Annotated in this window: 48 protein-coding genes and 2 pseudogenes (2 of these 50 cut by a window edge); 38 read left to right on the top strand and 12 right to left on the bottom strand. The window is 37.7% G+C overall.

The genetic code is table 11. The features are described 5' to 3' along the window. From KQI21_RS15625 to KQI21_RS15670, 10 genes are all read left to right on the top strand, one after another. On the top strand, positions 1-1,275 hold the 3' portion of the coding sequence (locus tag KQI21_RS15625; protein ID WP_216485162.1) for a DHH family phosphoesterase. It extends 696 nt beyond the left edge of the window; 1,275 of the gene's 1,971 nt are visible here — the last part of the coding sequence; the start codon falls outside the window, past its left edge; its stop codon occupies positions 1,273-1,275. Then, on the top strand, positions 1,272-1,721 hold the full coding sequence (gene rplI / locus KQI21_RS15630; RefSeq protein WP_216485163.1) for a 50S ribosomal protein L9: 450 nt from the start codon (positions 1,272-1,274) through the stop codon (positions 1,719-1,721). Before KQI21_RS15625 ends, rplI begins: the two co-directional genes overlap by 4 nt. Before the next feature lie 325 nt (positions 1,722-2,046). Further along, positions 2,047-3,417: a replicative DNA helicase gene (gene dnaB / locus KQI21_RS15635; RefSeq protein ID WP_216485164.1), complete on the top strand. Its 1,371-nt coding sequence runs from the start codon at positions 2,047-2,049 to the stop codon at positions 3,415-3,417. Positions 3,418-3,912: 495 nt separating this feature from the next. Continuing rightward, positions 3,913-5,199 carry an adenylosuccinate synthase gene (locus tag KQI21_RS15640; protein WP_216485165.1) on the top strand — a complete coding sequence of 429 codons (1,287 nt, stop codon included), beginning with the start codon at positions 3,913-3,915 and terminating at the stop codon, positions 5,197-5,199. A 1,297-nt stretch (positions 5,200-6,496) separates the two neighbouring features. Next, positions 6,497-7,201, top strand: a complete 705-nt coding sequence (gene yycF / locus KQI21_RS15645) for a response regulator YycF (RefSeq protein ID WP_077318846.1) — start codon at positions 6,497-6,499, stop codon at positions 7,199-7,201. A 9-nt stretch (positions 7,202-7,210) separates the two neighbouring features. Continuing rightward, complete coding sequence (gene walK / locus KQI21_RS15650) at positions 7,211-9,043, top strand: cell wall metabolism sensor histidine kinase WalK (protein ID WP_216485166.1); 1,833 nt, start codon at positions 7,211-7,213, stop codon at positions 9,041-9,043. Beyond that, positions 9,043-10,347 carry a YycH family regulatory protein gene (locus KQI21_RS15655; protein ID WP_216485167.1) on the top strand — a complete coding sequence of 435 codons (1,305 nt, stop codon included), beginning with the start codon at positions 9,043-9,045 and terminating at the stop codon, positions 10,345-10,347. The genes walK and KQI21_RS15655 overlap by 1 nt, the downstream gene beginning before the upstream one ends. 36 nt (positions 10,348-10,383) lie before the next feature. After that, positions 10,384-11,322, top strand: a complete 939-nt coding sequence (locus KQI21_RS15660) for a two-component system regulatory protein YycI (protein WP_216485168.1) — start codon at positions 10,384-10,386, stop codon at positions 11,320-11,322. Between the two features lie 25 nt (positions 11,323-11,347). Further along, entirely contained in the window at positions 11,348-12,133 is a 786-nt protein-coding gene (locus KQI21_RS15665) for an MBL fold metallo-hydrolase (protein ID WP_216485169.1), read from the top strand. A gap of 262 nt (positions 12,134-12,395) precedes the next feature. Next, positions 12,396-13,610: a S1C family serine protease gene (locus tag KQI21_RS15670; protein WP_216485170.1), complete on the top strand. Its 1,215-nt coding sequence runs from the start codon at positions 12,396-12,398 to the stop codon at positions 13,608-13,610. 380 nt (positions 13,611-13,990) lie between these two features. Here the strand turns inward: KQI21_RS15670 and KQI21_RS15675 are convergent, their stop codons facing one another. Continuing rightward, a complete protein-coding gene (locus tag KQI21_RS15675; RefSeq protein WP_216485171.1) occupies positions 13,991-14,380 on the bottom strand; it encodes a DoxX family protein in 390 nt (129 codons plus the stop codon). Positions 14,381-15,114: 734 nt separating this feature from the next. Between KQI21_RS15675 and KQI21_RS15680 the strand changes: the two genes are divergently transcribed. Then, complete coding sequence (locus KQI21_RS15680; protein ID WP_216485172.1) at positions 15,115-16,830, top strand: ABC transporter ATP-binding protein; 1,716 nt, start codon at positions 15,115-15,117, stop codon at positions 16,828-16,830. Positions 16,831-17,633: 803 nt separating this feature from the next. Here the strand turns inward: KQI21_RS15680 and KQI21_RS15685 are convergent. Continuing rightward, the gene (locus KQI21_RS15685) at positions 17,634-18,140 is read right to left on the bottom strand and encodes a DDE-type integrase/transposase/recombinase (RefSeq protein ID WP_309245570.1); all 507 of its coding nucleotides are present in this window, start codon (positions 18,138-18,140) and stop codon (positions 17,634-17,636) included. A 580-nt stretch (positions 18,141-18,720) separates the two neighbouring features. Between KQI21_RS15685 and KQI21_RS15690 the strand changes: the two genes are divergently transcribed. The 3 genes from KQI21_RS15690 to KQI21_RS15700 all read left to right on the top strand — a co-directional run bounded on the left by KQI21_RS15690 (position 18,721) and on the right by KQI21_RS15700 (position 20,155). Next, complete coding sequence (locus KQI21_RS15690; protein ID WP_216485174.1) at positions 18,721-19,293, top strand: TetR/AcrR family transcriptional regulator; 573 nt, start codon at positions 18,721-18,723, stop codon at positions 19,291-19,293. A 200-nt stretch (positions 19,294-19,493) separates the two neighbouring features. After that, positions 19,494-19,841, top strand: a complete 348-nt coding sequence (locus KQI21_RS15695) for a DMT family transporter (protein WP_216485175.1) — start codon at positions 19,494-19,496, stop codon at positions 19,839-19,841. After that, complete coding sequence (locus tag KQI21_RS15700; RefSeq protein ID WP_216485176.1) at positions 19,841-20,155, top strand: DMT family transporter; 315 nt, start codon at positions 19,841-19,843, stop codon at positions 20,153-20,155. The genes KQI21_RS15695 and KQI21_RS15700 overlap by 1 nt, the downstream gene beginning before the upstream one ends. Before the next feature lie 69 nt (positions 20,156-20,224). Here KQI21_RS15700 and KQI21_RS15705 read toward each other — a convergent pair whose 3' ends face one another. Next, positions 20,225-20,836 carry a TetR/AcrR family transcriptional regulator gene (locus KQI21_RS15705; RefSeq protein ID WP_216485210.1) on the bottom strand — a complete coding sequence of 204 codons (612 nt, stop codon included), beginning with the start codon at positions 20,834-20,836 and terminating at the stop codon, positions 20,225-20,227. Positions 20,837-21,070: 234 nt separating this feature from the next. On the opposite strand from KQI21_RS15705, the gene KQI21_RS15710 reads away from it, so the two are divergent. Then, complete coding sequence (locus tag KQI21_RS15710) at positions 21,071-21,832, top strand: SDR family oxidoreductase (RefSeq protein WP_216485177.1); 762 nt, start codon at positions 21,071-21,073, stop codon at positions 21,830-21,832. Between the two features lie 392 nt (positions 21,833-22,224). Here the strand turns inward: KQI21_RS15710 and KQI21_RS15715 are convergent, their stop codons facing one another. Further along, positions 22,225-22,800: a histidine phosphatase family protein gene (locus KQI21_RS15715; RefSeq protein ID WP_253291587.1), complete on the bottom strand. Its 576-nt coding sequence runs from the start codon at positions 22,798-22,800 to the stop codon at positions 22,225-22,227. Positions 22,801-23,405: 605 nt separating this feature from the next. On the opposite strand from KQI21_RS15715, the gene KQI21_RS15720 reads away from it, so the two are divergent. The 4 genes from KQI21_RS15720 (at position 23,406) to KQI21_RS15735 (ending at position 28,632) form a co-directional block, all read left to right on the top strand. Continuing rightward, positions 23,406-24,164 (top strand): class I SAM-dependent methyltransferase, encoded by a 759-nt coding sequence (locus KQI21_RS15720; RefSeq protein WP_216485178.1) that lies wholly within the window; start codon positions 23,406-23,408, stop codon positions 24,162-24,164. Positions 24,165-24,311: 147 nt separating this feature from the next. After that, the gene (locus KQI21_RS15725; RefSeq protein ID WP_216485179.1) at positions 24,312-24,497 is read left to right on the top strand and encodes a hypothetical protein; all 186 of its coding nucleotides are present in this window, start codon (positions 24,312-24,314) and stop codon (positions 24,495-24,497) included. A 1,626-nt stretch (positions 24,498-26,123) separates the two neighbouring features. Then, complete coding sequence (dacB, locus tag KQI21_RS15730) at positions 26,124-27,659, top strand: D-alanyl-D-alanine carboxypeptidase/D-alanyl-D-alanine endopeptidase (protein WP_216485180.1); 1,536 nt, start codon at positions 26,124-26,126, stop codon at positions 27,657-27,659. Between the two features lie 247 nt (positions 27,660-27,906). Continuing rightward, on the top strand, positions 27,907-28,632 hold the full coding sequence (locus KQI21_RS15735; RefSeq protein WP_216485212.1) for an AAA family ATPase: 726 nt from the start codon (positions 27,907-27,909) through the stop codon (positions 28,630-28,632). A gap of 431 nt (positions 28,633-29,063) precedes the next feature. On the opposite strand, the gene pssA is transcribed toward KQI21_RS15735, so the two are convergent. Further along, positions 29,064-29,732, bottom strand: a complete 669-nt coding sequence (gene pssA / locus KQI21_RS15740) for a CDP-diacylglycerol--serine O-phosphatidyltransferase (RefSeq protein ID WP_216485181.1) — start codon at positions 29,730-29,732, stop codon at positions 29,064-29,066. Positions 29,733-30,179: 447 nt separating this feature from the next. Between pssA and KQI21_RS15745 the strand changes: the two genes are divergently transcribed. Continuing rightward, positions 30,180-30,959, top strand: coding sequence for a phosphatidylserine decarboxylase (locus KQI21_RS15745; protein WP_216485182.1), 780 nt, complete (start codon positions 30,180-30,182; stop codon positions 30,957-30,959). Between the two features lie 175 nt (positions 30,960-31,134). On the opposite strand, the gene KQI21_RS15750 is transcribed toward KQI21_RS15745, so the two are convergent. After that, entirely contained in the window at positions 31,135-31,737 is a 603-nt protein-coding gene (locus KQI21_RS15750) for a DedA family protein (protein WP_216485183.1), read from the bottom strand. A gap of 756 nt (positions 31,738-32,493) precedes the next feature. Here KQI21_RS15750 and KQI21_RS16995 point away from each other — a divergent pair. Beyond that, positions 32,494-32,829 carry a hypothetical protein gene (locus tag KQI21_RS16995; RefSeq protein ID WP_373687688.1) on the top strand — a complete coding sequence of 112 codons (336 nt, stop codon included), beginning with the start codon at positions 32,494-32,496 and terminating at the stop codon, positions 32,827-32,829. Positions 32,830-33,369: 540 nt separating this feature from the next. Here KQI21_RS16995 and metA read toward each other — a convergent pair. After that, complete coding sequence (metA, locus tag KQI21_RS15760; protein WP_216485184.1) at positions 33,370-34,278, bottom strand: homoserine O-acetyltransferase MetA; 909 nt, start codon at positions 34,276-34,278, stop codon at positions 33,370-33,372. Between the two features lie 540 nt (positions 34,279-34,818). Between metA and KQI21_RS16570 the strand changes: the two genes are divergently transcribed. Continuing rightward, positions 34,819-35,082, top strand: coding sequence for a hypothetical protein (locus KQI21_RS16570; RefSeq protein WP_309245569.1), 264 nt, complete (start codon positions 34,819-34,821; stop codon positions 35,080-35,082). Between the two features lie 593 nt (positions 35,083-35,675). Here KQI21_RS16570 and guaC read toward each other — a convergent pair. The 4 genes and pseudogenes from guaC to KQI21_RS15785 form a co-directional block, all read right to left on the bottom strand. Further along, positions 35,676-36,662 carry a GMP reductase gene (gene guaC, locus KQI21_RS15770; RefSeq protein WP_216485185.1) on the bottom strand — a complete coding sequence of 329 codons (987 nt, stop codon included), beginning with the start codon at positions 36,660-36,662 and terminating at the stop codon, positions 35,676-35,678. Positions 36,663-36,908: 246 nt separating this feature from the next. Continuing rightward, positions 36,909-37,684: pseudogene (locus KQI21_RS15775) on the bottom strand (SDR family oxidoreductase). 193 nt (positions 37,685-37,877) lie between these two features. Continuing rightward, positions 37,878-38,365 (bottom strand): annotated as a pseudogene (locus tag KQI21_RS15780) (DUF4188 domain-containing protein). A 371-nt stretch (positions 38,366-38,736) separates the two neighbouring features. Beyond that, positions 38,737-39,279, bottom strand: coding sequence for a PadR family transcriptional regulator (locus KQI21_RS15785; protein ID WP_216485186.1), 543 nt, complete (start codon positions 39,277-39,279; stop codon positions 38,737-38,739). A gap of 147 nt (positions 39,280-39,426) precedes the next feature. On the opposite strand from KQI21_RS15785, the gene KQI21_RS15790 reads away from it, so the two are divergent. Further along, on the top strand, positions 39,427-39,774 hold the full coding sequence (locus tag KQI21_RS15790) for a hypothetical protein (RefSeq protein ID WP_216485187.1): 348 nt from the start codon (positions 39,427-39,429) through the stop codon (positions 39,772-39,774). A gap of 224 nt (positions 39,775-39,998) precedes the next feature. Beyond that, positions 39,999-40,478 (top strand): 23S rRNA (pseudouridine(1915)-N(3))-methyltransferase RlmH, encoded by a 480-nt coding sequence (rlmH, locus tag KQI21_RS15795; RefSeq protein ID WP_216485188.1) that lies wholly within the window; start codon positions 39,999-40,001, stop codon positions 40,476-40,478. Between the two features lie 334 nt (positions 40,479-40,812). On the opposite strand, the gene KQI21_RS17000 is transcribed toward rlmH, so the two are convergent. After that, positions 40,813-41,067, bottom strand: a complete 255-nt coding sequence (locus KQI21_RS17000; RefSeq protein ID WP_216485189.1) for a recombinase family protein — start codon at positions 41,065-41,067, stop codon at positions 40,813-40,815. A gap of 1,051 nt (positions 41,068-42,118) precedes the next feature. Between KQI21_RS17000 and KQI21_RS15805 the strand changes: the two genes are divergently transcribed. The 14 genes from KQI21_RS15805 to KQI21_RS15870 form a co-directional block, all read left to right on the top strand. Continuing rightward, positions 42,119-42,496: a lactococcin 972 family bacteriocin gene (locus KQI21_RS15805; RefSeq protein ID WP_216485190.1), complete on the top strand. Its 378-nt coding sequence runs from the start codon at positions 42,119-42,121 to the stop codon at positions 42,494-42,496. 1,817 nt (positions 42,497-44,313) lie between these two features. Further along, positions 44,314-45,009, top strand: a complete 696-nt coding sequence (locus KQI21_RS15810; RefSeq protein ID WP_216485191.1) for an ABC transporter ATP-binding protein — start codon at positions 44,314-44,316, stop codon at positions 45,007-45,009. Beyond that, positions 45,006-45,362 carry a hypothetical protein gene (locus KQI21_RS15815; protein WP_216485192.1) on the top strand — a complete coding sequence of 119 codons (357 nt, stop codon included), beginning with the start codon at positions 45,006-45,008 and terminating at the stop codon, positions 45,360-45,362. The genes KQI21_RS15810 and KQI21_RS15815 overlap by 4 nt, the downstream gene beginning before the upstream one ends. 317 nt (positions 45,363-45,679) lie before the next feature. Next, positions 45,680-47,653 (top strand): bacteriocin-associated integral membrane family protein, encoded by a 1,974-nt coding sequence (locus KQI21_RS15820; RefSeq protein WP_216485193.1) that lies wholly within the window; start codon positions 45,680-45,682, stop codon positions 47,651-47,653. 2,007 nt (positions 47,654-49,660) lie between these two features. Then, the gene (locus KQI21_RS15825; protein WP_216485194.1) at positions 49,661-51,304 is read left to right on the top strand and encodes a Ycf46 family AAA ATPase; all 1,644 of its coding nucleotides are present in this window, start codon (positions 49,661-49,663) and stop codon (positions 51,302-51,304) included. A gap of 26 nt (positions 51,305-51,330) precedes the next feature. Then, positions 51,331-51,768: a hypothetical protein gene (locus tag KQI21_RS15830; protein ID WP_216485195.1), complete on the top strand. Its 438-nt coding sequence runs from the start codon at positions 51,331-51,333 to the stop codon at positions 51,766-51,768. Between the two features lie 22 nt (positions 51,769-51,790). Then, positions 51,791-52,006 carry a DUF2997 domain-containing protein gene (locus KQI21_RS15835; protein WP_253291589.1) on the top strand — a complete coding sequence of 72 codons (216 nt, stop codon included), beginning with the start codon at positions 51,791-51,793 and terminating at the stop codon, positions 52,004-52,006. Positions 52,007-52,009: 3 nt separating this feature from the next. Continuing rightward, positions 52,010-52,705, top strand: a complete 696-nt coding sequence (locus KQI21_RS15840; RefSeq protein ID WP_216485196.1) for a helix-hairpin-helix domain-containing protein — start codon at positions 52,010-52,012, stop codon at positions 52,703-52,705. Next, positions 52,705-53,325, top strand: a complete 621-nt coding sequence (locus tag KQI21_RS15845; RefSeq protein WP_216485197.1) for a 4Fe-4S single cluster domain-containing protein — start codon at positions 52,705-52,707, stop codon at positions 53,323-53,325. The genes KQI21_RS15840 and KQI21_RS15845 overlap by 1 nt, the downstream gene beginning before the upstream one ends. 327 nt (positions 53,326-53,652) lie before the next feature. Beyond that, on the top strand, positions 53,653-53,859 hold the full coding sequence (locus KQI21_RS15850) for a transposase (RefSeq protein ID WP_253291592.1): 207 nt from the start codon (positions 53,653-53,655) through the stop codon (positions 53,857-53,859). 798 nt (positions 53,860-54,657) lie between these two features. Beyond that, complete coding sequence (locus KQI21_RS15855) at positions 54,658-54,879, top strand: FeoA family protein (protein WP_216485198.1); 222 nt, start codon at positions 54,658-54,660, stop codon at positions 54,877-54,879. A gap of 3 nt (positions 54,880-54,882) precedes the next feature. Continuing rightward, positions 54,883-56,892, top strand: coding sequence for a ferrous iron transport protein B (gene feoB / locus KQI21_RS15860; RefSeq protein WP_216485199.1), 2,010 nt, complete (start codon positions 54,883-54,885; stop codon positions 56,890-56,892). A gap of 17 nt (positions 56,893-56,909) precedes the next feature. Further along, on the top strand, positions 56,910-57,080 hold the full coding sequence (locus KQI21_RS15865) for a FeoB-associated Cys-rich membrane protein (RefSeq protein ID WP_216485200.1): 171 nt from the start codon (positions 56,910-56,912) through the stop codon (positions 57,078-57,080). Positions 57,081-57,353: 273 nt separating this feature from the next. Then, positions 57,354-57,671: the 5' portion of a PadR family transcriptional regulator gene (locus KQI21_RS15870; protein WP_216485201.1), read on the top strand. Its footprint extends 9 nt past the window's final position; only the first 318 of its 327 coding nucleotides appear in the window; it begins with the start codon at positions 57,354-57,356; its stop codon lies beyond the right edge, outside the window.

Consider the following 57,671-nt stretch of genomic DNA (forward strand, 5'->3'; position numbering starts at 1 on the left):
CAAATATTAGAACAGCTGGAAAAAGGCAAATTTGAAATTCTAGATGAAGTCCGGGAATTAAGTGGTGAAAGAAATACACCTGTGACACTAAGTATCGGAATCGGCGTTGGCGATGTAGACTTACCAACACTTGGCGAATTAGCACAGTCCAGCCTTGATCTTGCATTAGGTCGTGGCGGTGATCAAGTGGCTATTAAGGATGAGTCTGGTAAAGTTCGTTTTTATGGAGGAAAAACAAATCCAATGGAGAAACGAACGCGAGTAAGAGCAAGGGTTATTTCCCATGCCTTAAAGGAATTGATTAAAGCAAGTGACAATGTTATTATAATGGGTCATAAGGCGCCAGATATGGACTCATTGGGATCAGCAATCGGCATTTTAAATATTGCACTTGCTAATGATGTCCCCGGCTATATTGTCTTTGATCCGGAAGATGTGGATACAGGAGTCCATCGATTAGTTAAGGCTATTAAACAAGATAAAGAGCTTTGGCAATACTTTATTGATCCAGATGAATCGGAATCTATTATCAATAATCGAAGCCTTGTCGTTGTAGTCGATACTCATCGGCCTTCCATGGTGGCAAATGAAGTGTTGTTACAGAAATCAGATTATAAAGTTGTTATAGATCACCATCGTCGGGGAGAATACTTTATTGCAAATCCTACTTTAGTGTATATGGAGCCATACGCTTCTTCTACAGCTGAATTAGTAACAGAACTTCTAGAGTACCAGCCGAAAAAGCTGAAGTTAAGCATGCTTGAAGCTACAGCTCTTTTAGCAGGAATTATCGTGGATACGAAAAGCTTTACGTTAAGAACCGGGTCCAGAACCTTTGATGCTGCCTCCTATTTACGAGCAAAAGGTGCAGATACAGTCCTTGTTCAGGAGTTTATGAAAGAAGATATGGAGGTTTATATCAAGCGCAGCAAATTAATTGAGCGAGCAGAAATGTACCGTGGCCAAATAGCGATTGCTAAGGCTGAGAAAGGTCAGGTGCACGGTCCTGTATTAATTGCTCAGACAGCAGATATCTTGCTAACAATGAGTGAAATAGCTGCTTCCTTTGTCATCTCTGAGAGAAGTGATGGGCGAGTGGGAATTAGTGCCCGTTCATTAGGAGATATCAATGTTCAAGTGATTATGGAAAAAATGAATGGTGGTGGACATTTGACAAATGCTGCCACACAAATTGATGATATAACTGTTGACGAAGCAGAACAAATGTTAAAACAGATACTAGATGAATATTATGAGGGGAGCGATTCTAAATGAAAGTAATCTTTCTTAAAGATGTTAAAGGTAAAGGTAAGAAAGGCGATGTAAAAAATGTTTCCGATGGTTACGCTCGGAACTATTTATTAAAAAATAATTTGGCCCAAGAAGCAACCCCAGGTAATCTGAAAGCTCTGGAAGCGAAGAAGCGCAAACAAAAACAGTTGGAACAAGAAGAAAAAGAAGAAGCGATAAAATTAAAAGATAAGCTGGGAGAATTAACTGTGGAATTAACCGCTAAATCAGGTGATAATGGCCGTTTATTCGGATCAATTACAAGCAAACAAATCTCCGAAGCGCTACAAAAAAATCATGGTTATAAAATAGATAAACGTAAAATTGAGCTGGATTCACCAATTCGTTCATTAGGTTATATGACTGTTCCTGTAAAGCTTCATCCAGAGGTTACAGGTTCCATTAAAGTACATGTTATAGAGAAACAATAGACCAAGATAAGCAAGCTTAAAGTGGAAGGTTAAAAAGAGGATAAAAAGACCGGATGGCTAAGAACGTGGTGTTCTTGAAAAAGCATTTTTCCATCATGCGATACATTGCTGTGAAATCTACTCTTACCTGCTATAGCAATGCTGATACTATTACGACCTGTTGAGTTGATTGAGAAGGCGACATCTCGAGCCGCCTTTTTAATCCGATTTTTCAACAACTTTTTTAATACTATGCTTACATATATGGCATTTTCCTATCTTGAGAGCACAAATGAAGGCATTTGTGCTTCTCTAATGTTACCTCCGCGGAAAGGGGAGACACTTGATGAATGAGATTGATCGTACACCTCCACACAACATAGAAGCAGAACAATCTATCATTGGGGCGATCTTTATCGATCCAGAGGCGTTTAATACTGCTGCTGAAATACTTATTCCTGAGGATTTTTATCGTGCTAGTCATCAGCGCATTTTTGCTAGTATGATCGCATTGGCTGATCGAGGAGAACCGATTGATGTTGTCACTGTAACTGCTTATTTACACAATGTACAGCAATTGGAGGAAGCAGGAGGCGTCCAATATTTATCTCAGGTGGCAGAAAGTGTACCAACGTCTGCAAATATTGGCTATTATTGCCGCATCGTTGAAGAAAAGGCATTATTGCGGAGGCTTATCCGCTCAGCGACGGATATCGTAACATCGAGTTTTGAGCGGCAGGATGATGTAGAAGATGTACTAAATGAAGCGGAAAAAAGTATCCTAGATGTTTCGAGCAGAAAAAATTCAGGGGCTTTTAAAAATATTAAAGATGTCTTAATTGAAGTATATGATAATATTGAGCAGCTGCATCAACAAAATGCGGATGTCACCGGAATTCCGACTGGTTTCCGGGATTTAGATCGAATTACTTCTGGTTTTCAGCCAAATGATTTAATTATTATTGCCGCCCGCCCTTCCGTAGGTAAAACGGCATTTGCTTTAAATGTTGCTCAGAATGTGGCTGTGAATACAGATGAGAACGTGGCTATTTTCAGCTTGGAAATGGGGGCGGAACAGCTTGTACAGCGTATGCTTTGTGCCGAGGGAAATATCGATGCACAACGCCTGCGTAATGGACAGTTACAAGCAGATGACTGGACGAAGTTAACGATGGCAATGGGAAGTTTATCGAATGCCGGCATTTACATTGATGATACTCCGGGAATTCGGGTCGCTGATATTCGCTCTAAATGCCGAAGATTAAAACAAGAGCATGGGTTAGGGATGATTTTAATTGATTACTTACAGCTAATTCAAGGAAGTGTAAATTCCCGGGAAAACAGGCAGCAGGAAGTTTCAGAAATATCCCGATCACTAAAAGGATTAGCAAGAGAGCTAAATGTTCCTTTGATTGCACTATCTCAGCTTTCCCGTGGGGTAGAGTCACGACAGGATAAACGCCCAATGATGTCAGATTTACGTGAATCTGGAAGTATTGAACAAGATGCAGATATTGTTGGTTTCCTTTATCGTGATGATTATTATGATTCAGAGTCCGAAAAACAAAATATTATTGAGATTATCATTTCCAAACAGCGTAATGGTCCGGTCGGTACGGTCGAATTAGCCTTTGTTAAAGAATATAATAAATTCGTTGATCTGGATCATCGCTACTCAGAAAGCGATATTCCACCAGTGCCAGTCCAAGCACAGTGAACAGCCTTTATGGAAGGTATACACCCAAATAATATTAGTAGTACAAAACCAAGGCCTTGGTTTTGTACTACTTTTTTTTACAAGGACTAGAGACTACTTGAATAGGTCGCACGAAGAAAAAGTACTTCTTTTTCAAGGGAAAAGCACTCTTTGAATGAAGTTCACTTTCTCTTGTTATAAGTTCTTCAGTTTGTATGCCGCTCCCCGAGCGCTTTTTGCTTATCTTATATTTTAGAAAGCAGGTATAAGAGTTTGCACAAGATAGTATGCTATGGGATGAGTGTAAAACCTTTACAAAACGTAAATATTAGCTTCCTGTTTTAAAAGGATGCGTAATTACAAATTTAAATATCTTAATAACTTATTAAACGAATATTAATTGATTTATTTTAAATAATGTTCGTGTTTTACGTTGACTGGTTCTGTTCTTACTGGTAGAATTACTAATGTATTTTAATAAAAACATATATTATATTTATTCAGTGGAGGTGCACTATGTCCTCAGTAGTAGTAGTTGGAACGCAGTGGGGCGATGAAGGGAAAGGGAAGATTACCGACTTCTTATCGCAAAATGCCGAAGTTGTTGCGCGTTACCAAGGAGGGAATAATGCAGGGCATACGATTAAATTTGACGATATTACGTACAAATTGCATTTAATTCCTTCTGGTATATTTTTTAAAGAAAAAACATGTGTCTTAGGAAATGGTATGGTAATTGATCCAAAAGCATTTGTAGAAGAAATTGCCTATTTGCATGAACGGAATGTGACGACCGATAATTTACGGATTAGTAATCGAGCGCATGTTATTCTTCCATATCACCTAAAATTAGATGTTTTACAAGAAGCGGACAAAGGCGAAAATAAAATTGGGACAACGAAAAAAGGAATTGGACCTGCATATATGGACAAAGCTGCACGTTGCGGAATCCGCATTGCTGATTTGATGGATAAAGATATATTCCGAGAAAAACTAGAACAAAATTTAAAGGAAAAAAACCGGTTCTTTGAGAAAGTATATGAAGTAGAGCCTATACAAGTGAACGATATTCTTGAAGAATATTATGCATATGGTCAACAAATGGCTCCATATGTCTGCGATACATCTGTTGTACTAAACGTTGCATTGGATGAAGGCCGCCGGGTTTTATTTGAAGGTGCACAAGGAGTTATGCTTGATATTGACCAAGGTACCTACCCGTTTGTTACATCTTCCAACCCGATTGCAGGGGGAGTTACTATCGGGGCAGGTATAGGACCAACAAAGATTAATCATGTTGTTGGCGTGTCCAAGGCATATACTACGCGTGTAGGTGATGGGCCATTTCCAACCGAATTAAAGGATGAGACAGGGGATCGTATTCGTGAAGTTGGTCGTGAATATGGTACGACTACAGGGCGTCCACGCCGCGTCGGCTGGTTTGATAGTGTGGTTGTTCGACATGCTCATCGCGTTAGTGGGATTACAGATTTATCTTTGAACTCTATCGATGTATTAACTGGAATAGAAACATTGAAAATTTGTGTTGCTTATAAATATAAAGGTGAAATTCTACATGATTTTCCAGCAAGCCTAGCAGTACTTGCCCAGTGTGAGCCGGTTTATGAAGAAATGCCAGGCTGGACAGAAGATATTACAGGTGTAAAGAGCTTGCATGAATTACCTGAAAATGCAAGACATTACTTAGAACGAGTTTCACAATTAACAGAGATTCCATTATCTATTTTCTCGGTCGGACCGGATCGCACACAAACAAATGTTGTACGCAGCGTTTATAGCTAATTCAATCGTCCTTTGTAAATAGGTACTATAGGTATTAACTGATAATAGGCTATGAACGATAAGTTCGCTAAGCATTGTCAAACAGAGGCAAAAGCTTAGCGAACTTTTTGCACTTATGTAGGAAATTATGGAAATTATGGAAATTATATCCGTTTTAGTATGGTAGTTATTGTTTATGAAAGTAGTTTTGTCTAGCTTAAGCGCTCGAGCGACTAGCAAACTTCGATCTCCTTCCTGCGATAAGTCATCATCGGCTCCTATGTCGCCGTGATTTCTTTATCTCGTCAGAAGTTCTCCAGTTTGTACGTCACTAACCCGATCGCTTGTACTTTTGATGTCTAGCTTAAGCGCTCGAGCGACTAGCAAACTTCGATCTCCTTTCTGCGATAAGTCATCATCGGCTCGAACCTAAAGGAATGCCGACTAAAAAGCGGACTTGCCGCCCAACATCGGCATACCCCTATTGCAGGGGCATGATTTCTTTATCCCGGATGTAAGGAGGCGTATTTTTCTCATTTCAAAAATATGCTTATGATGTTGTGAGCATGATGAGAAAAACCCCTCCTAAATCCCCGATTGGTTCATCTAACATTTCTTGGGAAAAGCATTCCAAGAAATGAGTTTCACTTTATCTCGTCAGAAGTTCTCCAGTTTGTACGTCGCAACCCCGATCGCATACGACGTCTGACGTTAAATTTTTTTCTCTTTTAACATAAAAGAAAAGACTGATTCATGGGGGAGCAACGCTTGAATCAGTCTTTTTTCTAGTATAAAATTAAAGTGTTAGAATAACATGCATAAAAATAAAAATCACTGCAATAAATAATGATTCTTCGATCTACCCAAATAAATCTCCCATTGCGTTCGTATTCATATCACGTTATAGTAAAAGCAAACTTATTTATCTACATGTGATGTTCAAAAAGGAGAATAAAGGACCAAAAATTTTAAGGCAGCAAAGTTTGAAATATGTATAAGAATGAGCTCTAGAACAAGCCAAACAAAGAGGTTTAATGTCTATTTTTGGTAAACTTTTTGAATAATTTTTAAAAGACATTTATCCCGCATGTAAGGTGCTGTAAACTCCCACTTCAAGAGCCTGAGTGGTACAAAAGGGTCTAATGGGAGAAAACGGCACCTAAATGCCCGATTCGTTCAATGGGCCTTTAGGTCATCATACCCTTGTGGTACTAACATTCAGTAGGACTGGAAGAAAACTCCTACTGAATGAAGTTTCACTTTATTTAAAAGTACGATAGAATAGATAGTATTGTAATATAAGAAGGATGTGGCAAAGGTGAATCAAAAGATATTAGTTGTTGATGATGAACAGCCAATTGCTGATATAGTTAAATTTAATTTAGAAAAAGAAGGTTATGAAGTAATCGTTGCTTATGATGGAGATGAAGCGATTCGTTTAGCACAAGGAGAGAATCCTGATCTAGTAATTTTAGATATTATGTTACCTAATAAAGATGGTAATGAAGTATGCCGGGAGATTCGTAAAACGCAAACGATGCCAATTATTATGCTGACAGCTAAGGACTCTGAAATAGATAAAGTACTTGGGCTTGAATTGGGGGCAGATGATTATGTTACGAAACCATTTAGCAATCGTGAATTAATCGCTCGAGTGAAAGCAAATCTTCGTAGACAACAAGTTGTTCCAGATGATACTGCAAAGACTTCGAAGGATATTAAAATCGGCTCGTTAGTTATTCATCCTGATGCGTATATCGTGTCACGTGATGGCGAGCAAATTGAGCTGACCCATCGTGAGTTTGAATTATTACATTATCTTGCTCGTCATATTGGACAAGTCATGACAAGAGAGCATTTACTGGAAACGGTATGGGGGTATGACTACTTCGGTGATGTTCGTACGGTCGATGTTACGGTACGAAGATTGCGAGAGAAGATTGAGGAAACCCCTAGTAATCCGATGTGGATTGTAACAAGACGCGGAGTAGGTTATTACTTGCGTAATCCTGATCAGGAGTAGGTTTAGTACATGAAAAAAGTTGGTTTTTTTCGTTCCATTCAATTGAAGTTCATTATTATTTATATTTTGTTGTTGCTGGTAGCTATTCAAGTTATCGGCTCGTTTTTTACAACAGAACTGGAAAACAACTTGATGGAAAGCTTTGAAAAATCTATCGAAGCTCGTGTTGAATTATTAAGTTATAACTTGGAGCAAGCTTTTCAACGTGAACGTGATGAAGAAGACCCAAATGAGCCGAGCTTGGAAGCTGAAATTCGAGGTATTGTTTCTGAAGTAGATCCACAGGATATTACGACATTGCAAGTCGTTAATAATCAAAGCAGAGTGATTGCAGCAACAGGATTTGGTTCACAAGATGATATTGATAAGAAAACAACCCGCCCGATTATTCAGCGTACCCTTACGACAAATTCACCCGAGATAAGCAAAAATGTAAAAGACAATGACAGATTTTATGTTCTATCTCAGCCTATTGTTGATGAAAAGGACCCTGATATTGTGTTGGGGGTCATTTATTTAGAGGCATCATTAGAGCCTGTATATAAGCAATTGATGAATATTAATGAGATCTTCTTTCAAGGATCCGTCTTAGCGATTACCGTATCTGCGTTTATTGGTATTTTAGTTGCTCGAACGATTACCAAGCCAATTATTGAAATGCGGAGACAAGCGCAAAAAATGGCAAGAGGTGACTTTACCCAAAAGGTAAATGTGTACGGCTGGGATGAGATTGGTCATCTATCGGAAACTTTTAATGATCTAAACAATCAACTAAAGCATTCCTATGCAACGATTGAAGAGGAACGGCGGAAGCTTAGCTCGGTGTTATCCAATATGTCAGATGGTGTTATTGCTATAGATAGTTCTGGTGCGATTACGTTGATGAATGAAGCTGCTGGGCGTTTAATCGGTCATAATCCAGATGAAATGGTTGGTGAATTCTTACTGGATGTATTGCATCTGGAAGAAAAAATGGTAGATATATCTGAACTGCATGAGAGTGGTGCGATGATCATTGATTTCAGTGATGATGAACAGGATTTTATTCTCCGAGCTAATTTTTCAACGGTGTATGATGATGAAGAAGATATAACGGGATTTATCACAGTTATAAGTGATGTGACAGAGCAAGAAAAGGTGGAAGCAGAGCGGAGAGAGTTTGTTTCCAATGTTTCACATGAATTGCGCACACCGCTTACGACAATGAAAAGCTATGTAGAAGCCTTAACTGATGGCGCTTGGGAAGACAAAGAAATTGCACCAAAATTTCTTCATGTAGTGCATAACGAAACAGATCGGATGATTCGGATGGTTAACGATTTATTACAACTTTCTAAAATGGATGCCAAAGAGTATCCTCTGCAGAAGGAACGAGTAGAATTCGTTGATTATTTTCATCAAATTATCGATCGATTTGAAATGCAGGCACCAAAGGGGATCCAGCTGAAGAGCGAGTTACCAAATGGTAGTTACTATGTTTGGATGGATAAAGACAAAATGACACAAGTACTCGATAATATCATTTCAAATGCCATTAAATATTCTCCTGAAGGCGGTACGATCAAATTAAATGTGGAATATCGACGTCATCATCTTTTAACTAGTATTCAAGACCAAGGTTTAGGTATTCCTTATGATAAATTGGAGAAAATATTTGAGCGTTTTTATCGTGCTGATAAGGCAAGAACAAGAAAACTTGGAGGAACAGGGCTTGGCTTAGCTATTGCTAAAGAGCTTGTAGAGGCACATCATGGTCAAATTTGGGCAGCAAGCAAAGAAGGTAAAGGGACAACAATCTACTTTACGCTTCCGCTGATGAATCAGAAGCGGAGAGGTGCATAATGAAGCTGGAGACGTTTAAATCAATTTTATTAGTTTTATTGATTGGACTAAGTTTATTATTAACTTTTGGATTGTGGAATTACAAATCAGATTTTGAACAATTAGAGACAGGAAAAAATTATGCTAGTGAGGTTAGTGTTGGTGGTAAGGAAGAACGAAGAAACAATCTGATTGCACCAAGTTCGATCATCTTTCATATCAACGATGAACATTTTGGTTATAAGGATCCACAGCAAGAAGAGACGTTTTTTCAAGATATGCAATCTTGGGTAATGACAGATTTTACGATAAGGGAATCATCATCTAGGGGAATCAAGGATTATGATATTGAAGTAATCTTTCCGGATGCTTTACCGATTGAAATTGCAAGCAGTCTTTTTTCGTTTGCAAATATCGATGAAATCAAAGCAAATTGGTCATTTGATCGTATCTATTTGAAATTAGAAGAAGATACTTCAACGATTTCTATTTTCTTTCCATCGATTGATAAAAGGCGGCTGGCAACCGCATCCTTAAATGTTGCTGTAACGTATAATGGCCTGGAGGATTTATTAGCTTCTCGTAAAGGGCTAACAGAATATTTATTGTTTGATAAAGGAAATCGTGATATTAATGATGATGATATTTATGTTCGTAATAACACGAATGGCTTAGAAAAACGATCCCTTATTGTGTCTAAAATATCACCGGATTTATTTGTTGAGGTCTTATTCCCAGACCCAACCCTGATTAGCCGGTCAGATAAAGGAAATATGAACTCAGGTGAGTATTATTATGCTGACAGTACGCGAGAAATGCGAATCAGACAAAAAGAGACGAAGCTGGAATTTTATAATCCCAACTCTACCGAAAATGCATCTGGAGATATTGGACCAATTGAGTTAATTGACCTAAGCATATCAAGGATAAACTCGCATAAAGGCTGGTTTGATGATTATAAACTGTACGAGTTAAATACAACTAACAAAAGTGTTACGTATCAAATGCAATACAATGGTTATCCGGTCCATAATACGAACGGCTTGACATTTATTGAAACGGAATATGAAGGGCAAGACATCTATCGGTATAGTCGATCCCTGTTAAGCTTAGGCAGAGAAGTTCAAACAGAGCAAGTAGCAGTTCCATCTGGTGCAAAAATAATTGCACATCTAATGGATAATTTAGATGATACAGTCGATATCAAGGATATTGAAAACATTCAATTGGGTTATGATTTTCAGTATCAAGAAGATAATTCAGTAATATTGGAGCCGGCTTGGTTTATGCAAGTAAATGGAGTTTGGCAGAAGATTTTGTTTTAAAAGATATCTAATTCTTCATATTGGAGGAATTAAGGCATGCAATGGAGTCAGATTAAAACATTATTTATTTTATGTTTCTTAATCCTCAATATTTATCTATTTATTGAGTTTATGGATAAACAAAACAGGGTAGATTCCTTCGACCAGGCAAGTACGGAGGAACCAACGATTGAAGAAATGTTAAAGCAGGAAAATATTAAAGTTAGTGATAAGCACGTGGATGTAACTGAAGATACGTATATTAATGTTGCCCCTAAGAAATTTACCGATGTGGATATTAAAAAGGTTACTGATTTAAAAGGACAGGATGTTCAACTTATTAATAAGACGTTGCTTGTCTCCCGTTTTGATAGTCCGGTATCAATTCCACAAGATAAAGCAAGTATGAATGAATTGATAAGAAGCTATACGGCTTTTGCCAATGATTATGTATTCTATGGTTGGGATAAGAAAACGAATGTATTGCTCTTCTTTCAACAAAAAAAAGATCGACCGATTTACTTTAATCGCTATGGTGCCATCCTAGTATTCCTAAACAAAGATAATGAGATGGTTTACTATATGCAAACAATGTTGGGAGATGCAAAGGAACAAGGTGAACCAAGTAAGCTCCTTAATCCAATCAAAGCCATTGGGTATTTATATAATCAAAATGAGTTAGTTCCAGAAGACAATGTAACCTCAGTCGATAATGGTTATTATACGAGAATTGGATCTGAGACAGGCTCTAACCAAGTATTTGCACCAACTTATAAGATTGAGGTAAATAAGGAACGCAATTATTTTGTCAATGCGGTAGAAGGTTATGTTAATGCTGGAGACGATACAAAGTTTATTTCAGACACGATTAAAAATAATCTGAGTAACTTTAAACAGATGAATAAAGACGTAAATTGGAAAGACGATTTTATAAATATGGTAGAAGAATCGGCTATAGAGGATAGCATAACGGAAGATATAAGGATAGAAGAATAGTATAGATAAATCGGAGTGACTATGAATGACTTTACGCTTTAGTGTGTTAGCCTCAGGAAGTACAGGTAATGCATTTTATATTGAATCAGAACAGCAAAGACTGCTTGTTGATGCGGGCTTAAGCGGCAAGCAGCTGGATCGTCTTTTTCAAGAAATAAATATTGATCCGAGTAACTTATCAAGTATTTTAGTTACTCACGAACATAGTGATCATATTAAAGGGCTTGGTGTTTTTGCCCGAAAATATAAACTGCCTATTTACGCAAATGCAAAAACATGGCAAGCAATGGAAAAATCAATTGGTAATCTGTCTATTGATCAGAAATTTCATTTTAACTTGGAGGAAATAAAGACATTTGGCGATATTGATGTGGAATCATTCGGTGTTTCTCATGATGCTGCAGAACCAATGTTTTATACATTCCATCATCAAGGAAAAAAAGTTGCGCTTGTTACGGATTTAGGTTATGTATCAGAGCGCATTAAGAAAATCGTAGAAGGTGCAGATGCTTATATCTTTGAAGCAAATCATGATGTTGGTATGCTGCGAATGGGAAGGTATCCATGGAATGTGAAACGCCGTATTTTAGGTGATTCGGGGCATATTTCCAATGAAGACTGTGGTCTTGCTTTGGCAGATATTGTTGACAATAATACCCAACGCATTTATCTGGCGCATTTAAGCTTAGATAATAATATGCGCGATCTAGCTCGAATGTCGGTAAATAATGTACTTCAAGAGCGGGGCATTTCCCTAGAATTAATGGATACATATCACGATAAACCAACTGTGTTGTTTGAAGTAAGCTAAACAATTTGTTTATTTTATCAGCTGTTGGGGGAATAATAAAGAGGACAATTTATCCTTAAATGAGAGGCCATGTTTTGATATGTTAGAAAAACAAGATATGTTTCACTAAAAGATTAGGCCAGATACGAGTAAAAATTTCCATATCTAATGTATAAAATTGAAACAAGGTTATTGCCTGTTGTCCTTAGAGCCGGCCAGAGTTTTCTAAAGGCAGGGCATTTGGATTAATTTCGGTACTGGACGTATGTAAAGGGGTAGATAAATGGGGTATTACGATCAGCATTATCCACCAAATCCGCAACGGAAGAAGAAGAAAAACTGGCTTATACCACTTTTGCTTGGTGTTATAATTGGTGTTTTACTTGTAACAGTTGCATTACCAGCACTTGTTAATACAGGAATTCTAACAAATAATGAGCAGGAAGCAGAAACTCGGCAAGACTTAGGTTCAACAAAAGAAGGAAATGGACCAAAACAAGTAATGAACGTCGATGTTTCAACACAAATTACCGAAATTATTGATCAAGTAGCACCAGCTGTAGTAGGAGTCATTAATATCCAACAACAGATTGATTTTTGGCAGCAGGAGGAAAACAGTCAGGCTGGAGAAGGTTCAGGTGTTATTTACAAAAAAGAGGATGGCACAGCTTATGTAGTAACCAACCATCATGTCGTTAGTGGTGCTGATACGATTGAAGTTGTGTTATTTGACGACACCCGCATTGAAGCAAAGTTAGTAGGAAGTGACTTATTTTCTGATTTAGCGGTGCTAAAAATGGATGGCGATAAGATAAAAAATGTCATAGAGATCGGTACTTCTGCCAATGTAAAAGTAGGAGAGCCGGCGATAGCGATTGGTAATCCACTTGGACTTATGTTTTCCGGATCGGTAACACAAGGTATTATTAGCGGAAAAGAAAGAACAATCCCTCAGGATTTCAATCAAGATGGTCGAGCTGACTGGCAAGCAGAAGTTATTCAAACAGATGCAGCCATTAATCCTGGTAATAGCGGTGGTGCACTTATTAATATTAACGGCCAATTAATTGGCATTAATTCCATGAAAATTAATCAAACAAATGTGGAAGGATTGGGATTTGCAATTCCAATTGACTCCGCTATACCAATTATTGAACAGCTAGAAACAGAAGGAAAAGTAACGAGACCTTACTTAGGAGTTGAAATTTATTCATTAGAAGAGGTTCCACAAACGGAATGGAAAAATACACTTAAATTGCCGGAAGATATTGAAGGCGGTGTGTACGTTTGGAGTGTAGAGCCGCTGTCACCGGCGGATCGAGCAGGTCTCAAGCGGCTAGATGTCATTACAGAATTAGATGGTAAGCAGGTAAGGAATATAATTGATCTCCGAAAAATTCTTTACCAGGAAAAAGAAGTAGGTGATAAAGTGACTGTTACCTATTATCGAGAAGGAAGGAAACAGGAAACAACAATTGAATTAGGAACACAGAAATAGGGAAAAGCAACGAGCTGCTCGGGATAGTTCGTTGCTTTTTAGCCTAGAGAATAAATGATCTCGTAAAGAAAATTAGGGAATAACCAGGTAATTGCTGGGGCTAGGAAGGAATAAGTACTTAGTAAGCAGCTTATTCACATGTGAATAAAGACGCAATTTTAAAACGGATATGGATATTATCCACAGTTTTTATAAATTATGCACATTTTGTTGATAAATTTAGCGTGGAAAATCAATATATGGTATGTTAAAAGGAAATTATGTCAAAATAGGTGCGAACACTTGTGCATATGTGGATAAGTTTGTGGATGACAACAGCTTTTCAACAACTAAAATCAAATTATACACGAGTTATCAACAAAAATTCGATTTAATAATGGTTAATTGAGATTATCCACAGGTTTATTTTTACTCCAAATGATTAATAATAAAATGAACATGACGATATCTAATCGGGCTTCAAATAAAAAAAGGAGCAGTCCTTTATGGAGTAAAATCGGCAATTTTGTTACATACAAGGCACCAAGTATAATAAGAATTAATGGAGTTATAGCTATTTTTAAATAAATCCTCCCTGCTACTAATATTCCACAAGCTACTTCAATGATTGCAATAAGAAACAGAGTAACTTCAGGAAATGGCATTCCCAATTGAGTGAAGGTTATCTTAAAATCGCTGATAACAAGCTTTATCATTCCTGATGTAATAAAAACAAATGCAATTACATAGCACATCCATGGAAACACATGCATATGAACAGTTGATTTCATAAAAGTTCCTCCTTTCTATCCAGAATTATTCAGCAGCAACACGTCCATGTTTATTAAAAAAGTGAACAGCCCGTGAACTTGACATGGACGATTGCAAAGAAAATATGCAAGGAAGTCTGTTAGATTGGTTTAGTTAGGTCTAGGAAGCAATATCGATTTCTTCATGTTGATTTTTTAAAAAAATAGTTTCGTCGTCTAGCTTAAGCGCTCAAGCGACTAACAAACTTCGATCTTCTTCCTACGATAAGTCAACATCGGCTCGCATCTAAATGAAAGGCCGACTAAAAGCAGGCTTGTCGCTCAGGCGTCGGCATCCCCTTGTTTTAGAGGCATGTTTCCTTTATCTCGTCAGAAGTTCTCCAGTTTGTACGTCGCTAACCTGATCGCTTGTACTTTTGATGTCTAGCTTAAGCGCTCAAGCGACTAACAAACTTCGATCTTCTTCCTACGATAAGTCAACATCGGCTCGCATCTAAATGAAAGGGCCGACTAAAAACAGGCTTGTCGCTCAAGCGTCGGCATCCCCTTCCTACGCAGCAATACATCACGATTTTTCAAGGGAAAGCACTCTTTAAATGAAGTTTCACTTTATCGCTTCAAAAGCTCTGCTGTTTGTATGTCGCTAAGTGAACGCCTTTTATTCATAATATATGCAAATAAGCAGTCAACCTTGCCAAGCATTCTTATAAACCGTATAATTTCTTTATGCAGTGGAAAGGAAGTGTACCTAAAGAATGCTCCGTCGATTTTTTTCTTATTACAAACCCCATAAAAGATTGTTTATCGTGGATTTTACATCAGCGGTAATTGTGGCTTTATTAGAACTTGCATTTCCAGTTGCTGTACAGTATTTTATTGATCAACTGTTACCAGGAAACGACTGGAATTTGATTGTGCTTGTCAGCATTTTACTTCTCCTTGTTTATATCATAAGTACACTTTTACAATATGTAGTGACTTATTTAGGGCATAAATTAGGAATTAATATCGAAACGGACATGCGTCAAGAATTATTTCACCATGTTCAGCGGCAATCATTTCGCTTTTTTGATAATACTAAAACAGGTCATATTATGAGCCGGATTACGAATGATTTATTTGATATTGGTGAGCTTGCTCATCACGGACCAGAAGATTTCTTTATTTCCCTAATGACGTTTTTTGGCGCCTTTATTATTATGTTTATGATTAATGTAAAGCTGGCATTGATTATTTTGTTAGCTGTACCAATATTGATTTTTCTAATCACATTTAGCAATATTCAAATGAATAAAGCTTGGAAAAAAATGTACGAGGATATTGCTGGTGTGAATGCACGTATTGAGGATGCTGTATCAGGCGCTCGTGTAGTACAATCATTTACGAATGAAGAACATGAGATGAAACGATTCACAAAAGATAATTTCAGTTTTCGTAAAGCTAAATTATCAGCATATAAGGTAATGGCAATCGTCCATTCTAATATATACATGCTTATACGGTTAATTACGTTACTCGTATTAGTGGTCGGAGCTTGGCTAACCTATAATAATCAACTAATGATTGGTGAGTTGGTCAGCTTTGTATTATTTGTTAATGTACTATTTACACCTATTCAAAAAATCACAGCTTTGTTGGAGCTTTATCCGAAAGGAATGGCCGGGTTCAAGCGATTTACAGATTTATTAGATGTTGAGCCGGATGTGCAAAATAAAAAAAACGCTCAAGCTGTTACTTATTTGCATGGCAACATCTCATTCAACCGTGTTTCATTTGCTTATGAAAAAACACAAAAACCAGTGTTAAATAATATAAGCTTTGATATTAAAGTTGGAGAAACAATTGCTTTTGTCGGCCCTTCAGGTGCAGGAAAAACAACCATTTGCTCATTAATCCCTAGATTTTATGATATTGATGCAGGGCAAATTACGATTGATGGGATAGATATTCGGGATATGACGAAGGAGAGCTTGCGTCAACAAATAGGTATTGTACAACAGGATGTTTTCTTATTTACTGGGACATTACGAGAAAATATTGCATATGGAAAACTGGATGCCACAGATGAAGAAATAAAGTTGGCAGCACGGCGAGCCCATATGGAAGAGTTTATTAAAGAATTACCTGATGGATACGAAACACAGGTTGGCGAGCGGGGTCTAAAGCTTTCCGGGGGTCAGAAGCAGCGAATTGCCATTGCTCGTATGTTTTTAAAAAATCCACCAATCCTCATTTTAGATGAAGCAACTTCCGCCTTAGATACAGAAACTGAATTGATTATTCAGCAAGCTTTAAATGAGCTTTCAAAAGATCGAACAACCCTTGTTATTGCTCATCGACTGGCAACTATTAAAAATGCAGATCGAATAATGGTCGTGACAAAGGACGGGATTGAGGAAGAAGGCAGTCATGAGCAATTATTACAACGTGATGGCATTTTCGCGCAACTTCATCGTGCACAAATGCGTTAAGCTTATTTTAATAAACAATTTATCCCGCATCTAAGTAGCCGTAAGACCTCCGCTTTAAGAGTTATAGAGAATACGAACAAAAGATAACAGCACTTTAATACTCGATTCGTTCGAGTTAATGGGACTAGAGAGACTCCTGAATTGGCATCGCACGCAGAAAAGTGCTTTCCTTTTCAAGGACAAGGAAAGCTTCGACAGCGACACATCCCGTAGAAAAAGCGGTTTTCTTTTTCAAGGACGCCCGTGATTTTTAGCTTTTGTTCTACTTCTATCTGTAGTGGATGATGAAAATGCAAGTTTCACTTTATCATAAGTTGTAGCGCAACTTGGTTTATATAACAAGTTGCGCTTTTCAGCTGGTTTAACTTCATCGTAAAAAAATACATTCCAAAACGAAGAAATCGATGTATCATTTTGCAGTTTTTAAACAACCTCTTCTCGTTACGTTATATCGGTTGTAGTATGCTCTCTTTTAACATATGAAGAAAATAACGTTAGCAAGGCTAAGAACTGGCTAGGAAAGCAATTTTTATTATCGAAATTATTAAAAATTAGTGACAAATTACAATTTTAAAGTAAAAGATGTTTTGTACATGTAAGATAAAGGAAAGCAAGTAGTATGTAATAATTATTTAATAGAGAGGGGATTTGCAGATGGAACAATTGGAACAAACCACGCAAAAAAGGTGGCAAGAGAACAGGGATTTCAAATCTGTGCTGCAGTAGAGACACATATCCATGCTGGCTTGTATCAAGAGTTACCGAACTTGCCAGACGTACTGGGGCAACGATCTATTATTCTTCTATTTATCTATCCTACGTTTAAAACCGTGAGAGGTATACTGAAACCCTCGGTCACTATGGATAAGTGGATGTTCCTCCTTGTTTAATGTTGTCGTAGCTAAGTCCAGAGTATGAAAGACAAGACGGTTATTATTTCGATGCCCAAAAACATAGCTAACAATCGAGCCATCATATAAATTACGAATAGCACTTAAATATGCTTTTTTGGAAGTACCATATTTAAACTCAGTTACATCAGTTACCCATTTTTCATTTGGTTTTTCTGCTTTGAAATTTCTATTTAAGATATTATCTGTAACATGTTGTGGGATGGATCGTTTATAACGATTCTTCTTTTTACGAATAACAGATTGAATCCTAGCGATTTTCATCAACCTATAAATTCTCTTATGGTTGAGCTTTTGATTAAATTTCTCTTCAAATGTACGATTCATATTTGTCTTCATTCGTCGATATCCATAAATACCATCCACTTTTTTATGAAGAGTAACCATCTCGCTAATAATTTCCTGATTTTGAAGTTCACACGTTTAGATGGTGTTCGATTCAACTATTTATAGTAAGCCGATCGTGCAATCCCTGCAATTTCACAAAGAAGGGAAATTGATAGATTTCCCTCCACATGAAGTTCTTGAATTGCGATATATTTATCTTTAAATCTTACTGGTTTATTTTCGCCTCCTTTCAATCTCCTCTAACTTTTTTAGAAATGCATTCTTCTCCCTTAAACGCTTATTTTGAAATTCTAATTGCTTCATTTCTAGTTTGATTTTCTCTATAAAAATAATCAGGAATACGAATTGATCTATGGAGCTTTAAGGAAACGAAGAAGCAGGATAAAATCACAGATGAAAGGAAAAACGATTATCTTGTTGTTGATAATGATCGCCCTAAGTTTAAGAATTTGCCAGACGCTATTTTCCCTATTAAAAAATAACTCATAATGTTTCCTTCCCCTGTTTTTAATCAATTTTAGTTGACAAAAAAACTAGATCCATATAAAATGACTGATAGTCAGTCAATAAGCGGATTTCTTACTCATCTATCATTTAAAAAAGTAAACCACATAGAGAAAGAGGTGAAGCAGTGGACAATAAAAAAGAAAAAATTATTCGCTCGGCTATCCAAGTATTTAAGGAAAAAGGAATTGAAAAAACGAAGGTATCTGATATTGTTAAAGGTGCTGGCGTAGCCCAAGGTACATTTTATTTGTATTTTCCTTCCAAATTAGCCGTTATGCCTTCCATTGCCGAGGTCATGGTAAAGAGAATTGTGGAAGCGATGGAAGAGGAGGTAAAGCCTGAAAAGGAATTTATGGAACAATTGGAGCAAGTGGTTCAAGTAGCCTTTAAAATAACGAACGATTATCGGGAAATCTATGCTTTAATGTTTGCTGGATTGGCTTCCAGTCAATATTTAAGTGAGTGGGAAAAAATATACGAGCCTTATTATGCTTGGATGCACAAGTTTTTAATCCAACCAAAGGCAACGGGTGTTCTTCGTGAGAATATGGATGTTGATGCAACGGCCAAATTATTAATAGGTTTAATCGAAGCTGGAGCTGAACAATCTTATTTGTTTGATAAACAAGATGAAAAAAAAGCAAATCAAAAACAGAAGGAAGTCCTAGAATTTTCCAAAAATGCAATATGTAAATAATTTAAGATTATCCGGGTTTTCGCTATTAATAAAGCATAAAACTATGGCCGGGAAAATTAACTTCGTAACGTATTTAAAGTTATTTGTATAAGCGAAAACGAGCAGATCGCTTGCGCCGAAAGTTTGGCACTGGCGAAATTTTTTAATTATAAAATGACTGATAATCAGTCATAATAAATGGTACAGGGAGTTAACTGAAAGTGAATAAATCATGGATATACGTAATTTTAACAAGTTTATTTGAATTAATTTGGATTTATGGGTTTAATACAGCATCTATGTGGTGGCATTGGGTTTTGATTATTGGAGCGATTTTGTTAGATCTTCATTTCTTGTCGAAAGCTTGTGAAGGTATACCAACAGGAACAGTATATGCCATATTTGCTGCTGCTGGAACAGTAGGAACAGCATTAATGGACGTCTATATATTTGGTGGAAGTTTAAGTATGGGGAAAATATTTTTTATGTTTCTTCTAGTTATAGGTGTTATTGGTTTAAAGCTATTTGATGAGCCGAATCAAGCAACACATCAGGAGGTGCATTCATAATGGGATGGTTCTTTGTTGCATGTGCTTCGGTGTTTGAAATATTAGGTGTACTAGGTCTGCGGTTATATAGTCAGAATAAGACCATTCCCAGCGGTTTATTGTATCTAGGTGGATTAGGTGCTTCGTTTGCCTTTCTTTATGCATCTTTCTCACATTTACTTGTAAGTGTTTCTTATTCTGTGTTTATGGGAGTTGGTACGGCTGGCGCTGTAATAATGAATATGATTTTCTTTGGTGAATCAACCAATAAATTACGCGTTATCAGTTTAATTTTGATTATTATTGGAGTAGTAGGTTTGAAAGCTTTATCCTAAAGGCTTTGGATGTAACGTCAAAAGTGATGAAAAAAATCTAAGTATTGGATTATCTGGTTAAAGAGTAATCTACTTAGATCCGTCATTTGATTTTTTTGAAGTATGATATTTCATAGTGATGGGGATCGTTGAAAGTATTTTTATTAATTGTTCAGACATATAATTCGTAGAGTATTTGAAATCACTTTTTACCCATTCTATGATTAAACCTAACAAAGCATGAGCTTGGTAGCTAGCCTGCAAATCCTGGTTAATTGAATTTGTTTTTTGTAAAGCTTGTAAATCGTTGAGGGATAGATCTTTAATAATAGAACAAAGCTTATTTTGAAATCCCGGCAGGATATGTTCATTTAGTAGAATAGTTTGATAGAAGTCTGAAAAGCGCTTGATATGGTCAAAAATTAAAATGGTAGAGGCCTTCATTTCAAGGGGGGTGAATGTTTTTTTATTCAAGTATGGGTTTCTATAGGAATGAATCAAATCGGATAAAATATCTTCAACTAATTCATGAAAAAGTTCGGCTTTCGTTTGATAGTGTTTATAAAACGTCCCTCGATTTAAATTGGCAAAATACACAATATCAGTAATAGTTATTTGTTGCAGTTCTTTTTCTTTCATTAACTGAATGAAAGCAGATTTTAATGCTTGTTTAGATTTTAGAACCCGACGGTCTGTCTTCATCAACTATCTACCACCTATCTGTTTGAAGCTCTAATTTTTTTCCTATGTCTATCTGGAACCAAGATTCTACTTCATGAAAAATTCCACGTTATTGAACATAATCCATAATAAATGTTGCTTAAGCAACAAAGTCCCTCCTATTTGCATATTGATATGTTTATTATAGTACACTATGCTTATGGTATACAATTAATGTATGATCATGGTCACAATAAACTAGAAGGGTGAGAAGACATGAAATTAACAGGCAAAGTTGCGATTGTTACTGGTGCAGCCTCTGGAATGGGAAAGGCTATTGCTGAACTGTATGGTCAAGAAGGAGCAAGTGTCATTGTATCTGATATTAATTTAAAAGGAGCAGAAGTAGTAGCGGCATCAATTGTTGAAAAGGGAGGAAATGCAAAGGCTGTAAAAACCGATGTAGCCATTAAACAAGATATCGATCGTTTAATTGACACAACCATTAATGAATATGGCACATTAGATATCTTAGTTAATAATGCAGGTGTTATGGATGGAATAGAACCGGCCGGAGAAATAGAGGATGAGAAGTGGGAACGAATTTTCTTAATTAATACTACTTCTGTCATGCGAGCAACTAGAAAAGTATTACCTATTTTTCTTGAAAAACAAAACGGTGTTATTATTAATATTGCTTCTACCGGTGGATTAAATGGTGCACATGCAGGAGCGGCATATACTGCTTCTAAACATGCGGTAATTGGATTTACAAAGAATACTGGCTATATGTATGCAGACGAGGGAATTCGTTGTAATGCTATCGCTCCAGGGGGAGTAGAAACAAATATTGGTTTAACCATGAAACATATAAGCGAATTTGGAGCTAGTCGTACACAAAAAGGACAAGCAGTTATGCCACGTATGGGAAAACCTGAAGAAATAGCGACAGTTGCTCTATTTTTAGCAACTGAGGATTCAAATTTTATCAATGGGACAGTAGTTACGGCAGATGGCGGTTGGACAGCGGCGTTTTAATGGAACAACTCCTTCCATTTTATTCACCTATATTCGAAAAGCGTTGAAATTTTTTCAATGATAACCTGACTGCAAAAGAAAAAAGCCTGTATGATGATAAGATGCAGAGCACATCAAAAAGTATTGAAAGCGTGTTCATGTCGAGAGAACGCTTAACAAAAAATATATATAAATCTAAACTATTGGATGTCCTACTGAGCAACTAACAGGGTTTGTTTATCTCTGAGTACTAGGTAAACACCATCTTGCTGTTGCTCAGTTCTTTTTATTCGGCACCAATCTAGTCAGAAATTCCCAACCTTTTAATGATACAAATTTTAGTAAATATCTACATCTACAGTTTTATCTTTCGTTTTTCTTCTAACGTTTTTTAATAAAAAATTGTTTTATTCTTAATTCAAGTGTCTTACCTGGTTATAGTTTTGGATCTCCCATGTCTTTTCTTTGAAACGAATGTTGCTAATACATCCATTCATTAGTATTGTTTTACCTGAGCCGATTTCTCCATTGGAAATTTCAGCTAATATAGCATTGATGACAGCACCGTGAGCAACTAATAAAATTCGCTTATTAGGAAATTTTTTATTGATCTTTTCCAATCCTGTCATAACACGCTGATTAAATTCTTCTCGTTTTTCTTGGCTTGGAAAGCTGCCGTTCGGATACGCTCTTTGCCTTTCTTCCATCGTCATACCTTCAGCATCTCCAAATGAACGTTCTTTAAAATCGTCCATTTCTATAAGCGGAAGAATTAAGTGTAGGTTAATAATTTGAGCAGTCTCTTTTGCACGTTGTAAAGGACTGCATATGAGGACATCATAATCAGCCGCATTTAAAAATTTGCCGCAAGCTTCAGCTTGTTTTCTTCCTGTATCGTTAAGCGGAATATCCGTTTTTCCTTGAAGTCTGCCTTGTTTGTTCCAGTCTGTTTGTCCATGGCGAATAAAACATATACTTGATATTGCCATCCTCTCCCTTACATGTCTTTTAATTAATTATATCAAATCAAAATAATTATTGTTCATAATTTCACAATTATGATCAGCAACCTTTTTTCTAAATAGTATCATCAATTATTTTAGTTTACGATGCATCCTTAAACAAACGTGAATTAAAAAAATGAATGTTATCTATTCATTTTAAAATTATTATATAATAATAATACATTTTAAATTTTTTGTATATCTGGCATAGAAATTTGGATATTTAAACTTTTCAAGGCTTACAGATACTCCAGATTTTTAATTACATTTATCATGAAGATAGGATTATGGAAAAACTTCGACAGGGACACATCGCGGTTTTTCAAGGACAAGAGAAGCAGCTTGAATAGGCATCGCACGCAGAAAAAGTGTTCTTCTTTTTCAAGGGGAAAAGCACTCTTTGAATTAGTTTCCCTTTATCCCGTAAGAAGATCGGCCGTTTGTACCCCGCTAACCGAGCGCTTGCACTTTTGTGTCTGACTCATACGCTCAAGAGCTCTCGCTTTTGCTCTGGACTGAATACATTGGAATTTGTTGCAAATTATTAGAAAGTCGATTAGAAATAATTACTTACAAAGGAGATTTAAACTATGTTTAGTTATTACAGTAATCTATCATCAGAAGTATATGATTTGGATAAGCCGATAGGTCATTCCTTTGGCGATATAGAGTTTTACTTGGAACGTCTTGCTACTTGTACAGGAAAAATCCTCGAGCCTGCTGTTGGTACAGGGCGCATGCTTATCCCGCTTCTAGAAAACGGTCTTGATGTTGAAGGTTTTGATATATCCTCCGAAATGTTGACTATTTGTCGTGATCATTGTGGAAAAAGAGGTCTGAACCCAAAACTTTTCACAGCATCCATGCAGGACTTCCAAGTCAATCAGAAATACGAAGCGATTATACTGGCATCAGGTACTTTTTTGTTACTGCACGAAAGAGAAGATTCACTAAAAGCGCTAACGAACTTTTACCATCATTTAGCGGCTGGAGGACGACTTATGTTTGATGTTTTTCTGCAAACGGATATTGAATTAGGAAAAGCACATACCAAAACATGGGAATGTGAAAATGGAGATATGATTACATTAGAAACAAAAATAACCCAAGTAGACTATATTCATCAGTATACTGTTTCCCATAATCGGTATGAAAAGTGGAGAAACGGTGTGCTCCAACAAACAGAATTAGAGCGTTTTCCACTACGTTGGTATGGAGTTGAAGAGATGAAATTACTTTTGCAAACAATAGGATTTACTGATATTACAATCTCTGCTAATTATAAATACGGAAAATATCCAACACAAGCGGATCAATCAATTACTTTTGAAGCAATAGCAAAAAAATAGAGATTTTTAGAATACTATTGAAATCTAAGTGGGAAGATAACGACACCTAAATGCCCGATTCGTTCGGGTCAACAGGACAAGGAAAGCTACGGTAGCAATACATCACACGCAGAAAAGTGCTTTCCTTTTCAAGGACGGAGAAACAGCTTGAATAGGCATCGCACGCAGAAAAAGGGCTTTTCTTTTTCAAGGACAAGGAAAGCTACGGCAGCAATACATCGCACGCAGAAAAAGTGTTCTTCTTTTTCAAGGACAAGGAAAGCTACGGCAGCAATACATCGCGGTTTTTCAAGGACAGAGAAATTTGTGGGTTGTTACTATACTTATACATGATAAGTAAAACAAATATATAATAAGGTGTTTAAACTCTAGCTCAAACAAATGCTTAGCAATTTAATGGACTATCAATTCACGGATATATGTTTATCTTTCCCCTAGCGAACCTCCCCAGCATCGTCAAGGTTTCTACCCTAAGGGAAATGGCTACAGCTATTACGTTGTAGTATGATAAAAGTTGTCTTTGTGCGACTTAGTGATTAAGTTTTTTTATTTAAAATTGAATTGATTTCCCATACCGTGCTGCCGTTACTCTCGTGTTAAAACCCCTATCATGCATAACGCCATTTGTATATATTTGGGCTATCCCTCCCTTTCTTTATGTTATAACGTTCAAGTTAGTACAGATGGTATATATACGGTGAAGCTGGTAAGTAAGCGTTATTCCCTTTCATCTACAGATCTAATGATTTTGGAAAAGCATTAGAATTTTTCTCTGCTTTCTTTACGATCATGTAATTTGGATTTCATTAATAAACGTAGCCAATAACCGCTGAGAGGATATTTAACAAGCGATTCGTCGTTAGCTTTTTTTAAAAACTAGCTATCATAAGGAAAAGCTGCTGTTTCTGACGGAGCTTTTCCTTATGGATTGTATTCTTTATTTAGGCATATAAAGTACTGTAATGCTTAGTACTATAGTAAGTATAAATTAATGAAAAATACAATTGGTTTTCATGCTGTCGAGAATTTACGCTCGATGAAAAAAGAACGCATCCGCATTAAAAGTAAGTTAATTGATACAAGGAGAAAAATATAGGACGTTGAAATGAAAAAGACAGTGTTGAAGCTAATAAATAGCTTTAAGGCTGTTTTTTATTGTTTAGGAAACTATAAAATTCTACGACTGTCGATAACTATTTTGAAAAAGTATCTTCGTCTAGCTTAAGCACTCGTGCTCTTAGCAAACTTCAATCTTCTTCCTACGATAAATCAACATCAGCTTGAATCTAAAGGGAGGCCGACTAAAAGCGGGCTTGTCGCTCAGGCGTCGGCATACCCCCTGTCTTAGAGGCATGTTTCCCTTATCCTCTTGTTAGAATCCGTATTTCTCTAGCTTTAAACATTTTTTAATTATCTTGACGGGATATTGAGAAAAACAGCTCTCCTAAATGCCCAATATTCAAGGAGGAAAACCTTCTTTAAATGAAGCTTCATTTTATCTAGGTCAGAAGTTCCCCGGTTTGTATGTCGGTAACGAGCGCTTCTAGCTTTGGTTTAATAATTTACTATTCAAAAGAAATAGTAACTTTAAAAACGTTTCTAAAGACATAAAATAGGTTAAACATATTCATAACTCTATCGGAGAAGACATAAGCTATAGATATTGCTTTGATAGGGCGCCTAACTTGAAAACAGGCTTCTAATGATAAGTGATTAGAACAAAGTTAAGAATAAAGTATTCGATGATAGACATTTTGAATTGATCCATAAGATTGAAGCAATTGATATTGTTCCTAAATAGGTCTACATGAGCTTGTCACTATAGCTACACCATTCTAATTTTTGTTCTTTTTTAAATATAAGAATTCAAGGCTAGCTCTATCTAATCAAAATGCACGTATATTATCGAAATCTTACAATATAATGATAAAAATTAAAGTAAAAGGTGTGGACATGCTTATGAAGTGGAATAGCGTGACAAGAAAAACATATTTATGTTTGGTTATTTCTCTTATCGTTGTAATTTCGTTATTGAATCAAAATAATCCATTGCTCGTGACAGCAACAAAAGATATAGACAAAGAAGAAATAACAGAAAATGCTTCGTTAGAGGAAAAACTGTCAGCCATCCTGATGAGTAAGCATTTAGCTGGAACGTCAACAGCGGTAAGCGTTATGCATGCGAATACAGGAGAACTGTTATTTTCGCAAAACGGATCTAGTCGATTACATCCAGCTTCCAATATGAAGCTGCTCACTGCAGTATCAGCATTGGAGGTACTGGGTGAGGATTATCAATTTTCAACAGAAATATTAACGGATGGGAAAGTGAAAGGTAGTGTATTACATGGAAACTTATATGTAAAAGGAAAAGGAGATCCGACCCTATTAGCGAAAGATTTACAACGCTTTGCTCGTGATTTAAGAAAGCAGGGAATTCGAAAAATAAAAGGCAATCTTATTGGTGATGACACATGGTATGATGATGTTCGTCTATCCCAAGATTTAAATTGGTCAGATGAATCTGTTTATACCGGAGCACAAGTATCGGCTTTAACTCTTTCTCCAAATGAAGATTATGACGCTGGAACGGTTATTGTCGAGGTGCTTCCTAGGAAAGCAGCTGAAGGAAAAGCAAAACTACGTATAACGCCTAAAACCGATTATGTAAACATCGTGAATAACACAAAAATGATGAATAAGGATGGGAAAAAGGATATTTCAATTGAACGAAAACATGGAACGAATACGATCGTCGTTGAAGGAACGATGCCAGTAAATGGCTCTAACGCAAAAGCTTGGGTGTCTGTTTGGGAACCAACAGGGTATGTATTAGATGTGTTTGAAGTCGCTCTTAACGAAGCAGGTATCTCTTTTATTGGACATTCTAAAACCACTCGAGGGAAAACGCCTACACAAGCGAATAAGCTAGCTATAAAAAAATCAATACCATTAAAAGAATTACTTATTCCTTTTATGAAACTAAGTAATAATGGACATGGTGAAGTACTTACGAAAGAAATGGGAAAAGTGATGCACCATGAAGGCAGCTGGGAAAAAGGAATAGAAGCTATAGAACAAGTCATGTCTGACATGGGCATCGATCCAACATCCATGCTATTACGCGATGGTTCCGGGATGTCACATAAAAACATGATCCCAGCTAATGCGCTTACCCAATTACTTTATCATGCGCAAAATAAACCTTGGTTTGAAGTATTTAAACATTCCCTGCCGGTAGCCGGGGAGTCCGACCGATTAGTTGGCGGTACCCTCCGTGAGCGTATGAAAACGGAACCTGCAAAAGGCAATGTGGTGGCAAAGACAGGCTCATTAACAGGTATGTCAACACTATCCGGTTATGTAATGACAAAGGATCAACAACCAATCATTTTTTCGATCATGATAAATAACTACCTTGGATCAAGTAAACATATCATAGCGATCGAGGACCAAATCGCTGAGACATTAGCAGAGCATGATTTTTCGAAATAAAATGGAGTGCTTTTACTGGTAGGAAGACTTCTATCTTAAGAAACTGAAAATAGAATTTAGGCTGTGAGAGTTACAGTGAAGCCCGGTTCAACTATCCCAGCTAAAGTACTGCTTTATCACATGCTTTTACAAAACTTTGGATTTATATCGTAATAAGAATGATGAACATGCTAAAATAAGGGAAAACAATGCTGATGAGGTGAGCAGGTTGCCTAAATTAACAGCTGATACGGCATATTTAAAATGGATGCAATTAAAAAAGGATAAGATTCCGGCGAATAATCAGTTTCCATTCAACTTACCAATTATTAAAAATTTTACCGAATTGACGTTTCATCCAAATGTTACTTATATTATTGGTGAAAATGGGATGGGAAAATCCACATTGCTGGAAGCAATTGCTATAGCATTAGGTTTTAACCCGGAAGGCGGCACACGAAATTTCAATTTTTCTAGTTATAACTCCCATTCACCATTGGCTCAGTATGTTCGTATCGCCAAAAGCCCGTATCAACCTAAGGATTATTTTTTCTTTCGTGCCGAATCATTTTATAATGTTGCGACAAACATCGAAGAAATGGATGCATCTAGTTTAGGAGGACCGAGGATTATAGATTCCTTCGGCGGAACATCTTTACATAAGCAATCACATGGTGAAGCATTTTTGGCAGCATTTATCTACCGATTCCAAGGAGATGGACTATACATTTTAGATGAACCAGAAGCAGCCTTGTCTCCTTTAAGGCAGATGTCAATGCTGCGAAGAATTCACGATCTTGTAGAAGCAGGTTCACAGTTTATTATCTCTACCCATGCGCCTATTTTGATGACATATCCACATGCGCTTATTTTTGAGTTGACGGAAACTGGCATGCAGGAAACCACATTGGAAAAAACAAGTCATTATAAAATAATGGAGCAATTTTTTACAGACAAAGATCGCATGCTTCATCATTTGTTTGAATCGATGTAGGCTTATTCCATCATTCGTCCATAATCATCTTTCTATCGCAGCGATGAGTAAACTAAATGGCGGTAAAAAACTGGAGAAAATCGACGCATAGTAATTATCCTTATCACCCTATGATGTATGGACAAGAAACCAGACGACTAATAAACGGCAGTTTTCACATCATCTGCTAAAAGACTTAGTATCTATCTACTTGACAAGAGTTAGTTCAAAGCGGTGGGGATATTAGTTGTTTGCTTACATCTACCTAAAGTCCAAAAAACAGCATGGTAATCGTTTCACTGAAACAGAAAATAGATATTCACAGCTAAAAATGAAGCTGAAAAAACTCAATATGCAGGCTGTAGAATTCAAAGATGTTGCAATTATAGCACTTTGTTAAAATCTTAACCGTAGTGGATAAAGGAAGGCCACTACGGTTAAGAAGTTTCCCTTTATCTGATTTCTTTGATTTTGAAAAAACGATATGCCACATATATAAGGTAGAGAGGTGTTGCGACATAGAGTAAATAAGGAAATCTGCCAACTAACAATGCCCCCCCCAAGAAGATGGTTACAATGGTGCCATATCTAGGTAAGGTGATTTGTTTACAGCTTGGTATTTTGATTGTACTTACCATTAAGAAGCATAGTGCAGTGAAAATAAAAGTTGTTACAATACTAGGAATTTGTTCATTAAATAAGGTTAATATCGCTAGTATTCCCCCGGCAGCAGTAATTGGTACACCTACAAAATGATTAATAGAATCATTATCTGATGTAATATTGAATCTAGCTAATCGGTACGCCCCAAATAATGGGAATAATCCAGAGGCCGCAAAGCCAAGCGATCCACTATTAGAGAATACCGTATAATATACTAAGAAGCATGGAGCTATGCCAAAAGTTACAATATCAGCTAAAGAATCTAACTCTTTCCCTAGAGAACTTTCAACTTTTAACATTCTAGCAATTCGACCATCCATACTGTCTAACATCATCCCGATAAGAACAAGGACAGCTGCATTTTTATATTGGTTGTTAGCAGCATAACCAATTGATAAAAAACCGCAATATAAATTTCCTAATGTAAACATATTTGGTATTTGTTTTTTGATATTCATTTTGCCCCCCTGAAAATCTATTGTTATAGTATATGTATGTGTACAAAAAGGGGGATAAAAAGGACGAAAAAAATCAAATTGATATGGCTTTAGTTGCCTGTTGATACGTTCTCATCCAAGCCAATCCCTTCATTGCTGACTTGCAGCGAATGTTATGGTCCTAACATACTGAAAAAGACGTTTCCAGCATGCTTTTTACACATACATTTGGATACATGAGTAAAACTTTGCCGGTGAATCGCCATCTCTAACAACATTACGAAAAACAAGTGTGCCATAAGTAACAAGCCGACAAAACTGTCTATGTCATTTTTACCATGCTTTTTGAACAAGTTCTATAAGTAAATAGTTTATAATAAGCATACCATTTACTCAGGTGTTAAAGCCAATTATACTATATTTAGAAAAGAGTATCACAGAAATTTTTTATATAGGAGGATTCAATCATTGCTTAAGTGGCTTTTTAAGATATTTGTAGAATTGACTGGAAATCGTTTCATGTCCAGATTACTTATAAGTGCGACAACGTCTAAATGGAGTCGCATTTTCATTCCGTTGTTTGTAAAAGTATATAATATCAACCAGGCAGAAATGAAATTATCGTTGTCTGAATACCATAGTCTTCAGCATTTATTTACCAGAGAGCTAAAACCGGGGATAAGACCTATTGATAATCATAAGGATGTAATCGTTAGCCCAGTTGATGGTGTAGTCAGTGCTTTTGGGTCTGTAAGTGAAGTGGAAAAATATAAGGTGAAAAATCGACAACTATATTTAGAAGAAATGCTGGGTAGCGAAGAGATAGCAGCAAACTACAAGAAAGGTAAATATATCATTTTATATTTATCTCCTCGGCATTATCATAGAATTCATAGTCCTGTAAAAGGGAGGATTACTAACAGCTGGACCCTAGGTGGAAAATCCTACCCTGTCAATTCGTTTGGAATAAAATACGGCAACAAACCGCTATCAACGAACCGTCGTACGGTTACAGAAATAGAGAGCGAGCTCCAAAATATTGCAGTCGTTAAAGTTGGAGCATTAAATGTGAATAGCATCTACCTTACTAATCAATCAAAAGAGCTAAAACCAGGAGATGAGCTAGCTTATTTTTCATTCGGTTCTACAGTCATTTTGTTAATAGAAAATGAAAACCTTCAATTCGCAACAAGTGTGACAGTGGGAAAGGAAATAAAATATGGGGAAAGACTTTTATCCCGCATGTAAGGAGCCGTAAGACTCCCACTTCAAGATCTAAGTTGATACAAAAGGGTCTAAGTGGGAGAAAACGGCACCTAAATGCCCGATACGTTCAAGGGCCTTTAGGTCACACCCTTCTAGGTACTAACATTCAGTAGGAGATGGAAGAAACATCCTACTGAATGAAGTTTTACTTTATTTCTTAATTAGCATCCGTTTTTGATTTCTTTTTTGATCTTATTATATAGATAAATAGGAGAACGATAAAAAGTAAAATCCAAAATGCTTTCGAAGCATGATAGAATATCCGTTCAATAAGTTCCCAGTTATCTCCTAATATTATTCCTAAAATAATGAACGCAGGTGCCCAGATAACAGCACCTAAATAGGCAAAGATGGCAAAATAAGAATAACGATAATTGGATATACCGGCTAAATAGGCAGTAATATGTCTGACTCCAGGGATAAAATAACCAATTAGAAGAAAGATTCCCCCATATTTTTTATACATATTTTGAGCCCAAATAATATTTTTCTCTTTGATACGTAATTTTGGGCCAAATCGTTTAATAAACGGAATTCCTAGCTTCTTCCCCAGCAAATAGCTAATAGAAATTCCAATGATAGAGCCTAAAACAGCAATAAAAATGGAATACTTTAGTGACATTCTGCCTAAATACACACTGTAGCCTATGTATGTGAGCAGTATCTCATCAGGCAGGGGAAGTCCAATAATACCTAAGACGAGAACAATAAATATTCCAATGTAGCCGTATTGTGCAACAAGGCTCCCTAGATCTGTCATGCTAATCCTCTTTTCCTTTTTGCAAATAAAGTAAATTATCAAGATGTCTACCTTTTTTAAAAGGCTATATAAAGGGTAGGTCACTCTCCTTTACAAATTATAGCATCGACAAACATTACTTGCTAGATAATTCAAGTCAAGTTGGTTAAGTGTGTATAGGCAATGTTAATAAAAGACACAGGATATAACTAATTAACCCTGTTTTAAACGTGGCACAAATCCTCTTTTAGGAGAAATGTATTTACCTTACCAGTAATCTTACCGGTAATGCCAAAAGAATAATTCGTCTTTTCTTTGGAGAAATTCCTTGAATGATGAAGATCGACAACTTGCTTTCTGTATATATTACGATTTTAATGTAGTGATCAATCTGTACTGCACGTCGCTAAGGGTGCTTTTCAATGTAGTTGCTGTAGAAGAAATCGATGTAGGAGTAGAAAAAAGTTTTAGTTTCAGGGATTTGGAGCTGTAAGGTGCATCCTAAAATGATACTAACCGTTCCCAAAAGTAATTTAATTCCCTTTTCAATTCTTTGTTTTTCTTCTAAAGCTAGACCATTTATAAATTTAGTTATAAAGTAGGATTTTAGAAGCTTTAAAGTGCTGTTGTGCATAACTTAGAAAATAAGAGGATGGATATGGCAGTGACAAAATTCCCTTAAAATATTTTACATATTATTGGTATAAACGCCCAATAACTTATATAGGCAAATGCATATAGTGATTACATAGCATAAAAAGAAATGAGGGAATTTTGATGAATGAGATGAATGAATGGAATCAAGTGGCTAATGTGCAGGAAAATCATTATTATCCGTATGATCAAGAATTTTATACAGATGGACACCAATTGCAAGCTTTTGATCAAGAGCAATATGTAGGGGATGACTGGCGCATACCAATATTCGGTCCAAGGCCATTCTTCGGTCCAAGGCCATTCTTTGGACCAAGGCCATTTTTTGGACCAAGGCCATTTTTTGGACCAGGACCATTTTTTGGACCATTTGTTGGCGGGTTAGCCGGCGGACTGTTAGCCGGATCACTAGTAGGTGGACTAGGAGCGCCATATTATTATCCACCATACTACTGGTAATAATTTTTTATAAACGGGAATGTTCAAAAGACTTATAAAAATGGCGTATCGAATTTCATTGTTGGCAGTAATTTCCATGCTGCCAAGGGATTTGATAGTGAGATAAAGTAGGAGTTAATCTTTTAAAAATATTTGTTCTGCATTTAGGTGCGGTAAGATTCCCACTTCAAGAGTTATAGAGAGTTACGTAAAGGTTGAAGTGAAGGGTAACGGCACCTAAATGCCTCTTCGATCGACAGGATAGAGAACATCCTGATTAAGCACATGGCACGTAGAAAAAGTGTTTTTCTTTTTCAAGGGTAGAAAAAACTTCGATAGCAATACGTCGTGATTTTTCAAGAACATTGCGATTTAGCCTTTGTTCTGATATAGGAAATTATCTGTTTCTGTATGGTGGATATCTTTTTTGAAAGTACATCGTCTAGCTTAAGCGCTCGAGCGTATAAGCAAACTTCGATAAGTCAACATCGGTTCTCAGTATTCATTGAAAATACTAGTCGCAAAACAAAACAAGTAGCTTGAAGTCATCATTCCCTAGTTCTATTCCCATTCATAAGGTGTTTCTTGATATACATAGTAGTTCAGCCAGTTAGAGAATAATAGATGTGCATGCGAGCGCCAGCGATTTAATGGTACTTCTTCTGAATTGTCATTAGGGAAATAGTTTTTAGGAATAGCTGGATTCAACCCTTTTTTCCGATCACGATGGTATTCCTTAGCAAGTGTATCATTGTCATACTCTAAATGACCAGTTATCATAATATGCCTTTCATCATTTGAAATAATAATGAACGGATCATTTTCTTTCGTAGCAGCCAGCAATGTTAAACGATTATCATCCTGAATCGCTTTCATTGGTGTTCCGGTATAGCGAGAATGTGGTGCTAAAAACTCGTCATCAAAGCCCCGAATAAGCTCCACTGTTGGATGAAAAACCTTATGGGTAAATATGCCTGAGCATTTACCGGGAAGCTTATGTTTCTCAACTCCATAGTGATAATAAAGCGCTGCTTGAGCAGCCCAGCAAATATGCAAGCTTGAGGTGACATGAGTTTTAGACCATTCCATAATCATTTTAAGCTCTTCCCAATAATTTACTTCTTCAAAGGATAACAACTCCACAGGTGCACCAGTTATAATCATACCGTCATACCGTTTATCTTTAATGGCATCAAACGTATGATAAAACTGTTTCAAATGTGACTTGCTAACCGTTTTTGAATCATGTGTTGCGGTATGCAAAAACGTCACGAGAACCTGTAAGGGGGAATTTCCCAATAACCGTAACAGTTGAGTTTCCGTACGTTCTTTTTCCGGCATTAAATTAACAATCACGATATTTAACGGTCGAATATCTTGTGTTGTAGCACGAACTGTATCCATAATAAAAATATTTTCTTTTTCCAATATGTCATGTGCTGGCAACTGCTTTGGAATAGTAATTGGCACTAGTACCCTCCTTATTTACTTATTTTTACTATTATATAGCAAGTTATGAAGAATATCTATAACTATGCTTGAAAAATGGAAATGATATGAACATAGTATAATTTTTGTAATATTTAGTAATTGTGGGCGAAATACAATTTAAGTTTGTACAGAGGCAATATCATTAGACCATTTTTGTAAGAATTTGTATAGCTTAATCCTTTAAAATAAGCATCTAGAAAACTACTTAAAAATGAATTGTAGAGAAATCGAACTTAATAAAAATATGTTAATCAAAACAACGGAAATTATATTTTTAGTAACACGGATTAATCCTCATGCAATAGGACTTTACCTTCATCCTACCACGATATATCACTTTCATACCTACTCTTCTTTAAACAAGGCAACGCTTTTTATTCTCGCGATGTGTCGCTGTCAAAGTTGTTCTGCCAACCGCACCTGAGATGTAGGGTAAACAGATATACAAGAATTGAAAGTTGTAAATAGTGAAAAAAGGAACTAACAAAGATTGGAAAGTAGCTGTAAAGGAGAGTCGATGTGAAAAAACACCAAAATAAATTAGGGATTTTATTTTTACTTATCGGGCTTTTTCTAATTTCCATTCCGTTTTATTATGAATGGAAAAGCAAAAAGGAAGTAACAGCTTTGGAAAAAGCGTTGATTGCCAACGCTGATGGAGAAGATGTAGATGTATCATCTATTGATAATTTACCTTTTTCTCAGGAAGAATTAGAAGGGGTATTAGAACTGGAAACCATCAATCCACTTAAAACAAAAAGTGTTAACAGAGATCACGAATGAAAATTTAAGTTTTGCATTAACGCAAATTAAACCGCATCAAACACCAGGTAAAAATAATTTCACGATAGCTGGATTTCGCAGGTATCGCGGAGATTCAGAGGTTGCTAAAGGTGATGAAGTGTTATTACATACAAAAGAGCAGACTTTTGTATACTAGGTAAATATATCAGAGGTAATCGAACCAACAGAAGTAGAGGTTTTAGAGGATAAAAAAGGGCAAGCGGAAATAACATTAATTATTTGTACAATCGATGAAAAAGAACGAATTGCGGCTAAAGGAAAATTAATTGGCACAGGGGTATAAATAGACAGTATTAAAACAGGTATTTAGGTGCCGTAAGTCTCCCCCTTCAAGAATTAAAGGAGCACGGAGAAGTCAAAGTGGGAGAAACGGCACCTAAATGCCCGATTGGTTCAGAGACCTTTAGGTTATACCCTTACGGTACTAACATTCCTTGGGAAAAGCGTACCACGGAATGAAGTATCACTTTATCTCGTCAGAAGATCTGCCGTTTGTACGTCACGAACCGAGCGTCTAGCTATTGTTCTGACGTTGTGGTTATAACCGACTTTCAACCTTTTTTGAACACGTATTAATAAATAATTTTATCGCCGTTAAAGATGGAATTTTTTACTACGACATAATCCACATTGCGGATTGCTTCCAGTTTTTTCCCACCAGCGTAGGAAATAGATGATTGTAAATCCTGTTCCATTTCCCTTAATGTGTCTTTTAAAGAACCTTTATGTTCTACAAGCATTTTTTTACCTTCAATATTTTTTCTTTCACCTTTTTGAAATTCGGAAGCAGATCCAAAATATTCTTTTAAAATTTTTCCGTCCCTTTTAATCGTTTCACCTGGTGATTCTTCATGTCCGGCAAAAAGAGAACCGATCATTACCATTGTTGCCCCAAAACGAATCGATTTGGCAATATCACCATGGGTACGAATTCCACCATCCGCAATAATTGGCTTACTTGCTGCCTTTGCACACCAGCGAAGTGCTGCCAATTGCCAGCCCCCTGTACCAAAGCCAGTTTTAATTTTAGTAATACATACCTTTCCTGGTCCAATACCGACCTTGGTTGCATCAGCACCTGCATGTTCCAGTTCTCTTACTGCTTCCGGAGTTCCTACGTTTCCAGCAATAAGAAAACTTTTTGATAAATATTTTTTAATATGCTTAATCATATTAATAACCAAATCTGAATGCCCATGGGCAACATCAATCGTAATATATTCCGGTACCAGCTTTTCTTCTACCAGCTGTTTAACAAACGCATATTCTTCTTCCTTGACACCAACGCTAATGGATGCAATGAGTCCACGACTTCGCATATCTTTTATGAAGTCGATACGCTTTTCTGGTTTAAAACGATGCATAATATAAAAATAGCCATTTTCAGCTAACATGATCGCAATTTTTTCATCAATGATTGTTTGCATATTTGCAGGAACGACAGGTAATTTAAACGTATTCCCACCTAAGGTGACACTTGTATCACATTCTGAACGACTGCTAACAATACATTTTGCAGGAATTAATTGAATATCTTCGTAATCAAATACATTTTCCATGCTTTACACCTCTAAATCCGAATAATAATAAATTATTTTTATGCAATGTTCGTACATTAGTAATGTACACGATTTTGAACAAGAAGTCAAAGTTTTATTTGGAAGGGGTTAAAAACGTTAAGGAAATGCGAAATAGTTGAGGATTTTAGAAGGTAAAATTGTGGGGAGAGATTTCTATAGGGAATTTTAAAAATCTAGTACGATAAAAAAGGATTGCCAAGCGAGGCGATCCTTTGGTGTTAATAGTTATTTCCCTAAAAATCCGCCTTCTGATCGAATGGTTTGACCAGTTATCCAATAGGACTCATCACTTGCTAGAAAGGTAATAAGTTTTGCAGCATCTTCAGGATGTCCAAGACGACCAGACGGAAATAGAGGTAATAAGTTATTTTGTATTTCTTCGTTCATCCACCCAGTATCAGTTGGGCCTGGATCTACAGAATTAACGGTAATTCCGATAGGCGCTAAAGCAACCGATAATGGCTCTGTTGCAGCAATGATCATTCCCTTGGTAGCAATATAAGCTAAATTATTGGGGTCAGGCCCTTTGGAAACGAGATTGATAATCCGCCCATCTTTTTTGTTAGGAAATTGCCGCTCATATCTTTTCGCAAATTCAACCGACAACACTAGTGTTCCACGATTGTTTACTTTATAATGCCTGTCCAGAGTTTCTGGAGTTAACGTACGGAAATTCGTTGGTGCTTCATATGTTGCATTATTCACTAGAATATTTGCAGTGCCTAGCTTTTCCTGTACTGTATTTAACAGTGTATTTGGAGACGTTTCTAAACTTAAGTCCATCTGCATATGAGCGGTTCGTACTCCAAAACTGTTTATTATTTCGCAAAGCTTATCAGGAAACCCTTTCTCTAATCTCCCCTCTCCCTCATCAAAGGGAGACCAGTGCGTGAAAAAGACATTTGCTCCTGCCTCTGCTAGTGCTAAGCATGTTGCAGCCCAATGCCTTTAGAATAACTAGTACCAGTTACAATAGCAATCTTGCCAGTTAATTTTTTCATGATTTATCCTCCTATTGAAGGAACGTACATATAAGAGATGCTTATATTAAGAAGCGTTTGCACGTCCTATAATATGAAATTTATATGATTATTTAATTTAAAAGGATGGTTGCCATGAATGATTCTCCTTTGCTGACATGAATAAGCGCTTTAGTGTAGTGCTATTATAAATACTTCCTTTCGCGATATCATGTTATCGGATAGCTTTATTCATTTTTAAACGCTGCTTAGCTGTTGTTCGTTCTGCCGAGACGGGAATATGTTTGTTTGCCTTTGCCAGTCCGTATAGAGGCATATTCGCATAGATAGCCTCATAATTTTCTTTAAGGATTATATAAGTCTCGTGATAGATGCCAACAGCATCTGAATTTTTTGCTTTTTGGTTAAAGGTTTTCCACGCTGTTAAATGTTGTTTACCTTTTACATAGGCGAGTAAATCTTCGGTAGACCGCCAATATTGCACCATCAACGTTGTACGAAGTCCAAAGTAACTTTCCATAGATAAAAAACCTAACGTATCTTTATGTGTATAAAGTTCTTTTATCATTTGCGGCATGGCTGAAAAGATGGAAGCCATTTATGTACGGCTAATCTTTGGTTAATACGCATGCCGATTAAAAAGACAACGATCTCTTCTTCATTTTCTACTGTATAACGACCAGAATAGACCTGTTTTTTCATAAGATCTTTCCTTTCTTTTTTCAATAAGCTTTGTGGAATTTCGATGGTTCTTCCGGCAACTGTCATGATTACTGGTAAAACAAAAACCCTTCTGGTAAATACTGCAAATAATTATAGTGATGGATGATCCTTTTGATATAACTGTCATTTCCACTATAAAGTTCTTGAAATAAAATATTTGTGTTCATATAGCTCATTTTAAGAATACTGATCTCCATATGAAAATTTTATCTTGCATGTAACTAGCATTAAGACATCCTACTTCAATCCTACGAGGTGAAAATCAGGAGGATAAGAAGAGGAATCTAACTTTAAGTCAAATGTCTAATTCTGTAAAGTAGGAGATTAAGAAATCCCCATTGATGAAAGTTTCACTTTATTTTTTTCATCGTAACATCGCACCATTCCATAGCAGCTCTAGTTGTTCGCTTTCCGTAGTCTAAAGTATACAGCCAATATGATGCGTCAGGACTTTGAGTGTTCCAAGTTATTATCATTTCTTCAATAGCTTCGTAGGTTTCTATTTTTTTCTGTAACTCCCTTTTGTAATTACGTAATAACGATAAAGTCTGCTTCGTATGCTGATGCCGGCTAAAAAATAGCTTTAAAAGAACTTTGTTACGCTGGTCCGTAATTTGTTGCAATGGCTCTTCCAGCCAGTTCTGTAATACCTGTTTCCCTTTGGTAGTGAGAAAATACTCCTTTCGATCTGGCTTTCCCTCTTGTGAAGTAGTCGTAACTGTTGCTAAACCTTCAGCAACTAACTTTTTTAAATTAGGGTAAATTTGTCCATAGCTAATTTTCCAAAAATGATTCAGGCTCTGATCTATCAGTTGCTTAATTTCATAACCTGTTCGACACTCTAAGGTCAAAATTCCAAGCAGTGCATAAGTAGTATGATTATATGTTTTCAAATCTTAACATCCTATCTAAATGATATATATCATTTAGATATATAATACATGAAGTATTCGAAAAAGAAAAACATTTTCTAAAATTTACAGCCACTTACGTAATTCATTTGTTACAATGTAAGAAAAAGGCAAGAACGGAGGGGTAACATGCGTTTATTATTTACAGGTCTGCTTGAAATGCTGCGTGCACTGTTGATCTTTATGCTACTTTATTTGCTGTTTGGGGCTGTAAGTAATTACTTGTTAGAAATGGTAACAAACAGAACCATATCCCAGTTAACGGAAGAACATTCCTATATGATGAATTTCCTAGTACTACAAGCAATTGGCGTTGCAATTATTATTTTTATTCTTTATCGAAACAAGTTTCAATTTTCCGGTTGGTACAAAGGGAAACAGGTGAAGAGGCTCTCAAAAACGACAACTCGAATTCTTGTGGCAAGTAGCGTGGTCTTTATCTTTGCTATGTATATCGTGGTGGGATTTGCTTTGTAAATGCGTCAGGTAGGCGAATACTTAAGTATAAAGGCGTATGGAGTGGTGTGTTTAGAACAGGAAGAGTTCTTAGTTTATTCTGCTCCAAAGATGCATTGGAGACTCAAGTACGTAATGGTGGTTTATTATATCCATATTAAGCAGGATTCAAAGTTGGATTAAAAACATGAGCACGATTGTGGTAAACTAAGAAAAAACGAGATTTGTGAAGGACGTTATGCATAATGAAAATCACCATTGTATCAGTAGGAAAATTAAAAGAGAAGTACTTAAAGCAAGGCATACAAGAATATTTAAAACGCTTAAGCACATACGCAAAAGTAAAGATCATTGAAGTGGCGGATGAAAAAGCACCAGAAAACCTAAGTGAAGCGCAAATGTTAGATGTTAAGCAAAAAGAAGGCGAACGTATTTTAAGTCATATTCAACCAGATACATATGTTATTACGTTAGAAATTAACGGTAAAATACTCTCCTCAGAACAGTTTGCCAGTAAATTGGACGAGCTCGCAACCTATGGAAAAAGCAAAATAGCCTTTGTTATTGGCGGGTCGCTTGGAATTAGTGCAGACGTCCAAAATCGCAGTGATTTAGCTTTATCATTTTCAAAAATGACCTTTCCGCATCAGGTGATGCGGTTAATTCTGTTAGAGCAGGTGTATAGGGCGTTTCGGATTAATCGAGGAGAACCGTACCATAAATAGGTAACGGTTTTCTTTAGAATATAATTCCCGAAGTGCGACTGGGGATATGTACAATTAAAGAAATTTGAATATCCTTTAGTTCCATTTTACGCTTTGAGCCGTACATACTTGTCATATACGAACCACATTCGAGACACTTTGCTAAAGATGTCAATGGAACTTTCCCAATGTACTGTCTTGGTGATCCAGTTGATCGTTGCTTTATTAGGGCATTAGCCTTATCTCAAGTTTCTTCATCAATAATTGGTTTGTGAATTCCTTTAACTAATATTTGATTTGGATTTGTGCCTTTTCTTCTCTTTATCTCCCAGTCAACCACTTAAGTCGTATATAACTATTGTATACTGGGTTTTTCAGAATTAAATTTAAAGTTGATTGAGCAAAATTTTTTGTTGATCTTCGTTCGTTTCCCATTTTTGTTGAGATGATTAGCAATTTTCTTTGTACCCCAATTTCCATTGATATATTTGTCAAAAATCATTTTAATTATTTTAACTTCTAGGGGAAAGACTTTTAGCTCTTTATCTTCACTCTGATACCTAAGAACTCTACCACCATTGAATTTTCCTTCTTTGGCTCTTTGTATCATTCCCGTTTTACGTTTTCAACAAGTTCCTCTCTTTGATATTGAGCAATTGATGATAAAAATTGAACTGTTTAAGTGTTCCATATTCACCTTCCTTTATGAAGACAAATTATTTTCCTTGTGGATTTCTTCCACAAGGAAAATGAATCTGAAAGGTTCCTACTCCATCTTGATATCTTATAATTTATGATGGCATCCGGTTTCCTTTTTTAACATTGTGCATCATACGATTTAATTCAAGTCTATCGTTTGTTATTTTTGCGCCGATTCCTTCATCAACATAAAATCTTAAATCAACGTTACCTCCATTGAGCTTATGAGCAGTTTGAATACCTTCGTTCTTTTGCTCCTCCGGAGAGAATCCTAGCTCTTAGGTGCACTCCAATATATAAACCAATTTTTTTATCTCTTTTCTATACTTATACAAGCTCCCCGTTTTATTCAGAAAGCAGCATATTAGAAATAACTTTATAAATGAGAACCGAAATGATTCTCATATTTTCTATATTATGAGTTTCACTAAAGATTTGATCAGTATCCTTTTTCATGTTAACCTTTCCGAATTTATTGATAAATTAACTTTCTGTCGGACGATCAAGAATTGAAATGGGATGTTGCAAGTAAAAGATATAAAAATGGTAGTGCAAATTTCCAGATTATGAGTAGTGACGACTATAATGAATATTCCAAACCTATTAAACTTAAAGATTTTTCAGTTGAACATACAGGAAACCAAATGCTAAGGATCATCGATTAAGTTTATGGAAAAGCGACGGAGTGAATGTAAACTTGCAAATTTTTATATCATCAAAGCGCACTCCACGAATAATTTAATGAATTAGTAATAGTAAAAAATAACCAATTTTCTATTTTTTTAATAAGTCAAAATGCTCTTTACTTTACTGAATTTTACAATCATACTAAATTTAGTAAATGCTAACAAGAGCAAGAAAAACCCCTCCTGCATCGACATGGTAGGTGGGCGGTGTCAAATTTAGATAGAAAAGTAAAAATATTGACAAAATAGTCCGATAAATGAGGAGGAATGAAATAAATGAAAAAAATTTTGTATAGGCAAAAGAGGAAACCCTTGACTCGAATGATCAAAGTGACGTTAGCTGCGTTGGCGATGGCCATCGCTTTGGTAGGGGCCGCGGTGGTGCCTGGACAAGCCTGGGTGAATCCAGGTTATCACTACCAGTACCCAGCGGAAGGTGGAACATGGAGGTACGGATTCGTGAACGCCGGACTCCGTTCCGAGTATAACCATCCGACAAAGATCCACGGCTCGACGGTACAAAAGCTCATCGACGGCAAAGTGGAAAAGACTAACAGGAGTTTAGATACGGCTCCGGGGCAATACTCTAACGCCTATGTCGGAACCATAAACTCGCCGGGTCTGAAGGGTCGTTATTTCTACCGCGTCAACTAATCCAGGTGATACCGGCTGTGGTTGCCGGGTTGAGCATGGCGAGTTCCAGATAGTTCTTGGAGTTCCCGCTTTTGTATAAGCGTATTATAATGGCTGTCGGAAGGCGCGTTATTTGCTCTGCTTACGATGCTGGCAGCGATCATCACTTGAGCAATATGATCGGGACTTTCCGCGGGTCATTAATGTCGAGCGAGTTAAATCTGTATTCTTTGCATTAATTTCCAGATAAAAACATATTATGTCATAGGCTGAATTAGCTTGCCTTACCGTCCACCTATCATGTCGGTGCGGGAATGTTTTTTCCCAGATTCAGAATATTTACAAGCTGGCAGTTTTTATCCCAGTGCTTACAAAGCTTCTAAGTTCTGAGAGCATGGGGTAATATCCCCGCTTTAAGGGGGTGCATCACATTTTAATCGCCCGGTGCTTTCGCGTTCTGATTGTTGAAGAGCTTTTTCGTGACATGATATATCAAATTTCCTTCATAGTAATATATCCATAATAAAAAAGTAGGTATCTTTCCATGGCTTGCCAAGGCACCATATCAAAAAATAGAGCATATCTATGAAAAAGGCAATAAAATATGACTTAAGATCATTTTTTTTGATGAGGAGTTCTTCTACTAGATCTAGTTTGTAGTTAGTCTTGATGGAAATTTCTGGTTATGTGTTTCAATGCTTGCATTTTCCGGGCTTCGACTTTAGTTATGTTTACCCATTAGTTCTTTTTTAAAGATTGTTGCTTTTGGCTATTGGACTGTAAGTTAAGCGAAAAGTTTCAGATCAAAAAACAAAATTTTTTTATTTTAGCTTACTTCGTACATAAAAAACTAGGAATGTTTTGTGATATGACAAAAGAAATAATTCATGTGGTAATCCGAAATGGCTTTCATTTCTGAAGTTTTATTGGAGAATAATTTCACGAAATTTACAAGATGCACCATCAGTAATATAATACCGTTAAATAGTAAAGCTTTGATAGCTATTCGAAATGGTAGCCAACAAGTGGTTGGAGAAGGTTGTTTGCTAAGTGGAAAATAATATTAGGGAGTTTGCAGAGATTTTCTTAAGGGATGCAGTTTTAAAAATATAAATAAGCGAGAAGCCTGTAGGTAATTAAGGAGTAGAACACATCCTCCATTTTTCACTTCAAGTTGGAGGGATGATGCTTTATGTTTAAAATACAGATAATTAAGGTAAAATTTAGCAACTGATGTAAACATCTTGTGTTTTCCGAATTTAGGCTTCACAAGAGAGCAAAAACTGTCCGGTACTGTGTAAAAAACAGCAAGAAATCGGAACTAATCGGCATGGCATGTGATCATTCTATTTGCCGAATCTATGTTAAAATTCCCCTGCAAAAATTAAGAATCCGTGAACCTTTTTCCAATTCAGTTTGTTTGTATAATAATAGATAAGTAAATATGGGAGGAGCAAGATATCAAAATCTGGACAACACAAATTCCTTGTGCTCCTATAGGTCTTGCGTTTGTTAACAGGCCTTATAGTATACAAATGAATGGGGTAAGGATATTAGCTTGTAGTTATAAAAAGAAATTGATCCGTTGGCAAAGAAGGAATAGGATGCCACAGCACCGCCAACAAGGGCAAGAAAAAACCGCTCCCGCACCGACATGGTAAGTGGGCGGCGACAAATTAGCTTGAAGAGTAAAAATAATGACAAAATAAATGAGGAGGATGAATAGATGAAAAACCTTTTTTATAGAAAAAAGTGGAAACCCTTGACTCTAACGATCAAAACGACGTTTACTACGTTGGTGATGTCCTCAGTAGACGTCGAATTTGACGGAGGTGCAGATGTTGATTGAAGCCCGGGACGTTTCAGTAGCAATTGGTGGGCGGCTCGTGCTTGACAGTGAGACCGTTCGTTGTACGCCCGGGATCATGACAGCCCTCGTTGGTCCGAGCGGATGTGGAAAAACCACACTCTTGCACTGCCTCGGGTTGTTGCTCCCAGTGGATCAGGGGCGCATCTTGATCGACGATAAGGATGTCACAAGGTACGGCACTGCGGCACGGCGTCGGTTCTGGCGTGATCATGCAGCGTTCATACTTCAGGATTACGGCATCATGGATGAGGAGTCGGTTGCCTTCAATGTGACCATGCAGACGAGCCTCCTGGGACGAAGCGTCACGGGAAACCAAGAACGGTTGGCGCAGGTGCTCGAGCAGACAGGTCTTCAGGGTCGAGAAGGTGAGCTGGCCAGCCACCTGAGTGGGGGAGAGAAGCAGCGACTCGCGCTGGCTCGTGCCATCTACAAAGACGCTACGATTCTGTTCGCTGATGAGCCCACCGCTTCGCTCGACGCAGCCAATCGGCGAAAGGTCATTGATCTGTTTGCGGACTTCGCCGCGCGCGGTCGCACGGTCATAGTGTCGACGCACGACTCCGAGATGATCAACGCGTGTGGCGCCCGGCATGAGGTCGGTTCCAACAGTTTGTCACACCACCCGTCAACCAGCGATCCCGCTAGCCTAGGAGGGTCCTCATGAAATCATCCACTAAGATCATTATCGGTATCGTTGTTGGCTTACTGCTGGTAGTGGGAGCAGTTGCGCTCCTAAACGGCTGGATCCCAGTATCAAAGGACACGCACCCGCCGTGCGACCAGCTACCGACCGTAGCGGAGGTCACTGAAGCGCTTGCTAGTCACCAAGGTCTCGCCGAGGAGATCAAAGCACTGGATGATAACATTACGGTCGAAGTGGGAAAACCGTGTCCCGATGATCAGAACCGAGGGCTAGTCATGGTGAGCTATGGTTCGAAATCCGAGCGTGACGCCATCGCCGACCTGCTCAGCCGCCGTGACGGGTTTGGGGTTCCGGTGCATCTGGTGAAACGCTAACGTGGATTTCCGCACAACCCTTGTCTGCCACTTGTGTGCAATGTTGGCTCACCGATATCGTCAAGCCGATCCTGGCGCGACCACCTACGCCAAGTATGAGGCGCTGGTCGGCTGTACAACATGGCGCTTTTGGCGAATAGGTGGGTGATGATGAATTGATTGAAGAGTAAAAATATTTAGTTGATTGAATGAGGAGGAATGAAATAAATGAAAAAACATTACCTGCTAATCGAGGCGATTACGCCGGACGGCGATACCGATTGCGGTCGCTGCGGCTTAGTATGGGAGAGTTCGGATAGTTCTTGGAGGACCCGCTTGTGTATAAGCGTATCATAGTGGCTGTCGCGGGTGCATTGTTTGCTCTGCTTGCCCTGCTGGCAGCGATCATCACCGACCTATATGATCGAGACTTTCCGCAGGCTATTGGTGTCGAAAGCAGGTTTAGTCTCAACTTTAGCGAATCGGATTTTTCCATTACTGAAGCGTTTGCGAAGCTGGAGGAGCTCGATGCGCGCTGGGATCTTGGTCTGGTCAAGGTTGCGCCGGATCTTGCCAGCGACGGTGATGACCAGATCTTCGTTGCACTTAACGATGGAAATCTGCCTGCCGAATTTACTTGGTTCGGCGGTGAAGGTGTAGGAAAGATCGTTGGTAAGGATCGACTTGCTACCTCCTATCCCGATGGGTTCTATCTCGTGACCGGCGAAAAAGCTCACTTGGGCGAGTTCGAGGACACGCTGAAAAGTGCAGGCGTGGAGGTTGGTCGCGGGGATGCGTCAATTTTCGACAGTCTTGGATTCGTGATTCAAGAAAGAGGATTTGCTGCTGCCGTTCTTTCGGCGTTTGCGCTGATCGTGGCGCTGGCACTGTTCTGGTTGTCGCTGAGAGCGCGGGGGCGTGCCCTTCGAGTTCTGGGCGGATGCCCGACCGTACGGATCCAGGTGCAGGACCTGGCCGGGTTTGGGGGTGTGCTGCTGATTTCAGCGGCCGCCGTAGCGCTGGCTACAACGGTTTATGTGGGTATGTTTCATGGCTGGATGTACGTCGGTACCTACCTCAAGGCGCTGGTCAGTCTGCAGGTCGCCGTTATCACTGTATCCCTGCTCGCTGCGCTTGTCATGTCAGCCTCTGCTTGGCCTAGCGCTACCATGCTCGCCACGAGACAACCGGCGGTAAAGAGCCTGCGTTCGGCGGCGATCGTAATCCAGGCGCTAACGTTCCTCCTAGTTGTGGCTGCGGCTGGGCCTGCTTGGTCCGCATACAAACACTCATCCGCTATGGCTGCTGAAATGGCGCAGTGGAAGCAACTTGCAGATCAGGTCGCCATAGTGTTCGCAACCGACGTTGACGAGATGGACCACATGGAGCCGATGATTGGCAAGCTGGTGAAGGATGCGGAATCGCTTGATACGGTCGCTCTTTCCTACACTTACACTCAAGAAATGACAATGCCGGCCGATTTGGGGGAGTACTCGGCCATTTCCTACGTGAATCAGCGTTGGCTTGATCTGGTGACCACGGGTGTACCACAGCCTGCTGTCACATCGGTACCTTATCATAGCATTCCAGAAGACGTTACACGAATGGTTCGAGAAGAGGCTGAACTCTTGTCGAGGGGAGAGCTTTCCAAGGAACTGTTCGCACAGTTCCAGTTCTTGAGGCCGGTCGACGGGTTCCGATTGCCGGTGGCTCAAGGAGGAGGGGGCGAAAGGCTTCACTTTGCGGACGATGTCCTAGTCGTCGTCGTGCCTTCGCTTTACGACACCTTTAACGATTCTGCCTTGACATCCATGGCCTCGGGTAGCAACATAGTGTTCACCGGTGTGACTGCTACGCAGCAATTGTTAGAGCGGCATGGCCTCGACGTACAGGCGCTACGCGATCGCGGACTCAAAGGCGAATTGAAAGTTGCCTACATTGCCGAAGAGGGGATTCTCCTCGCGCAGTTCGCAGCGTACATTGTATGGTTGCAGAATCTTGCGCTGATTGCATTGGTTGTTGCTTTCACTGTCGCTGCTGCGATCAGTGCGTTGATCACTGCACTGCTGCAGGCGAAGCGTGACTTCCCGCTGCGGGTAGAAGGCCGGTCATGGGCGCGGATCCTCCAGAGCCGAGTGGCGAAGGAATTACTTGTTGGGGTCGGTCTTGTGGGCGTCGTAGTCTTCTTCCAAAAGCCTGATGCGTTGGGGGCCGTACTCATGGCCGCGGCGTATGGGTTGCTTGTTGTGCCACTGAGCCATTTGTTTGCTGCGCGTTGGTGTTTCAATGGCGTTAGTAGGCGTCGAATTTGATTGGAAAGGTGCAGACGGTTGCTTGAAGCCCAGGGCGTTTCTGTAGCAATTGGTGGGCGGCCCGTGCTTGAGGTTTGTTATATGATCGGGATCATGACCGTCCTTGGTCCCGAGCGGATGTGGGAAGATCACACTGCACTGCTTGAGGCTTGCTTTTAGTGCATCATGGATGCATCTTGATCGATGAACACAAGGTACGGCACTTACGGCACGGCGTCGGTTTTGGCGTGATCACGAAGTGTTCATATTTCAGAATTACGGTATCATGGATAATATTCTTTATTTAGAGTTTATTGTACTCTTATATTTAGGACTTATTTTCCTTAAGTCATGGACGAAATAGTGAATATAACGCAATGTATGGTTGTTTTTTCAAAGTTTATGAATTCAAAGTAGCATATATTATGAAAAACTAAAAAAGACCAGAAGAAATCAAAATTACTTGAATCATGATGATATGCTCCCTTCTAAGTAGACAGCTAAAATATAAAATCTGCTACTTGGAGGGAGTAATTTTATGTCAAGAATGGTCATACTACTGAATTTAAACAGATGTATTGGATACATAGGAAAATAAAAGATATAGCTTAAGAGTTCACCTGAATCCGTGACAAAGAATTACCTGAACTTAACCCCAACTACCTGTTATATTAAGAATATCAGCCAAATCGTGCTGAAATCTTATTCACCCGGTAGGCGTCGATTTGAAATTTATTCTCGAAAACTCTGATGATACCCTTTCGACTCACTCCGATTTAGGGTTGATTGGGCTATTACTTTCTAAAACAAAACTTTCTTAACGCTTTTCTAAGCTGAAAACTCCCGGTAGAAAGACTACTCCATCGTTTTCGAATGACAGTGTTGACAATTTAGCCGTTTGTCTCGATCGGGAAACGGATTTTATCATCAAACGGAATCCTCACGTGAGCGTGTATAAACTTGGTTAGCGATTGTGGAACAACAAGGCACCTCGATTCCGGCTCGAGAAGGAAAACGCGTGTTTTATGGTTCTGTCGAAGTTACTCCAAAAGGAATGGATAAAAAAGTTCGTCAAGTGTACAAGGTCGCCTGAGCTACTATCCATGCAGATGGTCAGGTCCTTCTTATCCCAGACATTCAATTTGAAAGTTATTGGACGACATTAACGTTGATCCAGAAGAGGTGTTCAGGTTGTACCACAATCATGGGACGAGCGAACAACTCCATAGCGAGTTGAAAACCGACCTTGATTTAGAGCGACTCCATCCGGTAAGTTTAAAACGAATGACTTGATTCTCCACTTAGGATGTTTGACGTATAACTTACTTCGTCTGATTGACAAGAAACCTTGAAGTCGGATGACAACCGTTGAAGAAAAAGGTTTTTAGACGACGAGTGAAACCGTCATTCAAAATCTAATTACATTGGCAACGAAAATGGTATGGCATTCCAGGAGGTTGTACTTGAAGTTCGGAAATCACAGCCCTCCCTTCCCTGCTTTTAAACGTTTATATGCTTCTTTTTCCACATAGAACAGTAATTTAATAGTTCAAAAGACCCAGTGGATAGTCCGATTAACAGCAGGCTTATTTGGCGATAAAAAAATTAACGAATGAACCCGATGAAGAACAAATCAATTCAAAGCTCACCTGATTTGGCTTATGGAAGTTTTATTACGGATTAAGGGTTCAGTTAACGACCTTCTGTAAAAAGTCAAAGCCTAAAAAAGGTGGCACTGTTATATTTAACTAAGAAGATGAAAAATACGATACGAGAAGAGTTGATATACAGAAAACAAATGAACCAGCTTGCTTATTATTTGTCTGCTTTCAGAACCAAATTCAAAAAATAATGGCAGCAGCGCATCTTTTAGTCACAGATTCAGGAATATTTGGAAATCATGTATTAATGTACAACAAATTTTCATAAATGTCCCTTAATAAATTTCCGCATTCATAGTCATTCCTTAGAAGTTCTAGTATAATAAAATGTAAAAAGAGTTTTATAGAATAACAGGGTGATAAAAAAATGGAGAAAAAACAAGTTCGGGAGCAGTTAATGGCCAATCTGTTTAAAGCACGTTTTCCTTTTCTTTACATATCTACATGGGAAGAAGAAAGGGTGCTTTCACTCATATACTCGATTGCATCTAATCAGGAATTAATTAAAACGTCAAGAAAAGTTATTACGTGGAAAATTACTACTGGGATCGAAGAAGCGGGTGTAAAAGTAAAAGGAGATACAAAATCGGCGCTTAAAGCTTTGGAATTCGTTGAAAATTATCAAGAACCGGCTATTTTTGTGCTGCATGATTTCCATATTTATTTTGGAGATGAAGGACGTACTCCAGACCACCAGATTATTCGTAAATTAAGGGATATTAGCCTGAGTTTGAAACGCAGCCCTAATCCCAAAAACGTTGTATTTCTTTCTCCCATATTAAGACTTCCGCATGATCTCGAGAAAGATATTACTATCGTTGATTTTGACTTGCCCAGTTTTAACGAAATCAAGCAAATTTTGGATGACCTCATTCAAGTTAATAAGCAAACTGGACGAATTGAAATTAAACTGACGGAAGAGGAAAAAGAAAAACTTGTAAAAGCAGCACAGGGACTTACGTTGTCTGAAGCAGAAAATGCTTTTGCACGGGCAATGGTAGAAGATGGACGACTTTCTATTCATGATGTAGAAGTCATTTTAGAAGAAAAGGAACAAATCATCAAAAAGACGAAGATACTTGAATTTGTCAATAGCGGTTTGAATATGGATGATATTGGCGGATTAGAAAATTTAAAACGATGGCTGCGTAAAAGGAACAAGTCCTGGTTGGAGTCTGCCCAAAAATATGGTTTACCAGCTCCAAAAGGTGTGCTCATAACAGGGGTACCTGGATGTGGAAAAAGCTTGATCAGCAAGGCGATCAGCGCAATGTGGCAACTTCCTTTACTGCGCCTAGACATTGGAAAAGTTTTTAGCGGAATAGTGGGAAGTAGTGAAGAGAATATGAGAAAAGCGATTCAAACGGCAGAAGCCATTGCTCCTTCCATTTTATGGATTGATGAAATTGAAAAAGGATTTAGCGGAATGAATTCATCTGGTGACGGTGGGACAGCTAGCCGTATCTTTGGTCAATTCTTAACTTGGATGCAGGAAAAGGAAAAACCGGTTTTCGTCATCGCGACAGCTAATAACATTTCTGGTCTGCCTACGGAATTGCTTCGAAAAGGAAGATTTGATGAAATATTTTTTGTTGACTTGCCGACACATCGGGAGCGAGTAGAAATTTTCAGAGTGCATTTAAAGAAAAGATTAAAGGATCCGAACGTTGCCAGAGACTTTCAAATAAATAATAACAATTTACATCATCTTGCTGGATTGACAGAAGGATTTGTCGGGGCTGAGATTGAACAAGTAGTTATAAATGGATTGTTTGAAGCATTTTACGAAGAAAGAAGTGTTACACTTCTTGATTTCGAAAAGATATGCAAACAGTTTATCCCGCTGTCAGTGACCCAAGCTGAACAAATTAAGGGAATACGTGATTGGGCCAATGTTAGAGCCGTAGCTGCAACCCCACGTGAAGACCGAGAGGAATATTCAGAAAGTGTTGAGGCAGAAGGCATCAGTGATATTATGGCATCACGCGGTGGAAGGACGATCGACTTTTAATTTTGTTGAAAGGTGGTAAATGAACATTGAGTATTGAACTAGTACTGATTCCAATAGGAATTGCGCTGACACATGCAGCGGGCTCGTTAATGGAGAAAAAAAGCGGACATACATATAGCATCCAAACCGTCATGAAGAGACGGCACTTGCTACAAAAAGCATTGGCACAATATGGCTGTAGCGTTTATGAGCTCAATGAACAAAATTGTCAAACAAAATTAGGAGATATTAAAATCTTTTTTCAACAAAATGACAGGGGAATGTTTGAAGCGTTATTTGATGAAAGTGTAGAAAAGGAACATGCATTGGAATTTATTGAAAACCTGCATGCAGAATATAAGTATTTAATTCAGCAAGAAACGTACCAGAAGCTGGTGCAACGGGCTGAGGAAAAAGGTTTGAAATTGGAATCGGAAGAAATTCAGCAGGATCGTTCTATTTTATTAACTTTTCATGTAAATTAAAGTTATTAGCAGGTGAGAAAATTTGATTGATAAAAAAATAAAAATTAAAATTACAGATGACTGCCAGATTTTTGCCAAAACGATGGGTATTAAGGGACAAGATTGTTTGGAGTATATCGAATTGCTTGAACAACTGCTTGATGCTAAAACAGTGGATTCTAATTATACGGAAGAATATTATCAAACGGAGATACAGTCGTTTCGCCAAAATAAACAGTTTTTAAAGGAAGGGGATTAGTAAATGGCCATTACCAGCAAGGGCAAAGGATGGGAGTTGAGGAACTCTATTTGGATGCTTTGGGCCATCCTGACCTTAGGCTTCTTTAATTATATTTCTTTTTATTATATTTCCTTTCGAGTGAAACAGAGGAAATGGTTATTCGCTGCTCTAGTATATTCATTGATATTTATCACGTGGACAATTATCACAGAAATTTATCCGGAAAAACATTGGATGACAGATGTAGCGTTTTCTGTTTTTCTGCTGGGTTGGATTGTTTCGATCGTTCATGTATTTAAGATAAGGAAGGAGTATTTACTAAGATTGGAAGTCAAGATAGCAAGCGGTCAAAGGGAAATTCAATCGCTAAGGGAACAGATAAGGCGAGAGTATGGAGGCACTGTCGAAGCTGCTTCCAAAGTAGCGCCTGTTCAACAAGAAGTTAAGGAAAAGCCGAAAGATACGGTTAAAATGATTGATATTAATACTGCTTCTGAAGATGAAGTCGCAGAAGTTCCGGGAATTGGTGCTTTGTTCGCTAAAAAAGTAATTGAAGTAAGAAAAAGGGAAGACGGTTTTACGTCGTTTGAACATTTTGTACAGACTCTCTCCATTAAACCACATTTGGCGGAGAAGATGAGACCTTTTCTTGTTTTTCCTGAAAAGCCGGCAACAAGCTCTTTAAAAAAATCAGAGGGGAGAATTGTGGACTTCTAATGAAACTCGTTATTCATCGTTATTTGCCTTGTACAACTGTTGAAGGTCCGGGAAGAAGATTTTGCCTTTGGGTACAGGGGTGTTCTATTCGCTGTGAAGGTTGCGGAGTGCCCTGGACATGGTCAAAGCAGAATGGAAAAACAGTCACGGTTGAAGAGCTTTTTAGGGAAATTGAAAAAAGCAGGAAAGAGAATGATATAGAAGGTGTAACATTTCTTGGTGGCGAACCTTTTGACCAGGCGGAGGCTCTTGGAAAGCTTGCTGCAATGGTAAAGAAAGTAGGTTTGACAGTCATGACATTTTCCGGTTATCTGTATGAGGAGTTGAAGAATAGAACAAAAGCTTGTGATTTGCTTGCATACACAGACTTATTGATAGATGGGCCGTTCGAAAAAGAGAAGCTTGATTTAAGTCGACCATGGGTTGGTTCTTTCAACCAGCGGTTTCACTTTTTAACGTCTGCTTACAAGTACTTGGAAAACGAGCTTGTTGGTATGGGTAATAAAATCGAAATTCGAATCTCAAAAAATGGACTTGTTTCAGTCAACGGCATGGCAACGCAGGAAACATTAAATGAACTCTTTGATGTGAGTGAGTTTAAAAAAATTAAAAGGATATAAAGAGGTTGCCCAAAAGGGTGCGGCATTCATCCGCAGTTATTTGTTCATATTTTCTGTGATAAATGGGGGGGGTGTCTAGCTGCATTTTCTTTTGAGGCAGCTTTTTTATGTTGTACCCCGCTCTTTATAAGGGGATTTTTTACAAGGAAAATCAAAGGGGAAAGATGCTGCTTTTATTAAAGGCGCTTCTGAGTACTTTCCAGGAGTTTAATAAATTTATGTAATTTAAGAAGCCAACAAAGTTGTAGATGAAGTGTGTGAAACGAAAGAAAAAGCTGTGCTAAGCTCAAAAACACGCGCTATGTTCGGTTAAAAAATGAAAAAAACTTGACCAAGAAACAAAAGGCTATGCTGGATAAACTGAAAGACAGTGAACTGGATACGGCTAAAGCTTATCGTATGCGTTTATGCTTACAAGAAATTCAATACCCTGCACCTATTGCCCCTATGGTGCTAGAAGACCGGATTCAATGGGGATTACGTTGTCAATTAGAGTCAATGAAAACTAGCAAAGATGTTAAAAAGACATTTTGATGGTGTAGTGCAGTGGTTTCAGTCACACTTAAATGAAGGCATTACAGCTTATTCCAAACAGCCAAACGAAAAGCAAGAGGATATCGTTCAAAATAAAAAGAACTGGTATCAGTATGGAGCCATGTATCGCTCCCAACCAAACCCGTTCCCTTGTCCGGTTTTGTTTTTTATAGATTTTTTTAAGCTATAAAATTTCAATTTGTGCTATTTCATCGTTTTTAGCGAAGAGTCATAGAAAAACAATGATTCCAATGGATATTAATAAAACAGTAGGTTCATTAAACAAATGTATTAGTTCCATGAGGGCTGCTAGCAGCTACTAGTGTAGCTGGAATAGCAATTACTAACGTTAAAAAACAAATAAAAACCTTTTCATCATAATTAAAACTCCCCTCACTATTGCTTCAATGGTTAGTCTTATAAATAAAGTTTTAGAGGGTTGATTAGTTAGAAATCCAGGAATACCCTACACCTTCCTCAACTCATTAAACATTTTTAGTTGCTTAAATTTTGAACTAAAACGAATTGTCTATATTTTTAATGTGTACTCATTAATTAATTGTGAGTTCCTTTACTAGTAATCACTCCTCTACTAAAAAAACAGTTTGATCTCCTTTTTTAATAGTGGTCAGCCTTTGGGCTATTTAAGCTTTTAGAAGTTATATAAAAGGTAAATACCTCATTACTTTAAAGAAACAAAATTGTAAAAATTTTATCTACTTCATGCTACTATTATGTGATACAATTAGTTGAGAATAATTATCATTATTAATAGTGTTGGTAATAGGAGGATACATCATGAATGTTACTGATTTACAGCAAGGTAAGAAAGCTACCGTATCAGATATTACAAAATTAAATGATATAGTGAAACAACGTTTAATCGATATGGGTCTCGTTGAAGGTCAAGAAATTTGTTTAAAATGTACCATGCCGTTTGGTGGACCTGTCATGGTTGAAGTATGTGGGCAATGTCTCAGTTTGCGTCGTAAAGAAGCATCAAGTATAGAGGTGAGATGACACATGTCTCAATTTGCATTATTTGGAAACCCTAATACAGGTAAAACCTCACTTTTTAATCATTTAACAGGTTCCTATGAATATGTAGGAAACTGGAGTGGTGTAACTATTGAAAAAAAGGTGGGAAAGCTTCGCAACCAAAAAGGTATGTTAGTCGATCTGCCTGGAGTGTACTCCTTAAATCCACTTTCCAAAGATGAGGAAGTGGTGACAGAATTTTTATTAACAGGGGAATTTGAAAAAATATTGAATATTGTTGATGCTTCCCAGCTAAAACGAAATCTACAGCTAACGATTCAATTAATGGAATTTGGCAAGCCTCTTATAGTGGGACTTAATATGGTAGATGTCGCTAAAATGAGAGGGATTAAAATTAATGAAAAAAAGCTAGGAGACCATTTAGGTGTCAGTATAGTTCCGATTATAGCTCGAACGGGTAAAGGCTGTGATCTATTAACGAAGGAACTAACGATCCATACAACTAAAGAGTTGCAGACTCCTATTTTCAAAGTGGACTACGGATTTTTAGAAGAAGTGATTGATCGAATCGGTAAACTTCTTCCAAATGATACTAACTTGAATAAAAGATGGATGACTATTCAATATTTAGAAGGTAATAGACGAGTAACATCCTATTTAGATCAGCATATGTCAAATGCAGCCATGCTTGAACAAATGAAGCGGAAAGCAGAAGAAGAACTTGTAAAGCGCGGGTATTCTTCCTCTATAAGACAATTTATCTATCATATACGAGATCAAAAAATTATTCATATATTGGAACAAGTCACAACGGTCACTTCGTTAAATAATACGACTACGACTGAATTGATTGATCGTATGGTTACAAACAAATTTCTTGGTCTGCCAATTTTCTTATTTTTTATGTATGTGATGTTTATGCTGACGTTTGATTGGTTAGGGTCACCGTTGTCCGACTTATTAGATGGCTTTTTCTCTGGTCCGTTAACCACCTGGTTGGAAAATGGATTGAATGCTATTGGCGCTTCTAGTTTTATTAAGGATCTGGTTCTTAATGGAATTATAGCTGGTGTAGGTGGAGTGCTCGTATTTGTCCCACAAATTTTTATAATGTTTTTCCTTATCTCTTTTCTAGAGGATTCTGGTTATATGGCTAGGGTTGCAATGGTAATGGACAGGATAATGGAATCCATCGGACTTAACGGGAAAGCTTTTATTCCAATGATTATCGGTTTCGGATGTAATGTTCCCGGGATTATGGCAGCACGTACCATTGAACAACCGAAGGAAAGATTGTTAACAATTTTATTAACGCCTTTAATGTCTTGCTCAGCACGTCTTCCTATATATGCTTTATTCGTTGGCGCTTTCTTTGTGAAACATCGAGCATTAGTGGTCTTTTCCCTATATGTTCTTGGAATTGTCGTAGCTATGGTAATGGCACGGATATTTTCCTTTCTATTCCTAAAAAAGGAAAAAAGTGTATTCGTTATCGAGTTACCCCCGTACCGCGTTCCTCAAGCTTTAACATTATGGAGGAGTACATGGGAAAAAGGGAAAGGGTTTATTCGGAAGGCAGGGACGTTTATTTTTGCAGGTTCAGTTTTAATATGGTTACTGACCTATGCAGGACCGCACGGATTGAATGTTGAAATGGATGATAGCTTTCTTGCTTTGATTGGTGGTGTTTTGGCACCTGTTTTTCAACCATTAGGATTCGGAACTTGGCAAGCAGCTGCATCCTTACTAACGGGATTTCTAGCAAAAGAAATAGTTGTGTCTACCATGAACATTATCTATCATGTTCCGGATACAACGTCACTTAAAGGCTTATTAAGTACTCAATATTCAGCTCTTTCTGCATTGAGTTTCATGTCATTTGTCCTGTTATACGTTCCATGCTTAGCGACATTAGCTACAATTAGAAAAGAAACGGCTTCTAAAAAGTGGACCTATATTTCAATTATATATTCCTTGCTCATTGCTTATGTCATTTCCATCGTAATCTATCAAATTGGAGGTCTACTCTTTTAAGAAAGGGGACGTGACACATGATCGTAAATATATTGATTGGTTTAGCTATATTTGGTTATGCGGGCTGGATGATGGTCCGCCATATAAAAAAAAGTAAGCAAGGCAAGTGTGCAGCTTGTCCGCTTAACAAGTCCTGTAGCTGTTCTTGCTCCGAACAAGAATCGACCTCTATTACGGGGTTAAAATAGTTACTAGATATTGACAGTCTTTTTGAAGGTACAGGTTAAAAAGGCATAACAATCCGACATAGGTAATCGAAGTAAGTGCCAAAGTAAACCCACGGTGAAAAAGCCCCCACCTAATGACAGATGGGGGCTTTTTGACGTTTACGAAATAGAATATATTTAGTTAACCCATGCATTCCAATTAATATATTGACACTCGATATTATACAAGGGGTATTATTTTGTTACAATATACTAACCATCGATATATCTACAATCGATATGAATGAGGTGATTATGATTAACCCATTATCTGAGCCTGAGCCTACATATTTAATTTTGTTGGCACTTTACCAAGGGCCATTGCATGGTTATGGAATAATTAAAGCCATTGAAAATGTAAGTAGAGGAATTTATGTTATTGCACCAGGCACATTTTACGACGTGATAAAAAATATTCAGAAGAAAGGGTGGATCAAAACAATAGAAATAGAACCAGGAAGTCGTAGAAAGATAACATGTCGTATCACAGATGACGAAAAAGAAGTCCTGCTTGTGGAATATAACAAATATATAAATCTAATTAATATGTCTAAAATAATCCTTAATGAAATC

The organism is Virgibacillus proomii, from assembly GCF_018916875.1.
In the GTDB taxonomy this organism is placed as follows: domain Bacteria; phylum Bacillota; class Bacilli; order Bacillales; family Amphibacillaceae; genus Virgibacillus; species Virgibacillus proomii_B.

Coding starts and splice junctions, on each gene's coding strand:
- dnaB (WP_216485164.1), top strand. CDS start 2,047: ATGAATGAGATTGATCGTACACCTCCACACAACATAGAAGCAGAACAA.
- KQI21_RS15655 (WP_216485167.1), top strand. CDS start 9,043: ATGAAGCTGGAGACGTTTAAATCAATTTTATTAGTTTTATTGATTGGA.
- KQI21_RS17000 (WP_216485189.1), bottom strand. CDS start 41,067: ATGATACAAAGAGCCAAAGAAGGAAAATTCAATGGTGGTAGAGTTCTT.
- KQI21_RS15705 (WP_216485210.1), bottom strand. CDS start 20,836: ATGAAGACAGACCGTCGGGTTCTAAAATCTAAACAAGCATTAAAATCT.
- KQI21_RS15665 (WP_216485169.1), top strand. CDS start 11,348: ATGACTTTACGCTTTAGTGTGTTAGCCTCAGGAAGTACAGGTAATGCA.
- KQI21_RS15710 (WP_216485177.1), top strand. CDS start 21,071: ATGAAATTAACAGGCAAAGTTGCGATTGTTACTGGTGCAGCCTCTGGA.
- rlmH (WP_216485188.1), top strand. CDS start 39,999: ATGAAAATCACCATTGTATCAGTAGGAAAATTAAAAGAGAAGTACTTA.
- KQI21_RS15640 (WP_216485165.1), top strand. CDS start 3,913: ATGTCCTCAGTAGTAGTAGTTGGAACGCAGTGGGGCGATGAAGGGAAA.
- dacB (WP_216485180.1), top strand. CDS start 26,124: ATGAAGTGGAATAGCGTGACAAGAAAAACATATTTATGTTTGGTTATT.
- KQI21_RS15675 (WP_216485171.1), bottom strand. CDS start 14,380: ATGAAATCAACTGTTCATATGCATGTGTTTCCATGGATGTGCTATGTA.
- KQI21_RS15845 (WP_216485197.1), top strand. CDS start 52,705: ATGAAACTCGTTATTCATCGTTATTTGCCTTGTACAACTGTTGAAGGT.
- guaC (WP_216485185.1), bottom strand. CDS start 36,662: ATGGAAAATGTATTTGATTACGAAGATATTCAATTAATTCCTGCAAAA.
- KQI21_RS15735 (WP_216485212.1), top strand. CDS start 27,907: ATGCAATTAAAAAAGGATAAGATTCCGGCGAATAATCAGTTTCCATTC.
- KQI21_RS15815 (WP_216485192.1), top strand. CDS start 45,006: ATGAAATCATCCACTAAGATCATTATCGGTATCGTTGTTGGCTTACTG.
- KQI21_RS15720 (WP_216485178.1), top strand. CDS start 23,406: ATGTTTAGTTATTACAGTAATCTATCATCAGAAGTATATGATTTGGAT.
- pssA (WP_216485181.1), bottom strand. CDS start 29,732: ATGAATATCAAAAAACAAATACCAAATATGTTTACATTAGGAAATTTA.
- feoB (WP_216485199.1), top strand. CDS start 54,883: ATGTCTCAATTTGCATTATTTGGAAACCCTAATACAGGTAAAACCTCA.
- KQI21_RS15840 (WP_216485196.1), top strand. CDS start 52,010: ATGGCCATTACCAGCAAGGGCAAAGGATGGGAGTTGAGGAACTCTATT.
- KQI21_RS15670 (WP_216485170.1), top strand. CDS start 12,396: ATGGGGTATTACGATCAGCATTATCCACCAAATCCGCAACGGAAGAAG.
- KQI21_RS15790 (WP_216485187.1), top strand. CDS start 39,427: ATGCGTTTATTATTTACAGGTCTGCTTGAAATGCTGCGTGCACTGTTG.
- KQI21_RS15855 (WP_216485198.1), top strand. CDS start 54,658: ATGAATGTTACTGATTTACAGCAAGGTAAGAAAGCTACCGTATCAGAT.
- KQI21_RS15700 (WP_216485176.1), top strand. CDS start 19,841: ATGGGATGGTTCTTTGTTGCATGTGCTTCGGTGTTTGAAATATTAGGT.
- KQI21_RS15750 (WP_216485183.1), bottom strand. CDS start 31,737: ATGACAGATCTAGGGAGCCTTGTTGCACAATACGGCTACATTGGAATA.
- KQI21_RS15660 (WP_216485168.1), top strand. CDS start 10,384: ATGCAATGGAGTCAGATTAAAACATTATTTATTTTATGTTTCTTAATC.
- KQI21_RS16995 (WP_373687688.1), top strand. CDS start 32,494: ATGAATGAGATGAATGAATGGAATCAAGTGGCTAATGTGCAGGAAAAT.
- KQI21_RS15865 (WP_216485200.1), top strand. CDS start 56,910: ATGATCGTAAATATATTGATTGGTTTAGCTATATTTGGTTATGCGGGC.
- KQI21_RS15805 (WP_216485190.1), top strand. CDS start 42,119: ATGAAAAAAATTTTGTATAGGCAAAAGAGGAAACCCTTGACTCGAATG.
- KQI21_RS15825 (WP_216485194.1), top strand. CDS start 49,661: ATGGAGAAAAAACAAGTTCGGGAGCAGTTAATGGCCAATCTGTTTAAA.
- walK (WP_216485166.1), top strand. CDS start 7,211: ATGAAAAAAGTTGGTTTTTTTCGTTCCATTCAATTGAAGTTCATTATT.
- KQI21_RS15715 (WP_253291587.1), bottom strand. CDS start 22,800: ATGGCAATATCAAGTATATGTTTTATTCGCCATGGACAAACAGACTGG.
- KQI21_RS15810 (WP_216485191.1), top strand. CDS start 44,314: ATGTTGATTGAAGCCCGGGACGTTTCAGTAGCAATTGGTGGGCGGCTC.
- rplI (WP_216485163.1), top strand. CDS start 1,272: ATGAAAGTAATCTTTCTTAAAGATGTTAAAGGTAAAGGTAAGAAAGGC.
- KQI21_RS15680 (WP_216485172.1), top strand. CDS start 15,115: ATGCTCCGTCGATTTTTTTCTTATTACAAACCCCATAAAAGATTGTTT.